Source organism: uncultured Jatrophihabitans sp., assembly GCF_964244045.1.
Taxonomy (GTDB): Bacteria; Actinomycetota; Actinomycetes; order Mycobacteriales; family Jatrophihabitantaceae; genus Jatrophihabitans.
In genome coordinates this window covers 1-55,211 of record NZ_CAXTHK010000012.1, presented here as the reverse complement: position 1 = coordinate 55,211, position 55,211 = coordinate 1, and the positions used below count along the sequence as shown (strand labels likewise).

The 55,211-nt window shown below is 71.3% G+C and carries 55 protein-coding genes, 1 tRNA gene, 4 pseudogenes and 2 riboswitches (1 of these 62 running past the window's edge); of the genes and pseudogenes, 19 read left to right on the top strand and 41 right to left on the bottom strand.

Annotation, left to right across the window (positions count from 1 at the left end):
- Nucleotides 1-83, top strand: partial view of a CoA-binding protein gene (locus tag ACFFC4_RS11100; protein WP_375500755.1) — the 3' portion only. It extends 340 nt beyond the left edge of the window; the window shows 83 of its 423 coding nt (coding positions 341-423); its start codon lies off the left edge, out of view; its stop codon occupies nt 81-83.
- 1 nt (nt 84) lies between these two features.
- On the opposite strand, the gene ACFFC4_RS11095 is transcribed toward ACFFC4_RS11100, so the two are convergent.
- Entirely contained in the window at nt 85-891 is an 807-nt protein-coding gene (locus ACFFC4_RS11095) for an adenylate/guanylate cyclase domain-containing protein (protein WP_375500753.1), read from the bottom strand.
- A gap of 49 nt (nt 892-940) precedes the next feature.
- Between ACFFC4_RS11095 and ACFFC4_RS11090 the strand changes: the two genes are divergently transcribed.
- The gene (locus ACFFC4_RS11090; RefSeq protein ID WP_375500751.1) at nt 941-1,351 is read left to right on the top strand and encodes a PPOX class F420-dependent oxidoreductase; all 411 of its coding nucleotides are present in this window, start codon (nt 941-943) and stop codon (nt 1,349-1,351) included.
- 3 nt (nt 1,352-1,354) lie between these two features.
- Here the strand turns inward: ACFFC4_RS11090 and ACFFC4_RS11085 are convergent, their stop codons facing one another.
- The 4 genes from ACFFC4_RS11085 to ACFFC4_RS11070 form a co-directional block, all read right to left on the bottom strand.
- Nucleotides 1,355-1,630 (bottom strand): acylphosphatase, encoded by a 276-nt coding sequence (locus tag ACFFC4_RS11085; RefSeq protein WP_375500749.1) that lies wholly within the window; start codon nt 1,628-1,630, stop codon nt 1,355-1,357.
- A 100-nt stretch (nt 1,631-1,730) separates the two neighbouring features.
- A complete protein-coding gene (locus ACFFC4_RS11080; RefSeq protein ID WP_375500747.1) occupies nt 1,731-1,961 on the bottom strand; it encodes a hypothetical protein in 231 nt (76 codons plus the stop codon).
- A 78-nt stretch (nt 1,962-2,039) separates the two neighbouring features.
- Entirely contained in the window at nt 2,040-2,279 is a 240-nt protein-coding gene (locus tag ACFFC4_RS11075; protein ID WP_375500745.1) for a MoaD/ThiS family protein, read from the bottom strand.
- A 59-nt stretch (nt 2,280-2,338) separates the two neighbouring features.
- Nucleotides 2,339-2,758, bottom strand: a complete 420-nt coding sequence (locus tag ACFFC4_RS11070; protein WP_375500743.1) for a molybdopterin-binding protein — start codon at nt 2,756-2,758, stop codon at nt 2,339-2,341.
- Between the two features lie 131 nt (nt 2,759-2,889).
- On the opposite strand from ACFFC4_RS11070, the gene ACFFC4_RS11065 reads away from it, so the two are divergent.
- Nucleotides 2,890-4,008, top strand: coding sequence for a 5-methyltetrahydropteroyltriglutamate--homocysteine S-methyltransferase (locus ACFFC4_RS11065; RefSeq protein ID WP_375500741.1), 1,119 nt, complete (start codon nt 2,890-2,892; stop codon nt 4,006-4,008).
- Between the two features lie 61 nt (nt 4,009-4,069).
- Nucleotides 4,070-4,146: transfer RNA gene (locus ACFFC4_RS11060), tRNA-Met, on the top strand.
- 728 nt (nt 4,147-4,874) lie between these two features.
- Here ACFFC4_RS11060 and cobF read toward each other — a convergent pair.
- Nucleotides 4,875-5,639, bottom strand: coding sequence for a precorrin-6A synthase (deacetylating) (gene cobF / locus ACFFC4_RS11055; protein WP_375500739.1), 765 nt, complete (start codon nt 5,637-5,639; stop codon nt 4,875-4,877).
- 18 nt (nt 5,640-5,657) lie between these two features.
- Here cobF and ACFFC4_RS11050 point away from each other — a divergent pair, with 18 nt between their 5' ends.
- Nucleotides 5,658-6,389, top strand: a complete 732-nt coding sequence (locus ACFFC4_RS11050; protein WP_375500737.1) for a cobalt-precorrin-6A reductase — start codon at nt 5,658-5,660, stop codon at nt 6,387-6,389.
- Here ACFFC4_RS11050 and ACFFC4_RS11045 read toward each other — a convergent pair.
- The 17 genes and pseudogenes from ACFFC4_RS11045 to ACFFC4_RS10965 form a co-directional block, all read right to left on the bottom strand.
- Nucleotides 6,386-6,943: a histidine phosphatase family protein gene (locus tag ACFFC4_RS11045; RefSeq protein WP_375500735.1), complete on the bottom strand. Its 558-nt coding sequence runs from the start codon at nt 6,941-6,943 to the stop codon at nt 6,386-6,388. The genes ACFFC4_RS11050 and ACFFC4_RS11045 overlap by 4 nt on opposite strands.
- The gene (locus tag ACFFC4_RS11040) at nt 6,940-7,731 is read right to left on the bottom strand and encodes an adenosylcobinamide-GDP ribazoletransferase (protein ID WP_375500733.1); all 792 of its coding nucleotides are present in this window, start codon (nt 7,729-7,731) and stop codon (nt 6,940-6,942) included. The genes ACFFC4_RS11045 and ACFFC4_RS11040 overlap by 4 nt, the downstream gene beginning before the upstream one ends.
- The gene (locus ACFFC4_RS11035; RefSeq protein WP_375500731.1) at nt 7,728-8,273 is read right to left on the bottom strand and encodes a bifunctional adenosylcobinamide kinase/adenosylcobinamide-phosphate guanylyltransferase; all 546 of its coding nucleotides are present in this window, start codon (nt 8,271-8,273) and stop codon (nt 7,728-7,730) included. The genes ACFFC4_RS11040 and ACFFC4_RS11035 overlap by 4 nt, the downstream gene beginning before the upstream one ends.
- Nucleotides 8,270-9,967: a 5,6-dimethylbenzimidazole synthase gene (gene bluB / locus ACFFC4_RS11030; protein WP_375500729.1), complete on the bottom strand. Its 1,698-nt coding sequence runs from the start codon at nt 9,965-9,967 to the stop codon at nt 8,270-8,272. Before bluB ends, ACFFC4_RS11035 begins: the two co-directional genes overlap by 4 nt.
- Entirely contained in the window at nt 9,964-11,769 is a 1,806-nt protein-coding gene (gene cobC, locus ACFFC4_RS11025) for an Rv2231c family pyridoxal phosphate-dependent protein CobC (protein WP_375500727.1), read from the bottom strand. The genes bluB and cobC overlap by 4 nt, the downstream gene beginning before the upstream one ends.
- A pseudogene (locus ACFFC4_RS11020) lies at nt 11,769-12,686 on the bottom strand (sirohydrochlorin chelatase); the annotation flags it as partial. The gene cobC and the pseudogene ACFFC4_RS11020, both read right to left, overlap by 1 nt.
- Nucleotides 12,683-13,315 carry a precorrin-8X methylmutase gene (locus ACFFC4_RS11015; RefSeq protein WP_375500725.1) on the bottom strand — a complete coding sequence of 211 codons (633 nt, stop codon included), beginning with the start codon at nt 13,313-13,315 and terminating at the stop codon, nt 12,683-12,685. The pseudogene ACFFC4_RS11020 and the gene ACFFC4_RS11015, both read right to left, overlap by 4 nt.
- The gene (gene cobJ, locus ACFFC4_RS11010; RefSeq protein ID WP_375500723.1) at nt 13,312-15,042 is read right to left on the bottom strand and encodes a precorrin-3B C(17)-methyltransferase; all 1,731 of its coding nucleotides are present in this window, start codon (nt 15,040-15,042) and stop codon (nt 13,312-13,314) included. The genes ACFFC4_RS11015 and cobJ overlap by 4 nt, the downstream gene beginning before the upstream one ends.
- A pseudogene (gene cbiE, locus ACFFC4_RS11005) lies at nt 15,039-16,298 on the bottom strand (precorrin-6y C5,15-methyltransferase (decarboxylating) subunit CbiE); the annotation flags it as partial. The gene cobJ and the pseudogene cbiE, both read right to left, overlap by 4 nt.
- Complete coding sequence (cobM, locus tag ACFFC4_RS11000) at nt 16,241-17,053, bottom strand: precorrin-4 C(11)-methyltransferase (protein WP_375500721.1); 813 nt, start codon at nt 17,051-17,053, stop codon at nt 16,241-16,243. The pseudogene cbiE and the gene cobM, both read right to left, overlap by 58 nt.
- Nucleotides 17,050-17,793, bottom strand: a complete 744-nt coding sequence (gene cobI, locus ACFFC4_RS10995) for a precorrin-2 C(20)-methyltransferase (RefSeq protein ID WP_375500719.1) — start codon at nt 17,791-17,793, stop codon at nt 17,050-17,052. The genes cobM and cobI overlap by 4 nt, the downstream gene beginning before the upstream one ends.
- Entirely contained in the window at nt 17,790-19,130 is a 1,341-nt protein-coding gene (locus ACFFC4_RS10990) for a cobyrinate a,c-diamide synthase (RefSeq protein ID WP_375500717.1), read from the bottom strand. The genes cobI and ACFFC4_RS10990 overlap by 4 nt, the downstream gene beginning before the upstream one ends.
- Nucleotides 19,124-19,738 carry a cob(I)yrinic acid a,c-diamide adenosyltransferase gene (gene cobO, locus ACFFC4_RS10985; RefSeq protein WP_375500715.1) on the bottom strand — a complete coding sequence of 205 codons (615 nt, stop codon included), beginning with the start codon at nt 19,736-19,738 and terminating at the stop codon, nt 19,124-19,126. Before cobO ends, ACFFC4_RS10990 begins: the two co-directional genes overlap by 7 nt.
- The gene (locus tag ACFFC4_RS10980; protein ID WP_375500867.1) at nt 19,738-21,648 is read right to left on the bottom strand and encodes a VWA domain-containing protein; all 1,911 of its coding nucleotides are present in this window, start codon (nt 21,646-21,648) and stop codon (nt 19,738-19,740) included. Before ACFFC4_RS10980 ends, cobO begins: the two co-directional genes overlap by 1 nt.
- A 44-nt stretch (nt 21,649-21,692) precedes the next feature.
- Nucleotides 21,693-25,379 carry a cobaltochelatase subunit CobN gene (gene cobN, locus ACFFC4_RS10975; protein WP_375500713.1) on the bottom strand — a complete coding sequence of 1,229 codons (3,687 nt, stop codon included), beginning with the start codon at nt 25,377-25,379 and terminating at the stop codon, nt 21,693-21,695.
- Entirely contained in the window at nt 25,376-26,917 is a 1,542-nt protein-coding gene (locus ACFFC4_RS10970) for a cobyric acid synthase (protein WP_375500711.1), read from the bottom strand. The genes cobN and ACFFC4_RS10970 overlap by 4 nt, the downstream gene beginning before the upstream one ends.
- A complete protein-coding gene (locus ACFFC4_RS10965) occupies nt 26,914-27,843 on the bottom strand; it encodes a cobalamin biosynthesis protein (RefSeq protein ID WP_375500709.1) in 930 nt (309 codons plus the stop codon). The genes ACFFC4_RS10970 and ACFFC4_RS10965 overlap by 4 nt, the downstream gene beginning before the upstream one ends.
- 95 nt (nt 27,844-27,938) lie before the next feature.
- A riboswitch (cobalamin riboswitch) is annotated at nt 27,939-28,077 on the bottom strand.
- Between the two features lie 55 nt (nt 28,078-28,132).
- A riboswitch (cobalamin riboswitch) is annotated at nt 28,133-28,266 on the top strand.
- A gap of 161 nt (nt 28,267-28,427) precedes the next feature.
- On the opposite strand from ACFFC4_RS10965, the gene ACFFC4_RS10960 reads away from it, so the two are divergent.
- Nucleotides 28,428-29,519 (top strand): HoxN/HupN/NixA family nickel/cobalt transporter, encoded by a 1,092-nt coding sequence (locus tag ACFFC4_RS10960; protein WP_375500865.1) that lies wholly within the window; start codon nt 28,428-28,430, stop codon nt 29,517-29,519.
- A gap of 150 nt (nt 29,520-29,669) precedes the next feature.
- Here the strand turns inward: ACFFC4_RS10960 and ACFFC4_RS10955 are convergent, their stop codons facing one another.
- The 6 genes from ACFFC4_RS10955 to ACFFC4_RS10930 form a co-directional block, all read right to left on the bottom strand.
- Nucleotides 29,670-29,897, bottom strand: coding sequence for a hypothetical protein (locus ACFFC4_RS10955; RefSeq protein ID WP_375500707.1), 228 nt, complete (start codon nt 29,895-29,897; stop codon nt 29,670-29,672).
- A gap of 517 nt (nt 29,898-30,414) precedes the next feature.
- Nucleotides 30,415-30,561 carry a hypothetical protein gene (locus tag ACFFC4_RS10950; RefSeq protein WP_375500706.1) on the bottom strand — a complete coding sequence of 49 codons (147 nt, stop codon included), beginning with the start codon at nt 30,559-30,561 and terminating at the stop codon, nt 30,415-30,417.
- A gap of 109 nt (nt 30,562-30,670) precedes the next feature.
- Nucleotides 30,671-31,720 carry a hypothetical protein gene (locus ACFFC4_RS10945; RefSeq protein WP_375500704.1) on the bottom strand — a complete coding sequence of 350 codons (1,050 nt, stop codon included), beginning with the start codon at nt 31,718-31,720 and terminating at the stop codon, nt 30,671-30,673.
- Nucleotides 31,721-31,740: 20 nt separating this feature from the next.
- Nucleotides 31,741-32,184: a hypothetical protein gene (locus ACFFC4_RS10940; RefSeq protein ID WP_375500702.1), complete on the bottom strand. Its 444-nt coding sequence runs from the start codon at nt 32,182-32,184 to the stop codon at nt 31,741-31,743.
- 18 nt (nt 32,185-32,202) lie between these two features.
- Nucleotides 32,203-32,463: a hypothetical protein gene (locus ACFFC4_RS10935; protein ID WP_375500700.1), complete on the bottom strand. Its 261-nt coding sequence runs from the start codon at nt 32,461-32,463 to the stop codon at nt 32,203-32,205.
- A 4-nt stretch (nt 32,464-32,467) separates the two neighbouring features.
- Nucleotides 32,468-33,121: a phosphotransferase family protein gene (locus tag ACFFC4_RS10930; RefSeq protein WP_375500698.1), complete on the bottom strand. Its 654-nt coding sequence runs from the start codon at nt 33,119-33,121 to the stop codon at nt 32,468-32,470.
- 3 nt (nt 33,122-33,124) lie between these two features.
- Here ACFFC4_RS10930 and ACFFC4_RS10925 point away from each other — a divergent pair, with 3 nt between their 5' ends.
- Entirely contained in the window at nt 33,125-33,859 is a 735-nt protein-coding gene (locus tag ACFFC4_RS10925; RefSeq protein ID WP_375500696.1) for a WS/DGAT domain-containing protein, read from the top strand.
- Nucleotides 33,860-33,870: 11 nt separating this feature from the next.
- On the opposite strand, the gene ACFFC4_RS10920 is transcribed toward ACFFC4_RS10925, so the two are convergent.
- The 3 genes from ACFFC4_RS10920 to ACFFC4_RS10910 are packed head-to-tail and all read right to left on the bottom strand — an operon-like array spanning nt 33,871 to nt 37,636.
- Nucleotides 33,871-34,929 carry an enoyl-CoA hydratase/isomerase family protein gene (locus ACFFC4_RS10920; protein WP_375500694.1) on the bottom strand — a complete coding sequence of 353 codons (1,059 nt, stop codon included), beginning with the start codon at nt 34,927-34,929 and terminating at the stop codon, nt 33,871-33,873.
- Entirely contained in the window at nt 34,917-36,332 is a 1,416-nt protein-coding gene (locus ACFFC4_RS10915; RefSeq protein WP_375500692.1) for an amidohydrolase family protein, read from the bottom strand. Before ACFFC4_RS10915 ends, ACFFC4_RS10920 begins: the two co-directional genes overlap by 13 nt.
- On the bottom strand, nt 36,326-37,636 hold the full coding sequence (locus tag ACFFC4_RS10910; protein WP_375500690.1) for a CoA transferase: 1,311 nt from the start codon (nt 37,634-37,636) through the stop codon (nt 36,326-36,328). The genes ACFFC4_RS10915 and ACFFC4_RS10910 overlap by 7 nt, the downstream gene beginning before the upstream one ends.
- 43 nt (nt 37,637-37,679) lie before the next feature.
- On the opposite strand from ACFFC4_RS10910, the gene ACFFC4_RS10905 reads away from it, so the two are divergent.
- A complete protein-coding gene (locus ACFFC4_RS10905) occupies nt 37,680-38,192 on the top strand; it encodes a zinc-binding dehydrogenase (protein WP_375500688.1) in 513 nt (170 codons plus the stop codon).
- Nucleotides 38,193-38,239: 47 nt separating this feature from the next.
- A pseudogene (locus tag ACFFC4_RS10900) lies at nt 38,240-38,545 on the top strand (acyl-CoA thioesterase domain-containing protein); the annotation flags it as partial.
- A 126-nt stretch (nt 38,546-38,671) separates the two neighbouring features.
- Here ACFFC4_RS10900 and ACFFC4_RS10895 read toward each other — a convergent pair.
- Both ACFFC4_RS10895 and ACFFC4_RS10890 read right to left on the bottom strand, forming a co-directional pair.
- Nucleotides 38,672-39,214: pseudogene (locus tag ACFFC4_RS10895) on the bottom strand (transposase); the annotation flags it as partial.
- Between the two features lie 227 nt (nt 39,215-39,441).
- Nucleotides 39,442-39,795 carry a hypothetical protein gene (locus ACFFC4_RS10890; protein ID WP_375500686.1) on the bottom strand — a complete coding sequence of 118 codons (354 nt, stop codon included), beginning with the start codon at nt 39,793-39,795 and terminating at the stop codon, nt 39,442-39,444.
- A 14-nt stretch (nt 39,796-39,809) separates the two neighbouring features.
- Between ACFFC4_RS10890 and ACFFC4_RS10885 the strand changes: the two genes are divergently transcribed.
- The 4 genes from ACFFC4_RS10885 to ACFFC4_RS10870 all read left to right on the top strand — a co-directional run bounded on the left by ACFFC4_RS10885 (nt 39,810) and on the right by ACFFC4_RS10870 (nt 42,290).
- On the top strand, nt 39,810-40,004 hold the full coding sequence (locus ACFFC4_RS10885) for a hypothetical protein (protein ID WP_375500684.1): 195 nt from the start codon (nt 39,810-39,812) through the stop codon (nt 40,002-40,004).
- 425 nt (nt 40,005-40,429) lie between these two features.
- Nucleotides 40,430-41,368: an HNH endonuclease gene (locus tag ACFFC4_RS10880; RefSeq protein WP_375500682.1), complete on the top strand. Its 939-nt coding sequence runs from the start codon at nt 40,430-40,432 to the stop codon at nt 41,366-41,368.
- A 420-nt stretch (nt 41,369-41,788) separates the two neighbouring features.
- The gene (locus tag ACFFC4_RS10875) at nt 41,789-42,010 is read left to right on the top strand and encodes a hypothetical protein (RefSeq protein WP_375500680.1); all 222 of its coding nucleotides are present in this window, start codon (nt 41,789-41,791) and stop codon (nt 42,008-42,010) included.
- Nucleotides 42,011-42,035: 25 nt separating this feature from the next.
- Entirely contained in the window at nt 42,036-42,290 is a 255-nt protein-coding gene (locus ACFFC4_RS10870; protein ID WP_375500678.1) for a hypothetical protein, read from the top strand.
- Between the two features lie 4 nt (nt 42,291-42,294).
- On the opposite strand, the gene ACFFC4_RS10865 is transcribed toward ACFFC4_RS10870, so the two are convergent.
- Together ACFFC4_RS10865 and ACFFC4_RS10860 are read right to left on the bottom strand one after the other, a co-directional pair.
- Nucleotides 42,295-43,392, bottom strand: coding sequence for a tyrosine-type recombinase/integrase (locus tag ACFFC4_RS10865; RefSeq protein WP_375500676.1), 1,098 nt, complete (start codon nt 43,390-43,392; stop codon nt 42,295-42,297).
- A 367-nt stretch (nt 43,393-43,759) separates the two neighbouring features.
- The gene (locus ACFFC4_RS10860) at nt 43,760-45,775 is read right to left on the bottom strand and encodes an ice-binding family protein (protein ID WP_375500674.1); all 2,016 of its coding nucleotides are present in this window, start codon (nt 45,773-45,775) and stop codon (nt 43,760-43,762) included.
- A 148-nt stretch (nt 45,776-45,923) separates the two neighbouring features.
- Between ACFFC4_RS10860 and ACFFC4_RS10855 the strand changes: the two genes are divergently transcribed.
- Entirely contained in the window at nt 45,924-46,964 is a 1,041-nt protein-coding gene (locus tag ACFFC4_RS10855) for an Rv0909 family putative TA system antitoxin (protein ID WP_375500672.1), read from the top strand.
- A 45-nt stretch (nt 46,965-47,009) separates the two neighbouring features.
- On the opposite strand, the gene ACFFC4_RS10850 is transcribed toward ACFFC4_RS10855, so the two are convergent.
- A complete protein-coding gene (locus ACFFC4_RS10850) occupies nt 47,010-47,603 on the bottom strand; it encodes a hypothetical protein (RefSeq protein ID WP_375500670.1) in 594 nt (197 codons plus the stop codon).
- A gap of 130 nt (nt 47,604-47,733) precedes the next feature.
- Between ACFFC4_RS10850 and ACFFC4_RS10845 the strand changes: the two genes are divergently transcribed.
- Entirely contained in the window at nt 47,734-48,477 is a 744-nt protein-coding gene (locus tag ACFFC4_RS10845) for an SDR family oxidoreductase (RefSeq protein WP_375500668.1), read from the top strand.
- Here the strand turns inward: ACFFC4_RS10845 and ACFFC4_RS10840 are convergent.
- From ACFFC4_RS10840 to ACFFC4_RS10825, 4 genes are all read right to left on the bottom strand, one after another.
- Entirely contained in the window at nt 48,361-48,882 is a 522-nt protein-coding gene (locus ACFFC4_RS10840) for a hypothetical protein (RefSeq protein WP_375500666.1), read from the bottom strand. The genes ACFFC4_RS10845 and ACFFC4_RS10840 overlap by 117 nt on opposite strands.
- A gap of 10 nt (nt 48,883-48,892) precedes the next feature.
- Nucleotides 48,893-49,297 carry an ATP-binding protein gene (locus ACFFC4_RS10835; protein ID WP_375500664.1) on the bottom strand — a complete coding sequence of 135 codons (405 nt, stop codon included), beginning with the start codon at nt 49,295-49,297 and terminating at the stop codon, nt 48,893-48,895.
- A gap of 152 nt (nt 49,298-49,449) precedes the next feature.
- Nucleotides 49,450-50,625, bottom strand: a complete 1,176-nt coding sequence (locus ACFFC4_RS10830) for a 4-hydroxybenzoate 3-monooxygenase (RefSeq protein ID WP_375500662.1) — start codon at nt 50,623-50,625, stop codon at nt 49,450-49,452.
- Between the two features lie 58 nt (nt 50,626-50,683).
- Entirely contained in the window at nt 50,684-51,454 is a 771-nt protein-coding gene (locus tag ACFFC4_RS10825) for an IclR family transcriptional regulator (RefSeq protein ID WP_375500660.1), read from the bottom strand.
- Between the two features lie 85 nt (nt 51,455-51,539).
- Here ACFFC4_RS10825 and pcaH point away from each other — a divergent pair, with 85 nt between their 5' ends.
- The 4 genes from pcaH to pcaC are packed head-to-tail and all read left to right on the top strand — an operon-like array spanning nt 51,540 to nt 55,154.
- Complete coding sequence (pcaH, locus tag ACFFC4_RS10820; RefSeq protein ID WP_375500658.1) at nt 51,540-52,283, top strand: protocatechuate 3,4-dioxygenase subunit beta; 744 nt, start codon at nt 51,540-51,542, stop codon at nt 52,281-52,283.
- Entirely contained in the window at nt 52,280-52,801 is a 522-nt protein-coding gene (pcaG, locus tag ACFFC4_RS10815; protein WP_375500656.1) for a protocatechuate 3,4-dioxygenase subunit alpha, read from the top strand. The genes pcaH and pcaG overlap by 4 nt, the downstream gene beginning before the upstream one ends.
- The gene (locus ACFFC4_RS10810) at nt 52,798-54,006 is read left to right on the top strand and encodes a lyase family protein (RefSeq protein ID WP_375500654.1); all 1,209 of its coding nucleotides are present in this window, start codon (nt 52,798-52,800) and stop codon (nt 54,004-54,006) included. Before pcaG ends, ACFFC4_RS10810 begins: the two co-directional genes overlap by 4 nt.
- Nucleotides 54,003-55,154, top strand: coding sequence for a 4-carboxymuconolactone decarboxylase (pcaC, locus tag ACFFC4_RS10805; RefSeq protein ID WP_375500652.1), 1,152 nt, complete (start codon nt 54,003-54,005; stop codon nt 55,152-55,154). The genes ACFFC4_RS10810 and pcaC overlap by 4 nt, the downstream gene beginning before the upstream one ends.
- The last annotated feature ends 57 nt before the right edge of the window (nt 55,155-55,211 follow it).

Genomic DNA, 55,211 nt, shown 5'->3' with positions numbered 1-55,211 from the left:
ACGCCGGACTGCTGTACGTCGAGAACCGTTGCTTGATCGTCGAGCAGGGCCGGCTCCGGCTCGAAGCACCCGCGCTGAGCTGAGCTACTCCCCCGCGACCACCGAGAATAACTCGACCGGACCACTGATGCCGCGCAGCTCGACACTGCCTTCGGCCACGAAGTCGACGGCTGTCGTCGCTGCCGCGGCGCGGGTGTCCTCGCTGACCAGCACCTGGCCGCCCTCGGCGTACGCGGCGACCCGCGCACACAGCGCCACGTTCCGGCCCAGATAGTCGTCGCCAGTGCTGACGGCCGTACCGGTATGCAACCCGATGCGCACGAACAGTTGCGGGCTGCGACGCCGCTTGCCCGTCATGGCCTGCTGTACGGCGACCGCGGCGTCGACCGCCGGGTCGGCGTGCGAGAAGACCGCCATGAAGCCGTCGCCGATCGCCTTGACGACCAGGCCGTCCCGACGTTCGATCTCGCGACGGACGACGCGGTCGTGATCGCGCAGCACGCGAACCCATTGCTCGTCGCCCAGTCGCTCATTCAGTGCCGTCGAGTCGGCGATGTCGGAGAAGAAGAGCGTCACCCGGCCGTCCTCGTCCGCGACCTTGACGATCCGTTCGCGATCGGTGCGCGCCCAGCGCACGAGCTCCTCGAGCGAGGTTGACAGCAGCTGGGTGACCCCGTGGTCGCGCACCCGCGCGGCCTGGGTGACGACGGTGCGCACGACCCGGCCGGCCTTTTCCAACGCTCCCGCGCGGGGCATCGGCCGCAGGCTGTCCTCGAGCGCGATCAGCTGCCTGCGGGTACGGCGCCACAAAACCAAGAAGACGATCGCGGCAGCAGCAAGCAGCAAAGCCACAGCACCCACCACGATGGCGACGACAGCTGCTGCATTCACGGTCTCACCCTAGGGTCGAGACGTAACGCGACCGCACCCGAGGAGACCGATGGACACCGACGCAGCTCGCGCTTTCCTACGCACGAACCACCGGGCGGTACTCGCCACCGTCCGCAAAGACGGCCGCCCGGCGATGTCCCCGGTGACGGCGTCGGTCGACGGTGAGGGAAGGGCCGTGATCAGCACGCGCGAGACGGCGATGAAGGTGCAGCACATCCGACGCAACCCGCTCGTTTCGCTGTGTGCATTCACCGAGGGCTTCTTCGGCGAGTGGGTCCAGGTCGAGGGGACGGCCGAGATCGTGACGCTGCCCGAGGCGATGGACCTGCTCGTCGACTACTACCGCGACGTCGCCGGCGAGCACGAAGACTGGGACGACTATCGGGCGGCCATGCAGCGGGAACGCCGGGTGATCGTCCGCGTCGAGATCCAGCGGGCCGGGCCGAACGTCCAGGGTTGACGGTTAGTCGGTGACGAAGCCGACCAGCAGGTTGTCGGCGTCGGACCAGGCGACCTGCACGTCCCGCACGCGGCCCGGAGTAGACCCGCCCTGCAGGGCAGCCAGCAGTTGGTCACACGCGTCTCGATCGCCCTCGGCGATCACCTCGACCCGTCCGTCGGGCAGATTGCTGGCCGACCCGACGAGCCCGAGCGGCGCTGCCGTTCGGCGCGTCCACTCGCGAAAACCCACACCCTGCACGTGCCCGGACACGAGCGCCGTCAGCCGTGCTGCCGTCATGGTCGCCCCCGTCCAGTGGTCGCCTATTGTCCGAGTGGTCAGTTGTACCTGACCACTCGACACATAGGTGACCACTCGCGGGCGCAGCCCGACGAGACGTTCACTTGTCCGCGAAGCGGTCCGTCGCGGAGCGCGGGTGCAGCCGGTCGAACGAGCGCCAGCCACGCGCCGAGCGTGGCCACCTCGCGCTGACTTCGGGCCGAGCCGTGGCGCGTCCTACGGGGAGCGACGGCTGCGGGGCATGCCGCTCGAACTGGTCGGCGATGTCGTCGATGGCGTCGGTGCGTACAAGGGTCCGGACCCACGATTCGTTCGTCACGTACTCGCTCATGACGTCATCGTCGAGGCCGAGTGTGACCTTGCGGTTAACACCGATCGCACATCGTGCTACGAACTCATCCTCCGGCGCTTAGCCCCCTGCAAAGGGCGGCAGCACGTCGACCTCGGCTCCGTCGCGCAGTGCGGTCGCGTCCGAGGCGCGCGCACCGTCGACGAGGAACGACGCCACCTCGCTCACCGCCGCGAGTGCGGGACGAGCCCGCAGGGCGGCGCGCAGGTCGGCGAGCGTCGAGACCTCGAACGGCTCCTCCGCGCGACCCGCGGCCCGCTTGGCGCCGGCCCAGTAGCGAACGGTGACGCGGGCGGGCATGAACCCAGCGTGCCAGACGGCTCACAGCGCGCGGTAACCGCTGACGTCAGTGACACGCTTCAGACTGACGTACCTTTCGGTATGGAAGACACTTCGACGACGACGTTCGTGGACTTGACGGAGGCGGTAGCAGTGACGCCGGGCTCAAGGCCGAGGTCGTCGGCCGCCTCACGGCTCATGAGGGATACCACGCGGTACGGCCCGCACTGCATCTCGACCTGCGCCATCACCGTGTCGCGCACGACGCGGGTGACGATTCCGACGAAACGGTTGCGTGCCGACTCGCGTGCGGTGGGGCCGGCCTCAGGCACCGGGGCAGCGTTCTTGCGAGCGAACTCGGCGAGCTCCGCACCGTCGATCACCCGTCGCCCGGCGGCGTCGGTACTCGTCGACAACCGCCCGCCGTCGGCCCAACGCCGCAACGAGTCGTCGCTGACGCCCAGCAGCTCAGCCGCATCACGCATGCGATAGCTCGGCATGCGGCAACAATAGCCAGAGTCGCCCGCAGGAGCGCCCTGCAACGGGCCCACTATGCCGCGTCTGCGCAGACATTGAACGCGCCCTGATCGATCGGGTAAGCAGAAGGTGTCCCCCCGACGACAGGAGAGCCATGAGCCCGCGCACGACACCGCCGTTCCGCGCCGATCATGTCGGCAGCCTGCTGCGCCCGCAGCCGCTGCTCGACGCCCGTGAGCAGCACAAGCAGGGCCGATTGGACGCCGACGGCCTGCGCGCCGTCGAGGACGAGGCGATCCGCGAGGTGGTGCGGCAGCAGGAGGCCACCGGTCTGCAGACCGCGACGGACGGCGAATTTCGCCGCACGTCCTGGCACATGGACTTCATCTATTCCCTGCGCGGCGTCTCGCGCACCGATGACATGATCAAGGTGCACATGAAGAACGCCGCCGGGGACAACGACTTCACGTCGGCCGCGTTGAAGGTGGACGGCAAGCTCGGCATCGACGGCCCGATCTTCGGCGATGCGTTCCAGTTCCTGCAGTCGACAGTCAGCACCGGCACGCCGAAACTGACCATCCCGTCGCCGAGCATGGTCCATTACCGCGGCGGGCCAGCGGCGCTCGATCCAGCCGTCTACGCCGACGAGGACGAGTTCTGGACCGACCTGTCGGCGGCGTACGCGGACCAGGTCCGCGAAATCGCCGCCCTCGGCTGCACCTATCTGCAGCTCGACGACACCAGCCTGGCCTACCTCAACGACCCGGCGCAGCGCGCCGAGATCACCGCGCAGGGCCGCGACGCCGATCACCAGCACGAGCGCTACATCCGACAGATCAACGCCGCACTGGCCGGGCGGCCGGACAGTCTGTCCGTCACTACCCACATGTGCCGCGGCAACTACCGCTCGTCGTGGGCCGCCGAGGGCGGCTACGACTTCGTCGCCGAAGCGCTTTTCACCCAGCTCGACGTCGACGGCTTCTTCCTCGAGTACGACGACGAGCGCTCCGGCACCTTCGAGCCGCTACGCTTCGTGCCGCCGGACAAGTACGTCGTGCTCGGCCTGGTGACGTCGAAGTCGCCGGTGCTGGAGGCGAAGGACGACCTCAAGCGCCGCATCGACGAGGCAGCCAAGTACGTGCCGCTCGAGCAGCTGTGCCTCTCGCCGCAGTGCGGGTTCTCCTCGACCGTCGAGGGCAACAACCTCACCCGCGACGAGCAGTTCGCCAAGCTGGCGCTGATCGTCGAGGTGGCGGCCGAGGTGTGGGGCTGAGGCTCCGGCCGAGAGCGGATTTGGATGCCCGACCGCGCGTCAGTACAGTTGTACCTACCGACGCGGGGTGGAGCAGCTCGGTAGCTCGCTGGGCTCATAACCCAGAGGTCGTAGGTTCAAATCCTACCCCCGCTACCACGACGAAGGCCCCGGATTCCGGGGCCTTCGTTCTTTTCTCAAGATCATCGCTGAGGCGTCGATTTCCTCGGATGACCGTCAACTGTCCGTCGGCCTCGCGCCCAATCGGGCCCGTCCAGGCTTGCTCAGGCCGCCTCGGCGTCTGGCCGGCACCCGCCGTTCACGCGACACACGAGTTGATATCAAGCCGTCAACGCAGTTCCGACTCCTTTCCGCAAGCGGGTGCAGGACCCTACGCGAGCTGGCGAGGACCGAGCAGGACGATCTTCTTCGGCCCGGTGGAGTGCACCTCGGCAGGGAGTGCGGCAGCGCTCAACGCTGATGAGAGCGCGGCTGCGCTCAACGCTGATGAGAGCGCGGCTGCGCTCAACGCTGATGAGAGCGCGGCAGCGCTCAGGGGGTTCAGCCGGGTTCGACGGCAAACAGGGCCGCACGGCCCGCTACATAGGTGCCGATGTCTGCGGTGACCTCAACAATTTCCAAGCCGTTGAGAGCGCCGACGTGGGCCTCGATCCGACGCGAAGAAGTCATGCGGAACGCGCGGTCGGGAGCGGAGTTCGCCGCCGACGATGATCAAGGTTGCTTCCGTTGCTCCGAAGGGCGCCGCACTCTCTACGAGACGTAGCCTCGAGGTTCAAGCGGCGAGGATCTGAAGGCCCAGTGCTGGCGTCGTAGGTCGACACCCATGTCAGCCGGAATCCGGGCGCGCTGGACGGCGTCGTTCGGGGCTACCTGCCCGGCCGGCGCAGCAGGTAGCTGTCCATGATCCAGCCGTGCCTGGACCGGAGCTCGGCACGAGTACGGGCTATCTGCGGCGCGACGTCGCGCAGGCGCCCCGAGATCAGGACCTCGTCCCGGGTGCTGACGTACGCCCCCCAGAAGACCTCGAGGTCCGGCTCGTCGAGCTGCGCGGCGGTGAAGTGCGGGTCGAGCATCACCACGACGCTGTCCACGCCGTCGGGCAGGCCGTCGGCGATGCGCCGGGCCGGGGTGATGTGCACCGGCTCGCCGATGCCGTTGAGCGGGATGCGATGGGCCGCAGTCAGCGCGTGCACGCTGGTGACCCCGGCGATGACCGAGAAGTCGAAGGTGACCCGGTCGCCGGCCAGGATGTGGTCTATGACCCGCAGGGTGCTGTCGTACAGCGCCGGGTCGCCCCACACCAGGAAGGCGCCGACACCGTCGTCGTCGAGCTCGGTGCCGATCGCTTCGGCGAAGCGGTCGGCCCGGGCGGCGTGCCAGTCGGCGACGGCATCGGCGTAGGCGTACGCGCCGCGGTCGCGGGGCGGGTCGGCGATCTCGACCACGCGGTAACCGTCGTGGTTGCGGACGTGCCGGCGCAGGATCTCGTCCCGCACCTCGAGCAGCCCCGACTTGGCGGCACCCTTGTCCACGACGAACAGCACCTGCGCCCGGTTGAGCGCGTCGACGGCCTGGACGGTGATCTGGTCCGGGTGTCCGGGTCCGATGCCGATGACGAGGATCTCGCGCATCGCCCTAGTGTCGTGCATGTGCGCGTGCTGGTCCTCGGAGGTACCGGCGAGGCCCGCGAGCTCGCCGCCCGTCTCAATGAGCGCGGCGTCCAGGTCACGACGTCCCTCGCCGGCGGCGTCCGGCACCCGATCGTTCCCGCGGGCGAGCTGCGCGTGGGCGGCTTCGGCGGGGCGGCCGGCCTCGTCGCCCACCTGCGCGAACATCCGCCCGACGTCGTCGTCGACGCCACGCATCCCTTCGCCGCCGCCATCACCGGCCATGCCGTCGAGGCGTGCGCGCTGACCTCGACGCCGCTGCTGACCGTGCGCCGCCCCGGATGGACGGCCGGCCCCGGCGACCGGTGGACCCGCGTCGCGTCGATCGACGCGGCCGCCGCGCACGTCCGCGCTACCGCGCCGGGAACCGTCTTCCTGACCACCGGCCGCCGCGACCTCGCCGCGTTCGCCGACGACGACGCGCACACGTTCCTGGTGCGCAGTGTCGACCCGCCGGTGGTGCGCGCCCCGGCCCGGACGACGATCGTCCTGGACCGCGGCCCCTTCGCGCTCGAGCAGGAACTCGCGCTGCTGCGGACGCACGGCGTGCACCTGCTGGTGACGAAGGACAGCGGCGGCCCGGCCACCGTGGCGAAGCTCGAGGCGGCCAGGCAGCTGGCCGTGCCCGTCGTGGTCGTCGACCGCCCGCCGCTGCCCGCCGGCGTCGAGGCGTTGCCGAGCGTCGAGGCGGTGCTCGCGCTGCTGCCCGGCTAACGCGGGGCGGGTACGACGAGCGTGGTCACCGACCCGTTGCCGACGTCCGTCCACGGGATCTCATGCGCCTCCAGGCCGGCCGCGCAGGCGGCGAGGACGCGGATCGTGTCGCCGTGACTGACCAGCACAACCGCGCCGTCGGGGTGCTCGTCGACGCAGCGGGCGAGCAGCGCGCCGACGCGCGCGTGCACGTCGCGCAGGCTCTCCGCGCCACCCGGACGGACGTCGGGGTCGAGCCAGTCGACGTCGCCGGCCAGGTCGGCCGCGCGCGCCGACGGCTGGCCCTCCAGCACGCCGTAACCGCGTTCGCGCAGGGCGGCGGTGAGCCGGACGTCCAGCCCCAGGCGCGTCGCCAGGTGCCGCGCGGTCTGAACGGCGCGAGGTTGGTCGCTGCTGTACAGCGCGTCGACCTGCACGCTGCTCAATGAGTCCGCCGCGGCCTTCGCCTGCTCATGGCCGAGGGCCGTCAGCTGCGGGCCGGGCGCCTGGCCCTGCAGGAGACCGGCGGCGTTCCACGTCGACTGACCGTGGCGCACCACGTGGAGCGTGGTCACCGCCAGGCGCTCTCGGCGGCCAGCACCAACAGGGCGGTGGTCGCGGCGATCTCGACGAGCGCGCCGAAGACATCACCGGACACGCCGCCGAGCCGGCGCACCGCATGCAGGCGCACCACCCACGCCGCCAGCAGCCCGGCGAGCATGGCCCCGCCGAACCACCCGACGTCGCGAGCCGACGCCCCAGCCGCCAGCGCCGCGGCGCCCAGCACGACCATCACCCACACCGTGCTCAGCAGCTGTGCGGGCCACGCGATGCTGCCCGCCACGAGCGCTCCGAAGCCGTCGGGGCGGGCGGCGGGCACACCGCGTCCGGCCGACCAGAGCACGGCCAGCCGGCCCGTCATCGCGGCGGCGGCGACGGCGACGACACCCACGGCCACGCGGTGCCCGGCGAGCACCGTGCCGAGCGCGGCGACCTGCAGCAACACCGACAGCACCACGGCCAGCACGCCGAACGGGCCGACGTCGCCGCGACGCATGACGTCCAGCGCGCCGGCCGGCGGGCGCCCGCTGCCCAGCCCGTCGGCGAGGTCGGCCAGGCCGTCGAGGTGCAGGCCGCGGGTCAACAGCGCCTGCGCGGCGACGACGGCCACGGCGGCGAGCACGGCCGAACCGTGCCCGCATCCATGCCACACGAGCAGGGCGGGCAGCACCGAGAGCAGGGCGAGCACCACGCCGACGACCGGTAGCCAGAGCACCGCACGCCGTCCGCCGGCCGGGCGCGGGTCGACGCGGCCCACCGGCAGCACGCTGAACAGCCCGAAGGCCAGCCGGAGCTCCTTCATCGCAGCCGCTGCGGGATGCCCGCCACGACCAGCCACACCTCGTCCGAGCCACCGGCGATGCGGGCGTTGAGCACCCCGAGCTCGTCGCGGTACCGGCGACCGGAGGAGGTGGCCGGCACGACGCCCGAGCCCACCTCGTTGCTGACGGCCACGACGTGCCGCGAGCTCGCGCCCCAGGCGGCCACGACGGCGTCGATGCGGGCGGCCAGCGCGTCGTCGGCACCGGGTTGCTCGGACCAGACGCCGCAGTCGTCCATGGCCGTGGCCAGCCAGGTGGACAGGCAGTCGATCAATGCCGGGGTGCGGTCGGGTTGCAGCACCGCGACGAGGTCCTGGGTCTCGAGCGTGCTCCAGCGGGCCGGGCGGCGCTGCCGATGCAGGCGGACGCGCTCGTCCCACTCCGGGTCCTGGCCGTCCGGACGCGCACCGCAGGCGACGTAGGCGACCGACCGCGCGGCGTCGAGCGAGCGCTCGGCGAACTGCGACTTGCCCGATCGGGCGCCGCCCAGCACCAAGACCCGGCCACCGCGGCGGCGCCTCACGACACCCGTCCCGCGGACGCGCGTACCTCGAGCCCGGTCAGCAGCAGGCGGGCGGCCAGGCACGCCCCCACGCCCTCGCCGGCCCGGATGCGCAACTGGAGCAACGGCTCGAGACCGAGCTCGACGAGCACGGCGTGGTGCGCGCGCTCGCGGCTGCGGTGGCCGGCGACGAGGTGGGCGTGGACGGCCGGTTCGAGGCGCACGGCGAGCAGCGCGGCGACCGAGGTGGCCAGGCCGTCGAGCACCACCGCCGCCCCGGCTGCGGCGGCGCCGAGGGTCACCCCGACCAGCAGCGCGAACTCGGGTCCGCCGAGCGCGGCGAGCACGAGGTGGGGGTCGGCCACCGCGGCACCGCGTTCCGCACGGACGCGGGCCAACGCGCGGGTCACGACGTCGCGTTTGCGCTCGACGGTGGCGGCGTCGGCGCCGACCCCCAGCCCGACCGCGGACTCGACGTCGAGATCGAGCAGCGCGCAGGCCAGCACCGCCGCGACGGTGGTGTTGCCGACCCCGACCTCGCCGAGGCAGACGAGTCCGGTGGCCGCCGCCGCGCGACCGGCGGCCTGGCCCTGCGCGAGCAGCCGGTCGACGTCGGCGGTGGTCAGGGCGTCGGTGGCGACGAGGTCACCCGGTGCGTCGACGAGCTCGCCACGCAGAACCTGCACCGTGAACCCGCTGCGCCGAGCGGTGGTGGCGCCGAGCGAGCGACCGGCGTCGGCGGCGTCCAGGACGTGGTCGGTGACCGAGTCGGGGTACGCCGACACCCGGTAGCGGGTGACCAGGTGGTGCCCGCCGGCGAGAACCAGCGACCCGGTGGTCGGCGGCGGTCCGGGCAGTGCGAGCACGCGGTCGACGGCGGCGTCCAGCGCGCCGAGCGAGCCCGGGGCGGTGAGCAGGTCGTCGCCGTCGTCGTGTCCGGCGACGACGGCCCACTGGCCGGGCCCGCGCAGGTACGACATCGGGGCGGTCGGGGCAGCGGCGGCGGGCCACCGCTCGTGGAGCACGACGCTCTGCAGGTCGACGCGCTGCGACCAGCCGGCGCGTTCGAGGCCCGGGTCGGGCGGGCGTTCGTCGGGCCAGCCCAGACACAGCCAGCCGAGCGTCTCGACGCCGTCGGGGATGTCAAGCAGTTCGACGAGGTCGCGAGGCTCGAACAGCGTCACCCAGCCGATGCCCAGCCCGACGGCGCGGGCGCGCAGCCACATGTTCTCGATCGCGCACGCGCAGCTCCACATGTCGGCGTCGGCGAAGGTCGCGCGGCCGAGCACGCCGGCGGCGGGGGCGCGGCGGTCGCACGCCACGACGACGCCGACGGGGGCCTCGCGGATGCCCTCGAGCTTGAGGTCGAGCAGGCGCGTGCCCCGGTCGGCGTCGAGCCGGTCGGCCTGCCGCAGCCGCTCGCGATCGGCGAGGTGGGCCGCACGGTCACGGGTCGCCTGCTCGGTGACCACGACGAAGCGCCACGGCTGTGAATGCCCGACCGACGGGGCCTGGTGCCCGGCCGAGAGGACGGCCTGCAGCAGCGCGTCAGGTACCGGGTCGGGGCGGAAGCGGCGGATGTCACGGCGGGCGCCGATGACCTCGTCGAGGGCTGCGACCGCCTCGGCGCCCAGCGCCCAGCCGGTCGGGTCGGCGGCGCGCTGCTGCGCCGACGTCCGGTCGCCGATCAGCGGGACGGGGCGGGGCCAGGTCATCCGACGCCCGCGACGTCGACGAGCGCCGATGCGTCCTCGACGCTCAGCCCGACGACCTCGCCGATCACCGCGATGGCCGGCGGTGCCACCTGCGCCGACGCCGTGGCGGTCGCGAGCTCGGCGAGGGTCGTGCGCAGCTGACGTTGCGTCGGGGCGCCCGCGTCGCTGACGACGGCGGCCGGCGTGCTGCCCGGCAGGCCGGCGGCCATGAGGACGTCGGTGATCGCGGCCAGGTGCGTGACCCCCATCAGCACGACGAGGGTGGTGCCCGAGCGGGCCAGCGCGGCCCAGTCGACGAGGCCGGCGGGGTGGCCCGGTGGCAGGTGCCCGGACACGACGGTGAAGCCGTGGGTCACCCCGCGGTGCGTGACCGGTATCCCGGCCAGGGCTGGGCCGGCGACCGCGCTGCTGACCCCGGGGACGACGCGGGTCCCGATGCCCGCCGCCGCGCACGCCTGCTGCTCCTCGAAGCCGCGACCGAAGACGAACGGGTCGCCGCCTTTCAGTCGGACGACGTTGCGGCCGGCCAGCGCGTGCTCGATGAGCAGGGCATTGATCGTGTCCTGCGCCATGGCCTTGCCACGCGGGTTCTTGGCCGCGTCGATCACCTCGACACCGGGGCGCAGATGGGCCAGCAGGTCGAGCGGCGCGAGCCGGTCGGTGACCACGACGTCGGCGCCCTGCAGGGCCAGCAGTCCCTGCAGCGTGATCTGGTCGGCGGGCCCGGGACCGCCGCCGACCAGGGTGACCGCGCCCGCCGGGGGCTGCGCGGGAGCACCGTCGAGGGCGTCGAGCAGCCGCGCGGTGCTCGCGGCGTCACGCACGGCCAGGCGCACCCAGCCGCCGGCCAGGCCGGGGAACGTGTCGGCCCGCCGGACGGCGACGCCGACCGCGCGCAGCTGGGCGTGCAGCTGCGGGCGTCCTGGATGCCGTACCAGTAGGTATGGTCCGGCCGAATGGTCGGCGACGACGAAACCCCGCACGCGCAGCGCCTGCCGCAGCTGCTCGCGCTCCTGCACGATCACGCCGGCGCGGCGGCCGGCCTCCGCGACGGCGGCCGGCGTGCTGCAGGCCGCCGCAGCGGCGAGGGCAGGCGTGGACACCGACCAGTGCGGCTGCACCCGGGCCAGTGCGGCGAGGCGGTCGGCGTCGCCGAGTACGTAGCCGACGCGCAGCCCGGCCAGTCCCCAGGTCTTGGTAAGCGACCGCACGACGAGCACCCCGACGAGGTCCGGCTCGGCGGCCAGGCTGTCGGCCTCGCCGGGCACGGCGTCCATGAAGGCCTCGTCCACCACGACGACGCGATCGGGGCGGCGCAACTGCTGGACGACCTGCTTCGGGTGCAGTGTCCCGGTGGGGTTCGTCGGGTTGCCGAGCACCACCAGCGTGCAGTCCTCCGGCACGAGCGCCGGCTCGAGGGTGAACCCGTCCGCCTCGTCGAGGATCACCCGCTCGACGTCCCACCCGGCGGCCAGCAGCGCAGCCTCGGGTTCGGTGAATTGCGGGTGCACGACGGCCGCCCGGCCGTGGGGCCAGGCACGGGCGACGAGCGTGAACGCCTCCGCGGCGCCGGCGGTCAGCAGCACCTCGTCGATGGGACGGTGGTGGCGCGCCGCCACGGCCGCCGTCGCCGGCCGGGCGTCCGGGTAGCCACCCAGGCGCAGGCAGGCGGAGACGATCGCGCTGCTCAACCACACCGGTGGCGGCAGCGACGTCACGTTCACCGCGAGGTCGACCAACCCGGGTGCCAGCTCGGCGTCGCCATGATGGGCGAGGTCGGTCTCGTCCGCGGCGGGACTCACGGGTGCTCGTGGGCGCCGTGCCCGTGCGCCCCGTGATCGTGATCGTGATCGTGCTCGTCGGCGGGGTGGAAGTGCGGACGCTGCGGCGCGCCCACGCGGTCCTCGTGGCCGGGCAGGGCAGTGCGGTACAGGCAGGTGTCGCAGTTCATCCGGATGTCGCCGACGACCGCCTCCCGGTAGCGCTCCAGCACGAGGTCGGCAAGCTCGTCGCAGTCACCGATCAGCTCGCAGACGCGGACGACCAGCTCCGGGTGCTCGGCCGCGAAGCCCTCGCTCTGGGCCACGATCCGGTCGGGCAGCACGCCGGGGAACAGGAAGTAGGGGGCGACGACGACGCGCTCGGCACCGAGGCGCCGCAGCTTGTCCAGGCCGGCCGGCACCCCCGGCTCGGCCAGGCTGATGAACGACGGCTCGACGCCGGCGTAGCCGCGTCCCTCCCAGAGCAGGCGCGCGACCTTCGCGACCTCGGCGTTGGCGTCGGGATCCGTGGAGCCGCGGCCGACGAGCAGCACGTGGGTGCCCGCGCGGTCGGCACCTTGCAACGCCGCGTCGATGCGGGACTCGAGGATCTCGAGCAGGGTGGGATGCGGCCCGAGCGGGCGTCCGTAGACATAGGTCATGCCGGGGTGGCGGACCTGCTCGCGCATCAGCGCGGCCGGGATGTCGCCCTTGCCGTGCCCGGCCGCGACCAGCACCAGCGGCACCGCGACCAGCGCCCGGTGGCCCTGGGCCACGAGCTCGCCGACCGCCTCGGTGACCGGCGGGTCGGACAGCTCGATGAACCCGCCGGACGCCGCGGGGTACGGCGCGTCGGCCCGCTTCTGCAACCGGGTGATGAAGGAGTTGAACTCCCCGACACCCTGCTCGCTGCGGGTGCCGTGCCCGACCACGAGCATGGCGTTGGACTGGTTGATCATGATGTCTCCTCGTTCGCGGCCGGGTGCTGGCCCAGGACCGCATCGGTGTAGAGCAAGGCATTGCACGCCGCGGCGGCGACGGCGGAGCCGCCACGCTCGCTGACGTTGGACACGGCCGGCAACCCCGAGTGGCGCAGCGCGGCCTTCGATTCCGCCGCGCCGACGAAGCCGACCGGCAGGCCGATCACGAGCGCCGGCGCGCAGCCGAGGCGCAGGACCTCGAACAGGGCCGTCGGCGCGCAACCGATCACCCAGACCGCGCCGGGACCAGCCTGGTCGTGGGCGAGCCGGGCCGCGGCCGCCGAGCGGGTGATGCCGAGCGTTCGCGCCAGCGTCGTGGCGGCCGGGTCGGTGATGCGGCAGATCAGCTCGCTGAACAGTCCGCGGCGGGTGATGCCCGCGGCCACCATCTCGACGTCGGTAATCACCGGCCGGCCGGCCAGCAGCGCGGTCACGCCGGCCTCGAGCGCGGCCTCGTCGCAGCGCAGGTCGGTGACGTAGTCGAGGTCGGCGCTGGCGTGCACGACGCGTTCAGTAACCGCGCGGGTCAGTGGCGGCAGGCCGCTCAGGTCGACCCGCTCGTTGAGGATGCGGTACGACTCGGTCTCGATGGCGTGCACGCTTCTCATCCCCCGTCCTCCTCGTACTGCCAGCGGTACCCGCGTGGCGTCACCATCCGGCCGCCGACGATCTTCGTCTGGCTGGAGCCGACGATCACGATGCAGTACATGTCGACGAGCTCGGCGTCGAAGGCGTCGAGGGTGGTGATCCACGACGACTCGTCGGGCCGGGAGGCGTTGCGCACGACGCCGATCGGTGTGCTGCCCGGCCGATGCGGGGCGAGCAGTTCCAGCGCGCGGCCGAGCTGCCAGTCCCGTTTGACGCTGCGCGGGTTGTAGCAGAGCAGCACGAGGTCGGCGTCGGCCACCGCGCGGACCCGCCGCTCGATCGCCTCCCACGGGGTGTGCAGGTCGGACAGGCTGAGGTAGCAGTGGTCGTGCCCGAGCGGCGCTCCGAGCACGGCCGACGCCGCGAGCCCGGCGGTCACCCCGGGCACCCCGACGACGTCGATGCCGGCGTCGGCGCCCTCGAGCGTGGGCGAGGCCATGGCGTAGACGCCGGCGTCGCCGGAGCCGATCAGTGCCACGGCCCGGCCTCGCGCCGCCTGCTCGCGAGCCTCGCGGGCCCGCTCCTCCTCGCGGCCCAGGCCCGACTCAAGGACGGTGGTGCCGGGGCGCAGCAGCCCGCGGATCTGCTCGACGTACTGGTCGAGGCCGACGACCACCTCGGCACGCCGCAGCTCGGCGGCGGCCAGCGGCGTCAGCAGCTCGGGCGCGCCGGGGCCGATGCCGACGATGGCCAGACGCCCGCGGGGCGCGTGCCGAGCGATCGCCACCGTGGCCATGGTGCTCGCGGTCTTGGCCACGACGAGGCGGCCGAGCGAGGTGTGTCCTGCGCCGAGCACGGCGGCGGCCTCGGCCACGCTGGGGATGCCGACCGCGGCGCGCACCGTCTCGCTCGGGTTCGGCACCGCCACGGCGCCGAGCGCCTCGGCGGTGTGCGTGATGAACGGCAGCCCGAGCCGACGGGCCACCTCGACGAGCCCCGCCTCGTCGGCCTTGAGGTCCGCAGAGGTGATCGCCGCCAACGAGCCGGGCGCCAGGCCCGCGTCGTCCAGCGCGCGGCGCAGTAGCCGCTCGGCCTCGTCGGCCGAGACCCCGCGGCTGGCGCCCATCCCGGCTACGAGCGACGGCGGGTGCAGCACCACGGTGCCGGGGGCAGCGTCGACGGGCCGGTCGGTGATCACGACGTCGCCGCTCGCGCCGCCGAGTTCGTGGCGGACGTTCGCACCGAGCGCGGGCAGCGGCCAGCGCTGCTCGCTCGTGACGACGACCTGCTCCCCGTCGAGCAGCCGGCGGGTGACCGCCGCGACGTCGCCGGTGACCGGCCAGCCGAGGTCGTCGAGCCCGGGCAGTCCGGCGGCGTCGGTGGCCGTGCTCAGCACCGCCTGCGCGCCGAGGACACCGGCGATCTGCGTCGCGAGCCGGTTCGCGCCGGCCGCATGACCGCCGAGCAGCGGCGTCACGAAACGCCCGGCCTCGTCGATGACGAGCACGGCCGGGTCGGTGGCCTTGTCACCGGCCGCGATCTGCGGGGCGAGGATGCGCACGACGGCGCCGGCGGCCAGCACCGCGACGACCGCGGCGTGCTCGTCGAACGCCCCCCGCAGGGAACCCGCGGCACTGCCGTGGTCGACGACGGCAGTGGTGTTGGCCAGGCCGGCGTCCAGGCGCGCGACCAGCGCGCGCCCGGCCGCGGTGGCCGCGACGAGCGCCACGGTGGAGCTCCGGCTCATGGGGCGCTCTCCCGCTGGGCGGTGAGCACGATGACCGGGTTGGTGGCTGCGAGGCGCACCGAGTCCCCGGGCAGCGCGGCGAGCCGGGCGGCGGATAGCTGGGTGCCCTCGACGCGGTAGCCGCCGCCGGTCAGGACGCGGTGGGCGCCGAGCGCCCGGTCGAGCGCGGCGAAGGCGGCCACGACGACCGGCACGCGCCGCTCGACGACGGCCTGCACGACGTCCACCCCGCCGCCGCCGACGAACGCGGCGTCGGGGTCGGGCAGCGCGGTGAGCACTGCAGGCGCGACACCCTCGACGACCCGGACCTCGACGTTGCTGCGCGCGGCGTTGGCGGCGATGGACGCGCACGCGGCCGGGTCGCGTTCGACGCCGATCACCGCGGCCCCGAGGGTCGCGCACTCGACCCCGACCGACCCGCTGCCGGCCCCGATGTCCCAGATCAGCCGGCCGAGCCGCGGGCGCAGCCGGGCGACGGCGTAGGCGCGGACCTCGGCCTTGGTGATCATCGAGTCGCGGTGCTCGTAGTGCGTCTCGGGCAGCGCCCAGCCGGCTTCCGGGGCGGCGGCCGGCTGGTTGTCGGCGCGCATCACCGAAGCAGCCCGCGGCTGCAGGCAGAGCACCACGTTCGGGTCGGTGAAGTCGCCGGGCTGCTGAGCCGCGACGACGGACGCCGGCTGCCGGGTGACCCGCTCGTCGGGCCGACCGAGCCGCTCGGCCACGACCAGGTCGCGGGGCCAGCCGTCGAGGCCACGGGCCAGCTCGACCGGCCCGGCGCCCGCAGCGGTCAGCACGGCCACGGACGGGAAGGCCCGGCAGGCGTTCAGGGCCGACGCGAGGTCGCGGCCGTGCGCGGACACCACGACCGCGGCGTCCCAGGCCACCCCGGCGAGGGCGGCCACCGCGGCCACCGACGAGACAGCCGGCAGCACCCGTGCGTCGAGGCCCTCGGCGCGCAGCGAGCGGGCGATGCCGAAGAAGCCGGGGTCGCCGCTGGCCAGCACCACGGCGGCACCGTCGTGGTCGCGCAGCCGGTCGAGCGCGGGCGTCAGCGGGCCCAGGTGCAGGCACTCGACGCCGGCCCGCGGACCGGCGAGCGCGAGGTTCGCCGGTGAGCCGACGAGCAGGTCGGCTTCGTCGACCGCGGCCCGCGCCTCGCCGCTCAACGAGGAGCGGCCGCTGACCCCCACCACGGTGATCATGGCGCGCCCCGGGCACCGGAGGCTTTGAGCGCGCGCCGGGCGGCCGGGTCGGCCTTGCGGAAGCCGTGGAAGTGCCCGGGGTGGTACAGGTGCGAGCGGGTCTCGTGGCCGCGCAACCCCGGTCCGACGAGGAACAGCGTGTGCTTCCAGAGCTTGTGCTGCTTGGTGGCCTCGGCGAGCTCGCCGACCGTGCAGTGGACGATCAGCTCGTCGGGCCAGGTGACCTGGTAGCCGATGATCACCGGCGTCTCGACCGGGTAGCCGCCGGCCAGCAGTTCGGCCTGCAGCACGTGCGACCGCGCTGCGGACAGGAAGACGGCCATCGTCGTGCCGTGCGCGGCGAACCCGCGAATCGTCTCCCCGGCCGGCATCGGGGTCTTGCCGCCCTCGAGTCGGGTGAGGATGACCGACTGGGTGATCTCGGGGACGGTGAGCTCGAGGTGCTCGGCCGCGGCGAGCGCGCTGAACGCCGACACCCCGGGCACGATCTCGACGTCCAACCCGAGCCGCTCGCACTGCGCGACCTGCTCGCCCGCCGCGCTCCAGAGCGCGGTGTCGCCGGAGTGCACTCGCGCCACCGTGAGGTTCTCGCGGGCGGCCCGCTCGTAGAGCGGCAGCACGCCCTCCATCGGCAGCTGGGAGGAGTCCACTATCTCGGCGCCGACCCGGGCGTAGGACAACACGTCCTCGTGCACGAGACTGGCCGCCCAGATCACGATGTCGGCACGCTCTATCGCGCGGGCGGCCCGGACGGTGATCAGGTCGGCCGCACCGGGCCCGGCACCGACGAAGATCACTGCACCACTCATAGCTTTCCTCCGCGCTGCATGCGGGCCGGCGGCGCGAGCACCGTCGACAGGTAGGGAATCTCGGCGTCGACGTCGGCGGCGGGCTGCACCGTCTCGTCGTCGCGGCCGAGGTGGCAGCCGACCACGGCGTCGGCCAGCCGGCCCCGCCGGGTCAGGATCTCGCGGACGGCGGGCCAGTGCCGCCCGCCCTTGTAGGCCACCACGCTGGCGTCGGCGAGCATCGGGTGGCCGAGCAGGGCGTCGAGCCGGTCGGGCGAGCCCGCGGCCGGGAACAGCACGAGCGGCTCGGCGCCCTCGCACAGCACGGTCTCGCCGACCGCGGCCAGCGACTGCATCGCGGTGATGCCGGGCACGGTCGTGACGCTCGTGCCAGGTCGCAGCGTGCGCACGGTGGTGGCGAGGTAGCCGAAGGTCGAGTAGACGTTCGGGTCGCCGATGGTGGCGAACGCGATGCTCGACGCGCCGCGCTCGAAGGCCTCGACGACCAGCGCAGCGGCCGCGTCCCAGGCCTGCTCGCGCCGGGCGCTGACACCGCTGCGGTCGGTCAGGGCGAACGGCGCCCGCACGATCGGCGCGCCGGGCAGGTGATGGCGCACCACCCGCTCGGCGTACCCGACCTCGTCGCGGTCGTCGCGTACCGGCACCACGATCGCGTCGGCCTCGCGCAGCCGCCGCAGACCGAGCAGGGTCAGCAGCTCGGGATCGCCCGGCCCGACGCCCACTCCGGTCAGCGTGCTCATGCGACGCACGCCGCGACGAAACGTTGCGCCGCAGCGGGGTGCCCGGCCCAGTGGGTGTGCAGGTAGGCCGCGTGCAGCCGGCCCGCTGCGAAGCCCTGCCGGGCCCCGTCGTACGTCCAGGCCGCGACCCGGCCGTGGGCCGGGTCGGTGACCGTGCGGTGGAAGTCGTGGCCCCGCACCCGGTCGCCGGCGGCGGCGACCGGCGAGTCGGCCTCGGCCACCGCCTCGCGATAGCCCAGGGTCAACGTCGGGGCGAGGTGGGCGGCAGCGTCCACCCGACCGACCATGGCCACGCCGTCGACGCTCTTGCACAGATACAGCAGCCCGGCGCACTCGGCGGCGATCGGGCCGTCGAACTCGGCCAGCTGCGCGAGGAGCCCGCGATTGCCGGCCAGCTGCTCGGCGTGCAGCTCGGGGAAGCCGCCGCCGATGACCACGCCCGTGGTGCCGGGCGGCAGGCTGGGGTCGGAGAGCGGGTCGAAGCCCACGACGTCGGCGCCTGCGGCACGCAGCAGCTCGGTGGTCTCGACGTAGTTGAACGTGAACGCCGCCCCCGACGCGACGGCGACCACCGGCGCGGCACCGGCGGCGGTGACCTCGCGCGCGGGATCCCACGGCTCGACGTCCAGGTCCGGTGCGGTCCGCGCGAGCTCGAGCACGGCGTCGAGATCGACGCTGTCGCGCACGAGCTCCCCCAGCGCGCCGACGATCGCGGTCGCCTCGGTGCTGCGCTCGGCGGCCGGGATCAGCCCGAGGTGGCGCGACGGCGTCACCACCGCGTCGGACCGGGCGACGCTGCCCAGCACCGGGACGTCGACCTCGGCCATGGCCTCGCGCAGCAGCCGCTCGTGACGCGGCGTCCCGACGCGGTTCAGGATCACCCCGGCGATACGGACGGCCGGGTCGAACGCGGCCATACCCAACACCGTCGCAGCGGCCGAGCGGCCCTGCGCGGTCGTGTCGAGCACCAGCACGACCGGCGCGTCGACGAGGCGGGCGACGTGCGCGGTCGAAGCGAAGCCGGCCCGCCCGACCGCGCCGTCGTGCAGGCCCATGACGCCTTCGACGACCGCGACGTCGGCAGGCCGCGGGGTCGCGGCGCCGCGCAGCAGCAGCGGGGCGATGCGCTGCTCGCCGACCAGCCACGGATCGAGGTTGCGGCCCGGCCGGCCGGCGGCCAGCGCGTGGTAGCCGGGGTCGATGTAGTCGGGCCCGACCTTGTGGCCGCTGACCTCGAGACCTCGCGCACGCAGGGCCGCAAGCAGGCCGGTGGCGATCATGGTCTTGCCGTGACCGCTGGCCGGGGCGGCGACGACGACACGCGGCAGGCTCACCATTCGATGCCCCGCTGGCCCTTCTGGCCGGCGTCCATCGGGTGTTTGATCTTGGTCATCTCGACGACCAGGTCGGCGGCCTCGACGAGCGCCGGCGCGGCCTCGCGTCCGGTGATGACGACATGCTGGAACCCGGGCCGGTCGCGCAGCGTCTCGACGACCTCGCCGACGTCGACCCAGCCCCACTTCATCGGGTAGGTGAACTCGTCCAGGACGTACATGCCATAGCGCTCGGCCGCGAGGTCGCGCTGCACCTGGCGCCAGCCCTCGAGCGCGTCGGCGGCGTGGTCGGTCTCGGTGCCGGCGCGCTGGATCCACGACCAGCCCTCCCCCATCTTGTGCCACGCCACGGGCGCACCGACGCCGCTCGCCTCGTGGGCCTGGCCGAGCGCGGCGAACGCGCCCTCCTCGCCGACACGCCACTTGGCGCTCTTGACGAACTGGAAGACGCCGACCGGCATACCGGCGCTCCAGGCGCGCAGGGCCAGCCCGAACGCGGCCGTCGACTTGCCCTTCATCGTGCCCGTGTGCACGACGGTCAGCGGCCGGTGGCGGCGCTGGCGGGTGGTCAGGCCGTCCTCGGGAACGGTCTCGGGCTTGCCCTGCGGCATCAGGCCACCCGCCGTTCGCCGACGACGTCGCCGAGCGGCCGGGCGGCCACCGCGGCCATGCCGAGATACTCGGCGCCGAGCTCGAGGGCGAGGCGCCGGGCCAGGCCGAGGCGCACCGGGCCGCTCTCGCAGTCGATGACCACGACGTCGTGGCGGCGCAGGTCCGCCCCGGCCCGCAATGCTGCGCAGACATCGCCGCGACCATCGGTGACGAGCAGGACGAGCGGGCGGCGCAGCGGGTCGCGCCGCCGCTCGGCGTCGACCACCTGCACGGCCTTGGCCAACCCGGCGGCCAGCGGCGTGCGGCCGCCCACCTGGATCGTTTCGAGCCGGCGGGCGGCACTGTCGACGGACGTGGTGGGCGGCAGCACGACCTCGGCCGCGGTGCCGCGGAAGGTGATCAGCCCCACCTTGTCGCGGCGGCGGTAGGCGTCGAGCAGCAGGCTCAGCACCGCACCCTTGATCTCGGACATCCGGGCCCGGGCCGCCATCGACCCGCTCGCGTCGACCACGAACAGGACGAAATTGCCCTCCTTACCGCGCCGGTCGGCGCGGCGCAGGTCCGTGGCCGCGAACCGGACCGGGCCGGTGCGGCGGCCCCGGGCCACTTGCGCGGGCGCGGCGGCCAGCAGGGTGGCGGGCAGGTGCAGCGGGCCGTCGACGGCGCCGCGGGGCAGTATGCCCACCGACCGGCCGCGGCCGGTGCGGGCCGGGGCGCGGCGGCCCGGGGTGGCCGCGTCGCGGCCGCGGCCGGTGAGGGCGCGAGCGGTGCCCGCCTCGCCGGTAGGGGCACTGCGCGCGGGCGCCTCGGCAGTGCGCTCGGCCCCGTTCGCAGCCGGCGAGCCGGGTGCGTCCTCGGGCCCGAGCGCTGCGTCGGCCGGCGCCGATGCGTCCCCGCCACCGCCGTCCGGGTCGAGGTCGGGGTCCGGGTCGGGCTGCGGGCCGTCGCCGGCCCGGTCGAGCGCGTCGTCGAGTGCCTCGGTGTCCAGTCCCGGTTCGTCGAAGGGGTTGCGGCGGCGCCGATGCGGCAGCGCGAGCAGCGCGGCGGCGCGCACGTCGTCGGCCGTGACCACGGTGCGTCCGCTCCAGGCGGCGTGCGCGGCCGCGGTGCGCGCGGTGACGATGTCGGCGCGCATGCCGTCGACGTCGAAGGCCGCGCACACCTCGGCGATCTGGCGCAGGGCGGAGTCGGGCAGCTCGACCGAGCCGAGCAGGGTCCGGGCTGCGGCGATCCGCTCGGTCAGCACCTGCTCGGCGTCGGCCCACGCCGCGGCGAAGGCGTCGGGGTCGGCGTCGGCGGCGAGCCGGCGGCGCACGACGTCGACGCGCACCTCCGGGTCGCGGCTGGCGCTGACGTCGACGGTGAGCCCGAAGCGGTCGAGGAGCTGCGGGCGCAGCTCCCCCTCCTCGGGGTTCATCGAACCGATCAGCACGAACCGGGCCGCATGGGTGATGGACACGGCGTCACGCTCGACATGGTTGCGGCCCATCGCGGCGGCGTCGAGCAGCACGTCGACGAGGTGATCGGCGAGCAGGTTCACCTCGTCGACGTAGAGCACGCCGCGGTGGGCGGCGGCAAGCAGGCCGGGCTCGAAGGCGCGCACACCCTCGCCGAGCGCCCGCTCGAGGTCCAGCGAGCCGACGACCCGGTCCTCGGACGCGCCGATGGGCAGCTCGACGAGGCGGGTGGGTTGGGTCCGCGAAACGGGCGCCGCGTGCGGGCCGTCGGGGCAGTGCGGGTCGGGATCGGCCGGGTCGCAGCGGAAACGGCATTCGTCGACGACCGGCAGCGACGGCATCACCGCGGCCAGGCCGCGCACCGCCGTGGACTTGGCCGTGCCCTTCTCGCCGCGCACGAGCACCCCACCGATCGCCGGGGACACCGCGTTCAGCACCAGCGCCAGCTGCATGTCGTCGGCGCCGACGACCGCACTGAAGGGATAGGCCCGGGTACTCACGATCTTCCCTCCAGGTCGTCCTCGCCGGCCAGGTACACCGAGCGCAGGCCCTCGAGCGTCTGCTCGTCGGGCTTGGCCCACATGCCGCGATCGGCGGCTTCGAGCAGGCGCTCGGTGATGCCGCGCAGGGCCCACGGGTTGGACTGCTGCATGAACTCGCGCACCCCGTCGTCGAAGACGTAGGACTTGGCGAGCTGCTCGTACATCCAGTCCTGCACGACGCCGGCGGTGGCGTCGTAGCCGAAGAGGTAGTCGACGGTGGCGGCCAGCTCGAACGCGCCCTTGTACCCGTGGCGCTGCATCGCCCCGATCCATTTCGGGTTCACGACGCGCGAGCGGAACACCCGCTGGGTCTCCTCGGCCAGCGTGCGGGTCTTGACCGCGGCGGGCACGGCGGAGTCGCCGATGTAGGCCGCAGGGGATTGCCCGGTGAGGTGACGCACCATCGCCACCATGCCGCCGTGGTACTGGAAGTAGTCGTCGGAGTCGACGATGTCGTGCTCACGGGTGTCGACATTCTTGGCCGCCACCGCAATGCGCGCGAAGCTGTGCTCCATGTCCGCGCGGGCCGCCGTCCCGGCCACCCCCCGGCCGTAGGCGTAGCCGCCCCACACCGCGAACACCTCGGCGAGGTCGGCGTCGCTGTGCCAGTTGTGCGCGTCGATGAGCGGCAGCAGGCCGGCGCCGTAGGCCCCGGGCTTGGAGCCGAAGATGCGCAGCGTGGCCTTGCGCCGGTCGCCGTGCTCGGCAAGGTCCGCCTCGACGTGGCGGCGGACGTAGTTCTGCTCGGCCGGCTCGTCCAGCGCGGCGACCGCGGCCACCGCGTCGTCGAGCAGGTCGATGACGTGGCTGAACGCATCGCGGAAGAATCCCGAGATCCGCACGGTGACGTCGATGCGCGGCCGGCCCAGCTCGGCCAGGGTCAGGACCTCGAAACCGGTGACCCGTCGCGAGGCGTCGTTCCACACCGGGCGGCACCCGAGCAGGGCCAGCACCTCGGCGATGTCGTCGCCCTGGGTGCGCATGGCCGAGGTGCCCCACACCGTCAATCCCACCGAGGCGGGGTACCGGCCGGTGTCGGCGAGGTGCCGCGCTATCAGCGAGTCGGCCAGCGCGACGCCGACGTCGTAGGCGTTGCGCGACGGGATGGCCTTCGGGTCGACGCTGTAGAAGTTGCGGCCCGTGGGCAGCACCGACACCAGGCCCCGGGTTGGCGACCCGGAGGGACCGGACGGCACGAAGCGGCCGTCGAGCGCGCCGACGGTGCGGGTCAACTCGTCGGTGGTAGCAGCCAGACGCGGGACGACCTCGTCGACGGCGAAGCGGAGCACGACAGCAACCCCGTCGTCCATACCATGCAGTACGGAATTCATGACGTCGGGTATGGCGGCAGCCGCCCACTCGCGCTCCTCGAGGCCAAGCACGAGGGCGCGAGCCAGGAGCTCGAGCAGATCGACCAGGTCCGACGCTGTGGCGGACGGGCCGTCGGCCAGCGCCGCGAGCTGGCCGGAGGGCGGCGCCGGCGAGCCGGGCGAGGCGAGCAGATCGGCTTCGACGAGCCCGAAACGCTCGGCGATCGCCGCGCGCAGGCCGACGACCGCGTGCGCGCCGCCGAAGATCTGCGGCGAGCGCAGGATGGCCAGCACCAGGTCGACCCGGGGCTCGCCGACCGGTGCCGCGCCGAGGATGTGCAGGCCGTCGCGGATCTGGACGTCCTTGATCTCGCAGAGGTAACCGTCGAGATGCAGCACGAAGTCGTCGAAGGCGTCGTCGTCGGGCATCTCGTCGGCGTGCAGGTCGTGGTGCAGCTGCGCGGCCCGCACGAGCTCCCAGATCTGCCCGCGCACCATGGCGATCTTGTCCGGGTCGAGGGCGGCGACGGTGGCGTACTCGTCGAGCAGCTGTTCGAGCTTGGCGAGGTCGCCGTAGGTGTCGGCCCGCGCCATCGGCGGGATCAGGTGGTCGACGACCACGGCGTGCGCGCGGCGCTTGGCCTGCGTGCCCTCGCCCGGGTCGTTGACGATGAACGGGTAGACGAGCGGCAGGTCCCCGAGCACGGCGTCGGGCGCGCACGTCTCGGAATTGCCCAATCCCTTGCCCGGCAGCCACTCCAGGGTGCCATGCTTGCCGAGGTGGACCACGGCGTCGGCGCCGAAGCCGTGGGTCAGCCAGCGGTACGCGGCCAGGTAGTGGTGACTCGGCGGCAGCTCGGGGTCGTGGTAGATCGCGATCGGGTTCTCGCCGAACCCGCGCGGCGGCTGGATCATCAGCGCGACGTTGCCCAGCAGCAGGCCGGCCAGCACGATGTCGGTGCCGTCGACGTACAGGTTGCCGGGCGGCTCGCCCCAGTGCTCGAGCATGTCGGCGCGCAGCTGGTCGGGCAGGGCGTCGAACTCACGCCGGTAGTCGGCCAGCGAGATGCGGGCCGGTGCCGCCGCGAGCTGGGCCTCGGTCAGCCATTCGACGTCGTGACCGCCCGCGGCGATCAGCTCGTGGATCAAGGCGTCGGAATCCGTCGGCACCGGCCCACCGATGTCGACGCCGGCGTCCTGCAGCGCGCCGAGCAGCCGGACGGCCGACGCAGGCGTGTCGAGTCCGACCGCGTTGCCGACCCGGGCGTGCTTCGTCGGGTAGGAGGACAGCATGATGCCGAGCCGCTTCTGCGGGGCCGGCACGTGGCGCAGCCGGGCCTGGCGCAGGGCGATGCCGGCCAGCCGCCGTACCCGCTCGGGGTCGGCGACGTAGCGGGCGAGGCCGTCGGCGCCGAACTCGCCGGAGACCTCCTTGAACGAGAACGGGACGGTGATGATGCGCCCGTCGAACTCGGGGATCGCGACCTGCATCGCGGCGTCCGTCGGCGACATCGAGGCAGCGGCCGCCCACTCGGCGCGCGAGCTGCTCAGGCAGATGCCCTGCAGCACCGGGACGTCGAGCTCGGCCAAGGCCCCGACGCTCCAGGCGTCCTCGTCACCGCCGGCCGACGCGGCCGAGGGCACCGACCCGCCGGCGGCCAGCACCGTGACCACCAGCGCGTCGCAGCCCGCGAGCAATTGCAGCAGCGGGTGCTCGAGGCTTTCCAGGCCGCGCAGTGACGCGCAGAAGACGGGGACGGCCTGGGCGCCGACGGCGTCGAGCCCGGCGGCCAGGTCGTCGACGAACCCGGTGTTGCCGGACAGCTCATGCGCCCGGTAGTAGACGATGCCGACGCGCGGTCGGCCGTCGGGTGCCGGCAGCTCGGCGTCGCCGCGCACCCCCACCTGCGGCATCGCGACCGCGGGGCCGAACCCGTAGCCGGTCCGCAACACGGTGTCGGACAGGAACGCCGCCAGCTCGCGCAGGTTGGCCGGACCGCCCTCCACGAGGTAGCCGAGCGCCGTGTGCGCCACGCCGGCCGGGACGGTCGAGGAGGCCATGAGTTCGGCGTCCGGCGCGGTCTCCCCGCCCAGCACGACGGTCGGCACGCCCGAGGACAGCACGGCCGCCAGCCCGGCCGGCCAGGTGGCGGCACCGCCGAGCAACCGGACGACGGCCAGCTCGACGCCCTCGAGCAGGCCGGCGACGTCGGCCGCGTCGAGGCGCGAGGGGTTGGCGCACCGGAAGGCCGGCCCGCCGTCGGCGGCCGGAGCACCGCTCGCCGTCGCGGCAAGCAGGTCGGTGTCGGAGGTCGAGAGCAGCAGGATCACGTCAGGACTCCGGGTCTGTGCAACGACTTGGGGCGCAACGACTTGGGGTGCACGATGCTCGTCAGCGCCGGCAGGCCCGGCGTCGGACCGCCGGTGATCAGCCGGTCAAGGGCTGCCGAGTCGAGGCCGTCGGCCACGGCGTCGCCGAGCCGGTCGAGCTGCTGATTCTTCAGGGCCGTGACGTCGGTGTCGATGGCGGCGGTGAAGTCGCGTCCGGCGACGGCGGCGATGTCGGCGAGGAATGCCCGGCGGAAGTCGTCGCTGTCGAGCGCGCCGTGCCACGACGTGCCCCACACGGCGCCCGCCCGGCAACCGTCCAGGAACGGCTCGCCGCCGGCCACCTGCTCGGCCACGCCATGGTGGATCTCGTAGGCGGTGTCGACCCGTGTCCCGTACGCGCGGCCCGTCGGGCGACCCAGGGTCTTCTCAGCCGCGAACCGGATGTCGACGGGCAGCAGCCCCAGACCGGGCACCGCGCCGCTGCACGACTCGACGTCGTCGACGATGGTGCGGGCCAGCATCTGGTAGCCGCCGCAGATGCCGAGCACGGGACGCCCTGCCCGCGCCCGATCGACGACGGCGTCGGCGAGTCCCCGCGCCCGCAGCCAGCCGAGGTCGGCGACAGTGGCCCGGCTGCCCGGCAGCACCACCAGGTCGGCCGCGGCCACGGTCGCGGGGGAAGTGGTCCAGGTGACCACGACGCCGGGTTCGCAGCCCAGCGCGTCCAGGTCGGTCGAGTTGGACGTCCGCGGCAGCCGGATCGCGGCGACGGTCAACGTCTCCCGCCCCACCGGCGCGCCGCCGGTGGCCACGGCCGGTAGCGAGAGCGAGTCCTCGGTCTCGAGCACGAGGTCGGGCAGCCACGGCAGCACGCCCAGCACCGGCCGGCCGGTGAGCTCGGTGATCATCCGCAGCCCGGGCTCCAGCAGCTGGGCGTCACCGCGGAACTTGTTGATGACGAAGCCGGCGACCAGCGACTGGTCGCGTTCGTCGAGCAGTGCGAGCGTGCCGAACAGTGCCGCGAAGACGCCGCCCCGGTCGATGTCGCCGACGACGAGGGTGGGCAGGTCGCGCTGGTCGGCGAGCCACATGTTGGCCAGGTCGGTGTCGCGCAGGTTGATCTCGGCCGGGCTGCCGGCACCCTCGCAGATCACGACGTCGTACTCGCCGCGCAACCGGTCGTAGCTCTCGAGCACCGCCGCACGCAGCGTGGCCTTCAGCGAGCGGTAGCTCATCGCCGTCGCCTCGGAGTGCGGTCGGCCGTGCACCACCACGTGGGTGTGCCGGTCGCTGCCGGGCTTGAGCAGCACCGGGTTCATGTCCACCGTCGGTTCGAGCCCGCAGGCCCGCGCCTGCATGGCCTGCGCGCGGCCGATCTCGCCACCGTCGAGCGTCACGACCGAGTTGTTGGACATGTTCTGCGCCTTGAACGGCGCGACCGAGACGCCCTCACGATGCAGGCGGCGGCAGATGCCGGCAGTCAGCAGGCTCTTGCCGGCGTCGGAGCTGGCGCCGGCGACCAGCAGCGAACCCCTCATCGGTTCCGCCCGACGACCGCGGCGGCCGCAACGCACACCGCGACGGCGGCGTGCTGCACCGCTCGGCTCAATCGGGCGGCGCGGGCGATGTCCGCGACCGTCGGTAGGCGTCCCGTGCCGAGCTGGGGGCGGTTCTCGGCGCGGCCGCCGTAGACGGTGACGCCACCGAGCCGCACGCCCAGGACGCCCGCCGCACTGGCCTCGCACGGACCCGCGTTCGGGCTCGGGTGGTTCCCGGCGTCGCGTCGCCACGCCGTCCAGCCCTCGCGCGCCGAGCCGTGCACCACGGGTGCGGCCAGCAGGGTGAGGGCGGCGGTGACCCGCGCCGGCAGCAAGTTGAGGACGTCGTCGAGCCGCGCTGCGGCGGTGCCGAAGCGGGCGTAGCGCGGTGAACGGTGCCCGACCATGGCGTCGAGCGTGTTGACCGCCCGGTACCCGAGCAGACCGGGCACGCCGGCCAGCGCGCCCCACACGAGCGGCGCCACCACCGCGTCGGAGGTGTTCTCCGCGATCGACTCCACCGTCGCGCGGGCCAGCCCGGCGTCGTCCAGCGAGGCCGGGTCGCGGCCACACAGGCTGGGCAACAGCTCGCGCGCCGCGTCGGTGCGCCCGTCCTCCAGCAGGCGCGCCATCCGCTCGCCGACCCGGGTCAGGCTCGTACCGCCCAGGGCGCACCACGTGGCGGCCGCGACGAGCGCGGTGTGTTTCGCAGGGCGGTGGCGGACGCTGCGTTCGACCGCGACGCAGGCGAGGAGCAGCGGCACGGTCACGGCCCCGACGAACCAGGCGCCGCGCCGCACGTCGTCGGCGTGCAGGCGCTGCTCGAACGCGGTGACCAGCCGGCCGTAACCGGCCACGGGGTGAGCGCGCCGGGGGTCGCCCATGAGGTCGTCGACGGCGGCCCCGATGAGCAGACCGAGAGCCACCGGAGAAAGTGCCACCTACCGGGGTCGCGGCAGTGGATGGCGTCTGCGCACGTAGGGGTTCGGTCGTTGCATCGGGTCCTCCGTCGGGTGTCCACGCCCTGGATGGGTACGACGGCGGAAGTTCCTGGCTCCCGGGCCCGCACGCGGTGCTCGGTCACAGTGGCGGGACCGCGCCGGATTCGCACCGAGCTTCCTTCACTGCCGTCGCTGAGTACCTTCGCACACGTCGGCCCGGACCGGGGCGGCAGAGGTGCCGGCCGCGTGCCCCGTCTCAGCCGGTTGACCGGCCGTTCTCGGACGCCCTATCGTCAGCGCTTCGTGACGGCGTGAGGAACCCGGTGCAAATCCGGGACGGTCGCGCCACTGTGAGCCCAGCCGGCAGGCGGGGTGAGTCAGATACTCGGCCGTCACGACGCCCATCCGTTAGAGGGACGCAGATCCCTGAAGGAGGCCCATCCGATGACGTCTGTTCCAGGCCCCGGCCGCACCGCCACCCGGACGACCGGCCGGCCCGAGGCGGTCGGCGTCACGTCGTGACGAGCGCCCCGCACCCGAGAGCCGCGACGGCCGGCTCCACGTCCGGGATGTTCCGCACGATGCTCACCACCTGGACGCGGCGCGACTGGTGGCAGGCCGCCGGGCTGCTCGGGGTCATCGCGGCCATGCACGCGGTCGCGTTCGGCATCCTGTTCGGCGTCGTCGGGCCTGCTCACTACCACCTCGGCACCAAGGTCTTCGGCGTCGGTCTGGGCATCACGGCCTACACCTACGGGCTGCGGCACGCCTTCGACGCCGATCACATCGCGGCCATCGACAACACCACCCGAAAGCTGCGCGGCGACAACAAGCGTCCCAAGTCCGTGGGGTTCTGGTTCGCCATGGGTCACTCGTCGGTCGTGGCCGGTATGGCTGCGCTCGTCGCCGTCGGCGCGCACGCGGTCACCACTTTGAGCAGCGACGACAACACCACCGGCCAGACGCTCGGCCTGATCAGCACCGGGGTGTCCGGCAGCTTCCTGTACGTCATCGCCATCCTGAACCTGTTCGCCCTGGCCGGCATCGTCCGGGTCTTTCGGGCCATGCGCAGCGGGGAGCTGGACGAGGAGAAGCTGGAGGAACACCTGCAGGCCCGCGGTCTCATGAACCGGCTCCTGGGCGGGTTGACGAAGACGATCACGCGCCCCGGGCAGATGTACCCGATCGGCCTGCTGTTCGGGCTGGGTTTCGACACCGCCACCGAGGTGGCCCTGCTCGTCCTCGCTGGTTCCGGCGCCGCGGCCGGCCTGCCCTGGTACGCGATCATGGTGCTGCCCCTGCTGTTCGCCAGCGGGATGAGCCTGCTCGACACCCTCGACGGCCTGTTCATGAGCGTCGCCTACGACTGGGCGTTCCTGAACCCCGTCCGCAAGATCTACTACAACATCTCGATCACCGGACTCTCCATCGCGGTCGCGTTCTTGATCGGTTCCATCGAGCTGGTCACCGTGCTGCACGACAACATCGGGTTGCAGGATCCGGTGACCGACTGGATCAGCGGCATCAACCTGAACAACGTCGGCTTCGTCATCGTGGGCCTGTTCGTGCTCACCTGGGTCGTCGCGCTCACCTACTGGCGCACGGCCAAGGTCGAGGACCGCTGGACGAAGTCCCCGCCCCCGGAGGTCGAGCCCGCCTGACATCGAGGCCCGCAACCAATAGCAGAGGCAGGCGACGCACGGTTCGTCACGCTTCGCGCGCGGTTCCCCCACACCGGTCCAACCAGGCCACTGCGACGTCACGGTAGCGGGCCAGTCCCTTGTACTCGGCCTTGTCCGGTGGCAGCTCGGTCAGCACCGCAGGGAGGCGACGCGTCCACGCGGGAAGTGGCTGTCCAGGTTCGAGCGGTAGGCCGCCAGCGTGGTCGGCTCGAGGTGCTGCACCGCGGGCCAGTAGTACTTCTCCACGTACGCAGCGAAGGTCAGTTTGCCGCGCGAAGCATCGGCGAGCGTGCCCTCCCGCCCGCTGCTCGAACTTGATCGCCGCGCGTTCGGCGTACCGCTTCGTCGAGAACCCACCACCGCTGCGCTGCCGCCCGTCAGCGGTGAAATAGGTCGCGTACCACCGCGATGTGCCGGCACTCGTGCTGCGAAGCTGCGCGTTTAGGCCATTGCGATGTCCTCTGGGTTTTGGTGTTCGTTGGGTCGTTTTGGGTCACGAGAAATGACCGTCAAATGACGGTCCTCCTCACTAAAAAAGAAGAACAGGGGCGTCTTGGGTCGGCACTCTTTCGGCCACGACCCTGCCCTCTGGAGTCGGTGGCGCAGGTTTGTAGTTTGGCGAGGGCGCCATCAGAAAGGACCGAAATTTGCTGGCACAAAGGTCGAACAGCGAGCCATGCGTCGAGAAAAAGGTCGTCACGATTCGGCACCAGATGGCGCCCGCCGAATTATCCGACAGTTGTCGTCACGCCGGGCCATTGGCTGCTCGGCCTGCGGCGCCCGCGCAGTTCAGCCGGTTTTGTGCAGCAAACCCCCAGCACTCCGCAACGGCGGCGTCATGAGATGCCCAAAAGCCCATGCGACCGGGTCGGCCTCAGCCGAACGGCGAACCGGAACCCTCGGCACGGTGAACTTTGTGGTCGGTTTGCGACTGCAACCGGGCGCGATGCAGCTTGATGTCGTCCGCCCACAGCGAATCAAGGCTGTAACGCGGTATCGGTGGTGCGAGGGCGCCGAACATGGAACCCAGCGCGACAAGTGCTGGGCACACGCGATGCCATCTCATCTCGTTGCGTATTTGTTTGAGCGTCCGAGGCTGGTCGTAGTGTGGCTCGAGGCTTGTCAATGGGTCAGCGCCGGAGCGTCTTGATGGTGGCCGTGCGCTCCAGAATCCCACCGCCGAGTTCGCCGTCCCAGTTCCATCTGGGGAATGCCTCCATCAGCACTGTGCCCTCGGGATTTGCGCGATCGACTCCCGGGCCGCCGTCCGCTGCGCCCTCAAATGTCAGTAGGGCTGCGGTGATGGTTTCGCCGGTGATCTCCACGATGTCGCCGTCGTCGAGGTGCAGTCGGACGTGAACCGTCTCGCCGGGCGTCGCGTTGATGTCGGTCAGGGGCGTGTGTTCGGTCTTGATCGCTCGGCGATATGTGCCGGCGTCGTAGACGTAGCCGTCTTCGAGGCGGACGGTGCCGTCGCGACCGACGACGGTGAACAGGCCGAATGCTCGGCCGCTGGGGAACGCGCCGCCGAACAGGGCGTGGGTGCCCCACCCGGTGAGGTCGCGGGGACCACGGGAGTGGTCGCGAAGCCCGAAGCCGCCGATGACGTGGGTGTGGCCGGCGACGGTGATGGTGCCGTTGACCCGATACATCTGTTCATAGTGGGAAGAGAACGCCTGGCCCTCATGCGGAGTCGCATGCTGGCCGCCTGCGGCGGCGAGGAAGGTCGGCGCGACTGTCTCGACGTCAAGGTCCAAGGAGACCGTTGCGGTCTGGTCGATGGTCTTGGAGATCGGTCCTGCTTTGAGTTCGGTCAGTGTCGAGGGCGCGGCGGGGCCGTCGTAGGTGAGCTTCCAGGTCCGAAACGGCTCGATGTTCTGCAATACCATTCGGGGTCCAGCTACGCGGTCCGGGGCGCGTTCCGTCCCTTGATCCCAATGAAAGTAGAACTGCTCGGTGCCGACGACGATGACCAGCTGTTCGGTCCATGTCGAGAAATCCCGTGGGTCGGCGCCGAGGTGAAGATAATGACCGACGCCGCTCGCGTGGTCGTAACCTACGAACCAGAAGTTCTCACTGAACATCGGCACGTCGTCGGGTTCGAGTAGGCAATAGTCGGCGTCGGCGGGCAGGCCGGCAGACCAGGCGGATGGGGCGGGGCTGTAGGAGGTTGTCGTCATCGGAGCTCCAGAGGGAAGTGTCAGCGGCCGGCGACGGTGAAGTCGCCGACAACCTGTGTCTGATGGTCTTCGCGCAACGCGAGCGCTGCGGCGGTGGCGTTCGCGGCGTCACCGGTGGTTCCATGCGTTGCGTCGATCGCCTGGCACAAGACCTCGCTGCCCAGGGCGTAACCACGCGAGTCGAAGTGATGGCTTGAGTGCCTTGCGAGGTGATCTCGCAGGTCGTGCAGAACAGCAGCCACGACACCGTCTTGGTCAAGTCCTTCGGCAAGAACGAGCTCACCAACCTCGGCATAGGCCTGAATCTCGAGCGCGACGAACTCCGGTTCGAGTCGCACGCGCCTTGCGGTCAGAGCGAGCAGTTGGCTGGCCAGAGCGAGGTCGTGACCCTGTCCGGCGTCAGGCTGAGCCACCGCGTGGCTGAGCAGATCCAGTACTGCCGGGACGGAGGGCCGTGTCAGCACAGCTGTTCCTCTCTGAGCTCAACGCAGGGTGGGCGAGGGTAGGACAGCATCGAGGCCGCGGATCGCCTCACGCAGGGATAGGTGCGTCCTGGCGAGTACGGCGGACACGTAGGCCGCGAGCACTGGCGCATCCGGTCCGGCTTCCACTGCCGTCGGGCCGCCGACGAGCGTGCTGTAGACGTTGACCGTTGCGAGCAATCCGAAGTACCCAACGGTCGCCGGGTTGATGACCGATTCGTCAAGTCCGGTAGCGGCTCGATAGCGCGCATAGAAGGCCATCGGGTCATCGGCCGTCAGATCTGGTGGGACCGCCGCCGATACGGTGCCGTACCAGCCGAGGTCCTCGCGGGTCCCCGATGCGGGCGAATTCCCAATCCACCGCGCTGAGCGTTCCGTCCGGCCCGAGCATGAGGTTGTCGTTGTTGATTTCTCCGTGGATCAGACCGAGAGGGGCCGGGGTCGGCTTGTGGTCCTCCAACCAGTTGGCGAGGTGTCGCACGAACGGGTCGGGCTCGACGCCGGTTCGTTCGACCTGACGCCACTTGTCGATTTGGGAGTCGATGTGCGTATCCCAATCGGTGGGCCGTTCCAGCTGAGGGGGTAGGTCCTCGGTGGGGACCGAATGGACATTCACCATCAGATCGCACAGCTTGTCGGACACCGGCCGGCGATGGGCGACATCGGATCCGGACAGCGCGCGGGACACAGTGACGCCGTCCAAACGTTCGACGACGAAACAAGGAACGCCGAGAGCGGGCCCCTGGTCGTACCACGCCGGCGTCGGAAGCGGGACATCACCCCGGGCGCTGAGCATGGTGATCACTGCCCACTCCGCAGCCCGATCGGTCGCGGTGATCGATTCACCGGCTGGTCGGCTGGCCCGCAGGACCAGCCGCCGTGCGTCACCGCTTGCATCCTGTAGGTCGAACCCGACCATGAGTTGACTGAACCCACCGGAGAGCAGTTCGAGGTTGTCGACGCGCTCTCCGACCTTGCGCTCGTCAACCAGCCACCGAGTCAGATCCCCGGGTCTTCGGTGAATGACATCGCGATCGCGGTCGTGGGTGGCGCCCTACGGCGTTACCTGCTGGACAAGGGCGAGCTCCCGAGGGAGTCCCTGACCACGATAATGCCGATCTCGGTCCGACCCACCTCGACCCAGCTGCAGAAGGACGGGCACACCACCACGAGTGCCGGCGGCGGCGGGAACCGCTTCTCCATGTCCATGATCTCGCTGAACACGGACATCGCCGATCCGCGTGAGCGCCTGGACGCGATCCGCACCGCGACCGATGCGGCCAAGAAGTACGGCGTCGACGCCCAAACCCTGGTCGAGACCACCGAGCTGCTGCCTGGAGCGTTGGTCGGTACCGCTCAGCGCGCGGTCATGCGGCTCATCAACGCGACCGGCCGTTCCGTCGGCGCCCACACGATCGTCACGAACGTGCCGGGCCCCCGCACCCCCATGTACTTCTGCGGGGCTCAATGCCTGCTGTCCTCGGGCATGGCCCCCGTCGTCGACGGGATGGGGCTCATCAACGGCGTCGCCAGCTATGTCGACGACTTCACCATCTGTTTCACCGCCGACCGGGATCAGATGCCCGATCCGGAGTTCTACGCGGCGTGCCTGCGGGACGAGTACGAGACCCTGCTCAAGGCCCTGACCGACGGGTGAGCCGCACCGCGTCAGGCCGGCTGCCGAGCGTCCACCAGGCCCCAGGCCACCGCGGTGTCCACACCGATCGACGTGCCGGAGAGGCCGAGAAAGGCGGTACGGCGACGCCCGATCCGTCGGGTGATGCTCACGGTGCCGCCGGCACCAGGGATCAGGCCCAAGGACACCTCGGGCAGTCCGATGACGGTGTCCTCGGCGGCGAGCACCGCCCCGGCGAACGCCGGGATCTCGATGCCTGAACCTAGGCAGGCACCGTGCAGGCATACCTCGAGTCGCGGACCGAGCTGGTGGGCGAGCCACGCGGTACTGCGGGCCATCCGGGTGAGGTGCGCCCCCGCAGGGTCGGGTCGTGACCCGAATTCGTCCAGGTCGCCACCCGCGCTGAACGACGGTCCGTCGCCGTCGAGCCGGACCCGCAGATCAGGATCGAGCAGCGCAAGGGTGAAAGCCTCGGCGAGCTGGTCACGCATCGCGCTGTCGAGGGCGTTGCGCCGTGCGGGTCGAACGAGGGTGATGTGCAGGACGTCGTCCTCGCGACTCACCCTGATCCGTTCGTTGCCGTCCTCGGCCAGGCGAGGAGGTCGCCCTGCGCGCCACGCCGCGAACTCCGCACCTGATTGCAGCATCGAGTAGCAGGTGGACTCGGCGACCAGACCGCTGAGTACGGCTCGGTCGAGCCCCGACGGTGCTGCGTCGGCAGACGTTGCGCGCGCCAGGCTCTCACCGGTACCCCGGAGCAGCAGGGCGTAGGAGGCTGCGGCCACGGGATTGGCCTCGATGACCCGCGAGATGGCCTCGACGGCGTCAGGTTTGTCCGGTCCGTCGCCGGCGAGCAGCACATCGGCGAAGTCGCACGAGTCCACGAGGTCGGGCGGACTAACGGCGATCACCGGGCAGGCGAGGGCGAGTCCCGGCGCGCCGAGCGGTCGGGGCAGAGCCCGCTCGTCGAGGCGCCTGTCCACATCGACGATGAGATGGGTGACCCCGCCGTGCACGGACAGTGTGGCCGCGGCCGAGGGATCGGCCATGACATCGGCCAGCTCACACCCCGTCAGCCTCAGCGCTCCCACGTGTGCACCTCGTCCCGCACGACGACCGCCGCGACCTGGTGCGCGCCGAGGTCGGTCAGCACACCGGTCAGCGGGTGTCGGAGCACGCACAGGTCCCCGGGCTCGCCGGGCGCGACTCGCCGTTGGTGTCCCGGGGCACCGGCACGGCCCAGGTACAGCCCGAGGGCCGACACCGGGTCCACCCGTTCGCCGGCCCCGACGACGGCGCCCGAAGCCGCGCGCCGGGACACTGCCGCCCGCATAGCGACCCAGGGGTTGAGCGGGCCGAACGGTGCATCCGACCCCGCGGCCACTGCCACGCCGGCAGCACGAAGGGAGGCGCAGGGGTAGAGCCACGGCTGCTCGCCGGCGGACACGTCGCGTAGGTACTCCTCGCCACGAGCCGCGATGAAGCCCGGCTGGGTGACGACGGTGACGCGCAGGTCCGCGAGCTCGTCGGCGTAGCCGGGCGGAACGACGCCGGCATGCTCGATCCGATCCCCCGCCAGCCCTCCCGCCGATCTCAAGCCCGCCACCGCGACGACGAGTTGGGCCGCGGTGACGCAATGGATCGCGACCGGAACGGCCCGTCGGTGAGCCTGCGCGACGGTACCGACGAGTTCGTCCTCCCCCGGCAGGCAGGCGTCGTCGAGGACGATCTTCTGCGGACCGAGCCGCACGCGGCTCGCAGCGAGCCGGGGCAGTTCCGGCCCGGCCATGACGGTGAGCCGTTGCCGGATCGAGCCGTCCGCCTCGAGCGACTCGAGGTCCTCGAGACCCGAGGCGGTCAGGCCCGGGGTGGCGTCGGTGAACCCGGTGATGCCCAGGCGCAGGGCCCGGCTGCTGAGCTCACCCATCCCGGTCCGGTTCACGACACCGGCACCGGCACCGGCACCGGCACCGCGCAGCCGGTGATCGAGGCGCCAGAGCCGACCGGTTGCGGTGCCGTCGGGCGTCCGTTCGACGCCTCCGTCCGTCCAGCGCTGGACGTCGAGTTCACGGACCGCGGCGGAGTTGAGCACCCAGAGTTCCCCGGTGCGGTGCTGCACGCGCACCGGCCGGTCGTCGACAACCGCGTCGAGGTCCCAACGGTCGAGCGTCTCGGCCCATGGGCCCGAGATGCCGACCCCCCGTAACCACTCCCCCGTCGCCAGCTGTCGCGCTGCCGCGCGCAGAGCCGGAGCGAGCCCGCCCTGCTCGCTCAGCGCGAGCGGGTCGAGCGCGACCGACGATGCCGCCGCGACCGCGCTGCGCAGGTGGACGTGGTGGTCGTGCAGCCCGGGTATCACCGCCCCGCCGCGGGCATCGAGGACCTCCTCGCCCGGGAATCGGGACAGATCGCGGCCGACCTCGGCGACGCGTCCGCCTCCGGTACGGACCGACAACCCGGGCATCCCTGCGACCTCGGCGTCGACGATCAGCACCGCACCGGGTCCTCGTCCTCGTGGGACACCCACCAGCATCCGGCGCCGTCTCGACGTAGGTGGTGGGTATGTCGGGGCCCGCCTGTCGCTGCCGACACCTCGCTCGCCACCCCGGCCATCGAGACGTCGAGCAGCCGGCCCCCGCCCGCCGTCCACGACGCGGCCGCTGCCGTCGCCGCCCACAGCCCCGTCAGCGGGTCGGCGATCGCGTCGCCCACAAACACCGGCGCACCGTCGGGGCCGCGCGCCACCAGTCCGCCGGCCACGGCAGCGTCATCACCGAACGCGACCCGCAGGCCGTCGTAGGCCTGCCGGCCGTACCCGGTGATGGACAGCCAGGTCCGGCCCGGCCGCGCGGCCAGGAACTGCTCGGCATGCAGACCAAGCCCCCGCAGCGCCCGCGGTCGGCTCGCCTCGATCACGATGTCGGCCGAGTCGACCAACCGGGCAAGGTCCGCCCGCCCGGACCCGCTGCGCAGATCCACGGCGTGCAGCTCGTGGCCGCGGTGCAGTTCGCAATAGAACTGCGCCGGCCCACCGCGTGCGCCGTCGGGCCGGGCCGGGTCCTCGACGGTGGTCACCCGAGCCCCTGTCCGGTGCAGCAGGTGAGCCGCCAACGGACCGGCCCACATGGCAGAGAAGTCGACGACCAAAGGCGACTCGCGGCGACCCGACGCCTGGGAGGTGCCGACAGGTATGACGCGCAGAGCTTCGCTGCCCGCCTCCGCACCGAGGACGGCTGCCGGAACTCCGACCTGCTGAAGCGCATCGACGACGACGTCACCGGGTCGGGACGCTGTCCATTCCGACAGCGCTGCCCATTCCGCGGCGGACGGGACCGGTGCCCCGAGAACGGCAGGCAGGACCTCCCGGTCCTCCGCGCGGGCCAGGTTCACCGCAAGCCAACCGCCGACCGACGGGATCAGCCGCGCCGATCCGTTCACTGAGACAGCGCCCCTGCGCGTCCATCCCGCCTCGCGGGCCCTGGCCGACAGCAATTCCGCCGGGTCCACGTCGACTCGCGCGCCGAGGTTGCCGGTGAGGTGTGCGAGCGTTGCGATGACCCAGGAGATACGGGTCGCCACCGGCGCCTCGGGCAGCGCTGGCGGTCCGTCGCCCGCGCCGGACAACGATGCGACACCCCACCGCGCAGACTGCACGACGCTGCAGGTCGTACTGACCGGCGGCGCATCACTGATGCGGACGCCGAGGTCTCGCGCCAGCACCTCGAGCAATCCGGGCGGCGCAGAATCCGGTCGATCGCCCTGACCGCACGCGATGTGCACCGCCGACAGGTGGTCCACGACCCTCCTCCGCTTGCGGTGCAGCTACGAACGTCCACCCTAGATGCGCGTCCCGCCACCGCCGCCCGGGCCACCAACCCGACGCCGGGATATCAGTGTGACTAGTAAGGATCGGGTCGAGGAGCGGCTAGGGCCTCATGTCGGACCGCGAACGGCGCTGAAACCCCGGAGCACCGACCTCAAGTCAGCGGCCCGCGGCCAGTGGGGGCGTTTGCCCGACGTCGTGATCGAGGTCGCCGGTGCCGCAGGCCTGCTGGCGGCAAGTACCGACGTGATCGCCGCGCGGGGGCGGATCGTGCTGGCCGGGCTGCACGCTGAACCAGAAACTTTTCATCGGCTGGTGCCGCTGCTCAAGGAGGTGTCGATCGTCTTCCCCAACTTCACTACCCTGACCGGCTTCGAGCACACCCTCGCCCGATTGGCCGACGGCACACTCATGCCCTACCCGCTCATCACGCACAGGGTCTCTCTCGATGAACTGCCCGACATCGTGCACGAGCTCAGGCGACCAAACACGTTCGGCAAGGTGTTGATCTCGCCATCGGCAACCCGCTGAGCCCGCCCGCAACAGCTCGCACTGACCGCAGCGATTGCGTCTGACGCATGCTTCGTTTCCGGTTGAGCCTCGCCCACTCGCGGGCCGACGACGGCAGCACACCCACCTCCGACCACGTTCCGTTCTACCTCGCGCTCGAATACACCGCCGAGGCGTGGCAGCGTGCGTTGGCAACCACGTGCACGGGTCTGCTTGAGCCGCGGGATCTCGGCGTCGTCAACGTTACGAGCGACTTCGGCCGCGAGCTGTTCGTCGGACCGGCTGATTTCGATGTTTCGCTGCTGCGTCTCGGAACCAGCTCGCTGACGTTCCACATCCAGGTTCTCCAACGTGGCGAGCCTGCGGCCGACGTGACCATTACGCTGGCGCAGGTCGACGGGCGCCGTGAACACTCGGTACCGCTGGCGCCAGACCAGCGGGCGGCACTGTCGTTGTTGGGTTTAGCCAACACGAAGCAGGGTGTCAACCCGAACCGCATGCCGGGTGACCGGGTACAGGCACTTCAACCCGGCCTGCTCGTTCGGGAAGTGGCCGCGGGCCTTGATCGCCCGCCGATACCGGGCGTTCAAGAACTCGATCGCGTTCGTGGAACAGACGGCGGTGAAGTTCTCGACGTCATAGTTCAGAAACGGGGATGAACTCCGCCCACGCGTTGTCGCAGAGCCGAATCACGGGCGGGTAGTGGGACCCATTTCTCGGCCAGCTCGTCGAACGCCGCCCTGGCGGCGGTGGCGTTGACGGCGGAGTGGAACGGCTCGTCCCGCTTGATCTCGTCCCAGTACCGCCGGCCGGTGAGCCGGAACGATTGAGGACCAGATGGACGATGCAGTTCTGCACGATCACTTGCGCCCACACGGTCGACACGACCTCAGGTAATCCTTTTGTTGCCGTCGCAGGCAAGACGCACGCGTCGTAACAGCGCGGTTCGAAAACCCGGTGAGCACCGCCATTCAGAACTTCGCACCCTCACCACCGAGACAGGCCTTGAGCCCGAGGATGTCCCCCTCGCCGGCCAGCGTGACCAATCGCGGCCGAAACCCTGGGGTCTGGCCCTGCCACAACGCAACTAGTCCGAATCCCCCGACACCAGGGACCAGAAGGCCATTCGGCTACGTCGCCCGTCGACCTCATCACCCAGCCCAGCCGCACATTCCCGCCGACGAGCCAGCCCGAAACAAGGCGTCGACAGCTCGACAGCCGACCCCGAGACATGACACAGACCCGTGGATAGGTGATTGGAGCGCGCGCGTCAGCGCCGTCGGGCGTAGCCCGACGGTCGTTCGTGTCCAGCGGGTCCGGCGGCCGGTGGCGCTGCCGGGGTGTCGAGGGCGACGGTGTGACCGAGGCGTTCGAGCTGGGTGACCAGGCGGCGGGTGTGGGCTTCGGCGTCGCGCCGGACGTGCCAGTCCGGGCCGAGGTCGCGGTAGGGCTCGTCGCGTTTGAGCACCCAGTAGGCCGCGACCAGGATCGAGTGCGCAACCGCCACTTGGGCCCGGCCCATCCCGCGCCGCTTGGTGAGGCGGGCGTGCTGGAGGGCGAGGTAGTTCGTGCCGTGCATCCGCCCCACCGACCCGGCGGACTCGACCAGCATGTGGTTGAGCACTTGGACATGCTGCCGTGGGCGTAGCGGCGGCCGGCGTCGTTGGGTGGGGTCATGCCAAGCTCGCCGACCGACATGTGCTGCCGTCTGTTCGCCGCTCGCGAAGCGAACGTCTCAAAGCCGAACAGGAGCTCATGCGGTCCGATCTGGTGGTGGGCGACGTGAGCGGCAATCGCGGACACCAGATCGGGGTCGAGTTTGAAGCGACGTGATCGTTTGCTCTTCGGATAGGGCTTGATCAGGAAGCGCTCCCCGTCGGGGTGGAAATCAAGTTTGATCTCAGACACTGCCCGGGAGACGGTCACGATCCCGGACGGCATGTGCAGGTCGCCTGGCCTCAGCTCGGTGAGCTCACCCCAGCGAAGCCCGGAACCTATGGCGACGCCGATGAACAGCCGGGCACTGCCCGAGGGCATTGCCCGGTACAGCCGCTCGCATTCGTCCGGTGTGACGATCCGGTACTCGTGCACGGGCACGGAGGGCGTTTGCGCGGTGCGAGCGGGATGGTGACGATCTTGCCGCCCTTGCGAACGACCGTCAGGGTACGATGCCCGCGCTCGGTGCCGAGGGCGTGGATGTCCGAGTCCAGAGCCTCAGAGATCCGCAGCCCGTTGATCGCCAGCAGCGACATCAGCGCATGCCTGTGCGGGCGTACGTAGGTGTCACCGATGCGGACTGGGTACGTCACCTGACCGCAGCGCGCGCCGACGAGGTGAACTTCTGGCGCCCTGCCGGCGACCGCGCGTTTCGCGCCCTATCCATCGGCGAACCGTTCTTCTTCGAGACCCACCACCCTGACAACAAGATCGTCGGCGGCGGGTTCTTCAGCGGCTTCGCGCCTCTGACGATCTCCGAGGCCTGGCAAATCTATGGTGATGCCAACGGCGCTTCGACGCTTGACGAGATGCGGGCGCGCGTGGGCCGGTACCGCCGGGCGCCACTCGCGCCGCACGATGACCCGAAGATTGGCTGCGTCTTCATCCGCGACGTCTCCTTTTTCGACGAGCCGGCTGCGCCGCCGTCCGATTTCGCGCCCTCCGTCGTCCAGAGCAAGACCTATTCGTCTGCAGACCCGAACGTCGCGCCCTACTTCGACCTGCTGTTCCCCCGGTTGGTCGGCGTATCGCTTGAAGTCGACACCGCCGAAGGTTGGCACCGCCCAGGGCCTGCGTTCGGTGACCCACGCCTGGCAACGACACGACTCGGGCAACGCGCCTTCCAGGGCGTTGTTCGCGGCGTCTACTCGCATCGGTGCGCCATCACGGGCGACAAGATCCGGCCAGTGTTGCAGGCCGCGCATATCCGACCGCTCACCAAGGGTGGGGAGCACCGAGTCGACAATGGGCTCTTGCTCCGGTCCGATGTCCACACGCTCTTCGACGCGGGATACCTCGGAGTCGCACCGAACTACAGCCTGGTCGTGAGCCCACGGCTGCGCGGCGAGTTCGGCAACGGCGAGGAGTTCTACCGGCGTGCGAAATCGAGAGAACCCGTCGCGATCCCATCACGCCGACTCGATCGTCCAGCTCGCGAGTTCCTTGAATGGCATCTCGACGAGGTCTTCTTGCAGGATTGAGCTGCAGATCCCAGCCTGCATCTACAGCACATGTCGCTGAGGCAGTACCTCGGCCGGCCCCACCGACCTCGACGTCGGCTCCGCCGCCGCCACCTCGCGCGTTTCGTAGCAACGTAAGCACCACTAGAACGAGAACACCCCATTGCATTACTCAATGTCTGTGGATAACTCCGTGCGGAGGCCCGGGCCGGGTGCTTCGGCGGTCCCGCCAGCTGCGCCCAGGAATCGCTAGTCTCGCCGAGTGCCAGGTCGGATCGAGCAACGCGAACGGCTACGCGCAGGCGTGCCACCGGCGGACGCCGTAGTCGTCGTGCGTGGCAGTTCGGACACGGTCGACAAGCTGCGCCGCCACGCACTCCGGACTGCTCGGGCTGGGCTCTGGACGCATCACCGCTGTTCGGGATCTCCGTTTTCGCGGTCGTGGACCGACCGCTCGACGACGCGCTCCGCGATCGGTTCACCACGTTCCGCCGAGTGCACCTGACCAGCGTCGGAATGCTGAGTCGCGCCGGCTTCGACCTGCTGCCGACCGGTTTGGCGCCGCACTTCACCGTCCGGCTGGCTGGCGCCGAAGACGGCGAGCTTCAACGCTTGCTGGCCGTACTGGGGCCGGCGCGGGACAATAATCAGTACGGCATGTAGCCGCCGAGCGAGAGGAGGCCAGACCATGCACCGAATCGACATCACCGCCGACCTTAACGATGAGGACGACACGGGCTTCGTCTGGACGTTCCTCGACGAGGCTCCTGAGCCGGCGAGCATCACCCCGGGCGCGCTCGTGGTGGCCGGCGACGAAGAAGCGGCAGCTGTGTGCCAGGTCGTGGATCTGGTCCCAGCTGGCGACGGGACCATCGTGCACCTTCGAATGCTTCCGGGCCTGGTCGAGGACTACGTCGCTCTGGCGCAGCGCCAGGCAGTCTGACTCGCTACGACGTTCCGCGGATGCGGCGAAGCGCGGCGAGGGCGGTCTCATCGGCGGTCGGCAGCGTGGGCAGGTACTTCCCGGTCGTGGCAATCGAGCCGTGGCCGAGGCGCTCCTTGACCACTTGCAGGTCGGCGCCGCCGGCGAGCAGCCACGAGGCGTGGGAGTGGCGCAGGTCGTGCAACCGAGGTCGCGGGTCGAGGCCGGCCTCGTCGCACGCGCGCCTCCACACGTGATTGCGGAACCAGTCGCGCGGGAGGTGTCCGTCGGTGTCACGTTCACGGACGCCGCGGGGCGCGTCCAGACCGTCGGCGCGCCGGCCCGCGCGGTACTCGGCGAACGCGGCGCGGCCGTGCGGGCAACGGCAGCGTCCGGCGGTGTAGGCCGACAGCGAGCCGTGTGCGTACGTCCGGGCCGCGGCGTTCGGCTCGGTGCGACCGAGATCCTCGACCGCACGCAACCGGCGACCCGTCGCTGGAGAATGGAGGGTGTCGAAGCGGAAGATCAGGTCGTCCGAGCCGAGGCCGTAATGCTCGACGTGTGCGACCAGTCGGGATACCAGCTCCGGCTCCAGTTTGAACCGCCGGGCGCGCTTGCTCTTCGGGTACGGCTTTACCAAGAACCGCCCGCCGTCAGGGTGGAACTTCGGGCTGAGCTCGACGACGTCGCGGGTGATCGTGACGATGCCGGACGGCGCGTGCAGGTCGGCGACGCGCAGTTCGGTGAGCTCTCCCCAGCGCAGTCCTGAGCCGATCGCTGTCTCGATGAACAGCCGTGCGGAGTCCGACGGCAGTGCGGTCAGCAGCACGTCGAACTCGGCCAGCGTGACGATGCGGTACTCCTTTACCGCGACCGTCGGCGTCTTCACGCCCTTGCACGGGTGCAGCACGATCACAAAGTCGTTGAGGGCGGTCGTGAAGACCGCCGACAGGATGATCTTCTGCTGCCGGATGTTCGCCGCGCTCATCAGCGCCTCGGCGCGCTGCCACGCCTTCTCCGCCTGGCGCCGCGTGGGGAAAGTCCCGGCGTGCCGCACCTTGCCCCGGACGTCCCGGTAGACGGCCGCGCCGGCCGTGCCGCGCCGCTTGCGCACGAATCCCATCGCGATCTCCGTCCTGCCACCGATTTGCCGTCGAACGTGATGGCAGACGCGATGGCGGCTCATAACCCAGAGGTCGTGGGTTCAAATCCTACCCCCCTACACGACGAAGGCCCCGGATACGGGGCCTTCGTCAATCCTCCAAGACCAACATAGTTGATCTTTGAATGTTGAATAGCCGTCAAGTGATCAGTTGTCCACCACCGAGCCCACGGCGCAGGCCAGCGGCGACCCGGGTACTGCTACGCGGTCTGGTGACCGTGAGTCCCGCGAGCATTGTGATCACGTTTGCACGGTGAATGGTTGTTCCGCCCGCTTCGCAGCGACCATTCCGGGTGCAAAGCTGATCAACATACGAGAACGAATGGGTTCAGTCGTCGGAGGCGTCGACGTCGTAGCCGAGCCAGTACGTGCCCGAGACGTCAACGGTCAGGGTGATGGCGATGTCGACGCTCGCGCCAGGGAGCAGCCCACCGACGGGCAGGGGCACGGTGAGGGTCGTGTTGAGGCCGCCGCCGTTCGAGCTCGTCGCCGGATCGTCCGGACTCAGGTTGTGCACCAAGACAGTGGCCCCGCTGCCGAGGGTGACCACAGTGGTGGCGGTGGCGGGATCGGTGGCCCGCAGCTCAGCGGTGCGCGCGGGCACGCTGGTGCGGCCGGCCTGCGTGACACCGTTCGCCTCGCTGATTGCGGAGATCCGTACGTTCGCATTGTGAACGGTGCCGGCGGCGGTGTTCGTGATCGTGCGGCGAAGGGTCAGGGTCCCGGGCGGGCCGGTGATTGCGAGCCGGTTGGGCGTTGCCGTGCTGGCGACCCCCGCATCGAGCAGCGTGGACCTGAGCGTGACGTTGTGCTGGTAGGGGTCGGCGGTGCCGATCGGCGACGGTGATCCCAGGGTGGATTGCGCGCCACCGATCGCGGTCCCCGTCGTCGAGACGAGCTGGAAGTCGGCAGCGTTGTCACCGGAGTTGACGGCCGCGCCGGCGACCTCGGTGCGGACCCAGGCGTACTGGCCGCCGGGGGTGGCACCGGCCAGCGGGGCCAATCCGGTGCCCAGGTGAAATCCGTCGGTCGGCCCGGCAGCGTCGGTCACCGTCGAGTCGGTGTCCGGAGCCAACACCTGCACGCCGCCTGCGCCAATGGGGACGCCGGAATCATCAGCGGTGCCGACAGTGGACAGGGAGTACGTGGGGCCGGTGAGCAGGTAGGACCGGGCAGTGCCGAGCGTCCCGGCGTTCGAGGGCAACGTGGTAGAGGTGCCGACGTCGGTGCGCACGACGAACCCGCCCAGTGGCACGGCCGGACCCGTGTTGCGGAGTTCGACGTAACTGTCGCCGGAACCGGCCGGTCCCGAGGCTCGGAACTCGGTCACGATCACCTCGCCGACATAGGCGTTGACCTGCACCGTGACCGGGGTGGAGTACGAACCGTTGTGGGCGTCGTCCCCGCCGTAGGTGGCGGTGACGACATTGGCCCCGAACGCGGGCAGGACGACAGTCAGCTGCGCCACGCCGTTGGCAAGCACCGCTGAGCCCAACGCCAGCGTCTCGCCGCTGTGTGCGCCGGAGGCCGGCACGTCGGCGAAGCTGACGGACCCGGTCGACGACGATCCGCGCACGACCGCGGTCAGGTCGATCGCGGTGCCGAATCGCGTCGATGGCAGCGACGACGACAGCGCGACCGTCGTGTTGGCCTTCGTGCAGTCCGGGGCGGTGATCGCGTTGGAGTCCATGGTCACCGCCGCGCCGACGGCCAGGAGGTGACCGTCGACGGTCGCACCGGTTGTCGCGGTGATCGAGGCGTGGGCCAGCACCGTCCCGGCGAGGTGGGTGTTCGTCCCGATGGTTGCCGAGGTGCCGAGCTGCCAGAACACGTTGCAAGCACTGGCGCCGTTGCGCAGCTCAACGTTGGCGCTGGCCGCGGTGATGAACGTGCTCGCGGACTGGAACACGAACGTCGCGTCGGGATCGTTCTGTGCGTCCAGCACCACGGTGCCCGTCAGCGCCAGCGCCGTCTCGGCATACACGCCCGGCGTCACGGTTGTTCCGCCCAGATTCGCGGTGGCGCTGCCGGTGGGTACCTGCGCCGCGAAGTGGTCGTAGGCGACGGCCGCGTCGGCGTGGGCCTGCGACGCCTGCGCGTCGCCGGCGTGCAGCGTGCCATTGGTGATCTGGCCCGGAGGGAATCCGGTGATGCTCGTGGTGGGGCTCACCCCGACATCGCCACTGATCGCGGACGGCCCGGTGTTGGTGACGGCCGAGGTGCCGAGGACCGCGAAGCTGGCTGCGGCGCCGAGGGGCGACGATCCGGCAGCGGAAGCGTGGGTTGCGAGACCGACGGTCAGCGCCACTCCCGCGACAACCGGCACGAGAAGTGCCGTGGTCAACAGAGAGATCGGACGGGAGAGATGCATTCGGGGACCGCGTTTCCAGAGCCTGGCACCACGCCGAATCGCACAGAATGGCTCGCAGCGTCACCAGATGCTGCCTCACGAAGACTTTACACCATTGTCACGTGCTTTCGGCTGATGACACGTGCGCCGCCGGTGCGGGTACCTGCTCGCCGTGCGCTTCGTGACGTTCAACATCTCCTCGGGCCGCTCGCTCGCCGACGGCCGGGTCGACGTCGACCGGTTCGCCGCGGTGATCGCAGCATTGGACGCCGACGTGCTGTCGCTGCAGGAGGTCGACCGCGACCAACAACGCTCCGGTGGGGCCGACCTCTGCCGGATCGCGGCCAAGGCAATGGGTGCGCGCCACCACGTCTTCGCCCCAACGCTGTACGGCACGCCAGGGTCCAGGTGGACGGCGGCCGGCGACCGGCCGCAGCGCGGACCTGCCTACGGCTGCGCACTGTTGAGCCAACTCCCGCTGCGCAAGGTGCAGGTGCTGCGCACACCGGCGGCGCCGATCGCGCTGCCGCTGTGGGTGCCCAAGGCGGGCATCCTGGTCGTCCGCGAGGAGCCTCGGGTCGCGATCGTCGCGCAGATCGACCTCGGCGACGGGCACGAGGTGACGGTCGTCGGCACCCACCTGCCGTTCGCGCCCGTGTGGAAGAGCCGACAGCTGCGGCGGCTCGTCCAGGAGGTCCGCGCGCGGCCGGATCCGCTCCTGCTGCTCGGTGATCTGAATCTGCGCGGGGCCGCCCCGGCCAGGATCACCGGTTTCCGCAGCCTCGCCAGTGCGCCCACTTTCCCTGCGCCGCGGCCGCGTCTGCAGCTCGACCACATCCTGGCGCGCGGCGAATTCGGCTCCGTGGCCTCGACGTCCACCCCGTTGGTGGCGGTGTCAGACCATCGCCCGCTGGTCGTCGATCTTGACCTGCTCGAGGCGGTTCGCTCAGGCGGGCGCCCGGGTATCAGACCGGTGGGGCGCACAACCGGTGTTGACCCACGAGCGGAGGAGGACTCCATGCCCGGACTGGACGACATCAAGAAGCTGGCGGACGAGCACGACGATCAGGTCGACAAGGGCCTGGACAAGGCCGGCGACGCGGCAGGGGCGAAGTTCGGCCACGAGGACCAGATCGACAAGGCCGTGGACGCCGCTGAGGAACGTACCGGCGACAAGAACTGACCACGCACTACGAGAAGGACGGCTCGGCAACCGGGCCGTCCTTCGTCATTGTCGGGGCGAGTTGGGGTCGTCGGCCTCGTCCTGCAGGTCCTCGAGCTCCTCGTCGACACGTCGCTTGGCCTTGCCCAGGCCGGGCACCGAGCCCAACAGCTCGTTGAACCCGCGGGACACCGCGATCAACTCCTTCAGGTCCGGCGCCACCGTGCCCAGGCCGGCCAACATCGGCAGGACCTCTTCGAGCTTGCGCAGGACCTGCTGGTGGTCCAGGAAGTCGATGACCGAGTCCACTTGATCGGGCCCGAACCGATCGCTTGCGTAGGCCGCGGTGTCGACCGACCGCTTCAGCAACGGTTCGTAGGTGTCGAGCAAGGACTCGGCCCGGCGGTGCGTCTGGGCGACCTGCCCGATCACCGAACGGGCGGCAAGCTCCGAACCCGATACCCGTTGGACGACGCCCTGCACCTGCGCCTCGCAACCCTCGAGACGGTCCAACAGTGCCTCGAGGCGTTCGACCAAACCGTCCGCGGAGTCCAGCAGTCGGATCACGCGCGGCACCAGCGCGGTGACCCGGCGCGCGAGGTCCGGACCGTGGGCGGCCGCGTCCACCGCCCGGCCCAACGGGTTGTTCGGAACTCGCATGTCGACCTCGATCCCGGGCACACGACGCCGCCCCGGATCTACGTACCCAGGATGGCGACCAACGTGGTCCGAGAACCACGTCGGGCGGGTCGGCCATGCCATCCGAAACGCTGCGTGTCAGAGTCGACGGATGCGGATCGCGGTGGCCGGCGGCACCGGTTTGGTAGGACGGCTCGTGGTGTCGTCGCTGCGTATGGCCGGTCACGAGACGGTCGTGATCAGCCGGACGAAGGGCGTCGACGTCCTGCGGGGACTCGGCGTCGACGAGGCGCTCGACGGCGTTGACGCCGTCGTCGACGTCACCAACACGCCCGGTCTGAGCCGGGCCAAGTCGACGGCGTTCTTCGGCGCCGCTACCCGCACACTGCTCGCGGCGGAGCAACGCACCGGCATCACCCACCACGTCGCGCTGTCCATCGTCGGCGTCGACCGGGTGCCCAGCGGCTACTACCAGGGCAAGTGCCTGCAGGAGCAGTTGATCACCGACGGCTCGACGCCGTGGACGATCCTGCGCGCTACCCAGTTCCACGAGTTCACCAGCCAGTTGCTCGGGCAGAGCATGGGCCCTGTCGCTCCGATCCCCCGGATGCGCTCGGCAACTGTCGCGGCCGTCGAGGTCGCCACGCGGCTTGTCGAGATCGCTACCGGACCGCCGCTGGGCCAGGCGCCCGAACTCGCCGGCCCGGAGGTGCACGAGATGCCCGACCTCGCGCGTCGGCTGCTTCGCCGACGCGGTCAGCGCCGGGTCGTTGTCCCGCTACGACTGCCCGGAGTCGCCGGTCGCGAGATGGCCGGCGACGGCCTGCTCCCCCGGGGCGACGCCACCCGGGGTGTCGTGACCTTCGACGAATGGCTGACCCAGCTGCCGGGCTGACGAACGGTCAGCTCGCTGCCATCCCAGGGTGCGCAGCACGGCGAAGTGCTGAGCAGTCAATCCCGGGTGGGGCGTCGCGGTCGTGAACACGTCTGCGGCCAGGTCGGCGTCCTCAGCCAGCTCGTCGCGTAACTCGTCGAACAGCTGCACCACGACGGGTGAGGCGAGCAGGGCCGCCGCGGCCGCCACCCGCGCCTCCCAGTGCCGGCGGGCCGTGTCACCGGGATCCACGACCAACGCGCGTGATGGCTTGATCCGCGGCTCGCCGGCGAGCAGGTCGAAGGCGGCCGACGACGCGATCAGCGCGTCGTACTCGAACAGCTCTGACCAGGCTGCGTCCCGGGCGTCGGTGAGCGCCGCCCTGTCGTGCACGACGGCGAGCAACTGCGCGACGTGTTCGTCCACCGGCCAGCGCTCATTCGTAGCTGCGTAGCTGGAACCACACCGTCTTGCCGAGCGTCTCCGGCGAGGTCTCGACACCCCACTCAGAGGCGAGCGTCGACACGATGCGCAGCCCGCGTCCGGACGGCTGGTCGGGGGCTGCGTCGCCGGGGACCACCGGCAGCTGGTCGCCGTCGTCGTGCACGCGTACGCCGATGCCCGGCGGTTCGAGACGTAGCTGCAGCGTGATCGCCGGCTGCCCGTGCTTCACCGCGTTGGCGACGAGCTCGGTGACCAGCAGCTGAGCGTCGTACACGAGATCAGGATCGAGGCCTTCGGCGTGCTTGGCCAGGTAACGGCGGGCGAGCGCGGCGGCATCGGGCGAGGGCGGCAGGTCGATACTTGTCGTGACCGGCGCTGGAGATCCAGAACCAGTCACGTCCATAACCTCGCACGCCCGATCAACGAGGCGTCCCCTGCGCGCGCTCCCATGCCAGCAGTAGTGCCCAACGGCGTCGCGCTTCAACCGCAGTATTCGGTGAAAAGCCGCTTTCCACGCAAGAGGGATAGCTGGGCGCTATTGCCCGTCGCTCAAAAGCCGATGGGCAACCCGGCGTAGTTCTCGGCCAAGCCGCCCGCGCCGGCCTCGCTCGAGGTGACCCAGCGCAGCTGGGCGAGCTGTAGTTGAGCGTCGAACGGGTCCTCTCCGGTATGCAACATCGAGGTCATCCACCAAGAGAAGTGCGTGCACCGCCACACCCGGCGCAACGCGCGATCGCTGTACTCATCGGCGGGACGAGGGTCATTGCGGGTCAGCAGCGCGGACAGGGCCGGGGCCAGCAGCGCCACGTCGGCGACGGCGAGGTTGAGACCCTTCGCACCCGTCGGCGGAACGATGTGCGCCGCGTCGCCGGCGAGGAACAGCCGACCGTGCCGCATCGGCGCCATGACGAAGCTGCGCATCGGCAGAACGCTCTTCTCGGTGATCGGCCCAGGGGTGAGCCGCCAGCCGTTCTCGCCGTCGCCGAGGCGGGTGGCGAGGGCCGCCCAGATGCGCTCGTCCGACCAGTCCGCGACGTCGGTGCCGTTCGGCACCTGCACGTACAGCCGGCTGACCTGCGGCGAACGCATCGAGTGCAGCGCGAACCCGTCCGGGTGCCAGGCGTAGATCAGCTCATCGGTCGACGGCGCGACATCGGCGAGGATGCCCAGCCAGGAGAACGGGTACGTCCGCTCCCACGTCTGCCGGGCGTGCTGGGGCACGGCCGCGCGGCTGGGGCCGAAGGAACCATCGCACCCCACGATGACGTCGGCGTCGAGGCGCTGCGGTGATCCCCCGGTATCGGTGTACGTCAGGAAGGGCCGTTCGGTCTCGATGTCGTGCAGCGCGACGTTCGCAGCCTCGTAGACGATCTGCTGGCCGGCCGCCTCGCGCGCCGCGCCGAGGTCTTTGGTGACCTCGGTCTGCCCGTAGACCCAGACGGTGTGGGCCCCGAGGTCGACGAAGTCCAGGTGGTGCCGCTCCCCCGGGTACTGCAGGTAGATGCCGCGGTGCTCGTCGCCCTCGCGCTGCAGCCGCTCGTCCAGCCCGACCGACTTGAACAGGTCGACCGTTGAGTGCTCGAGGATGCCGGCCCGGATCCGAGCCTCGACATACTCTCGGGTACGGCTTTCGACGATGACCGACTCGACCCCGCCTGCAGCGAGTAGATGAGACAGCAGCAGCCCAGCAGGCCCTGCACCGACGATTGCCACCCGAGTGCGCATGACCCCAGTCAACGTGACGCCGCCGATCCCGCGCACCGCGCGCTCTCACTGGACGGAATCACTCGGTCAGCGCTCGCTCGCTGACCAGCGAGCGGGTGATGCCACGCGCTGCTACTTGCAGGGCAGCAACCAGACGAGGACGGTCCCGCTTGAGATCAGCGACCACAAGACCCAGCGCCGCCACCACCGTGTCGCCAGGACCGAGCACCGGCACGGCCACCGAGCAGGCACCCAGGCTCATCTCCTCGACGGTCTGGGCGTACCCGTCGCGGTGCACCCGGCGCAGCTGCTCGCGTAGCCGGCCGGGCTGAGTGATGGTGTACGGCGTGACGCGGGTGAGATTGGCCAGGACGGCACCACGCACGCCGTCGTCGCAATGCGCCAGCAGCACCTTCCCGACTCCTGTCGCGTGCAGCGGCAACCGCGACCCGATCCGGCTGACCACCGGCACCGACGCGTGGCCGGACAGCCGGTCGAGGTACACCACCGACGTGCCGTCGAGCTCCGCCAGGTGGACGGTGGCAAGCGTTGCGCCGTAGAGGTCGTGCAGGAACGGCGAGGCAATGCGGCGCAGCTCGTACTCCACGGGCGCGAGCAGTCCGAGGTCCCACAGGCGCCGTCCGACGACATACGCCCCGTCGACGCCGCGCTTGAGCGCGCCCCAGCGCTCAAGCTCGCCAACGAGACGGTGCGCCGTGGCGATCGGTAGGTCGGCACGCCGAGCGAGCTCGGTGAGGGTGAGCCGCCGGTGGTTCGCGTCGAAGGCGTCCAACAGACCCAGCACCCGTGACGTCACCGTTGCGCCCGGCTCGCCAAGATTGCCAGCCACAGCACGTCCTTCCGTCCAGTTAGCCTTTCGCTCAGTGGAACTGAGTCTGCCACCTCTGCCGGGGTGGGGTCCTAACGTCGGTCCGGTGAGCGAACTGGAGAGTCAAGCCACCATCAGCGCCGAGATTGCCGCGCTTTCCGCTGTCGCCGACACGGCTCCACAACCGCTGATCGACTACCCGCCGTACCGCAGCAGCCGGTTGCGGCACCCGAAGCAGGCGCCGATGACGACCGACCCCGAGGGTGTCGAGCTGTGGGCGCCGGTGTTCGGGGCGCAGGACGTCGCGCCGTTGGACTCCGACCTCACCATCCAGCACCGCGGCGAACCGCTGGGCGAGCGCATGATCGTCACCGGCCGGGTGACCGACGGCGCCGGCCGGCCGGTTCGCCATCAGCTCGTCGAGGTTTGGCAGGCGAATGCTGCCGGCCGCTACGCGCACCAGCGCGACCAGCACCCGGCGCCGCTGGACCCGAACTTCACCGGGGCGGGTCGGGCTCTCACGGATGCCGACGGTCGCTACCGCTTCCTGACCGTCAAGCCCGGCCCGTACCCGTGGAAGAACCACGACAACGCCTGGCGGCCGGCGCACATCCACTTCTCGCTGTTCGGCACCGACTTCACCCAGCGGGTGATCACCCAGATGTACTTCCCGGGCGATCCGCTGTTTCCGCTCGATCCCATCCTGCAGTCGGTCACCGACCCGAAGGCACGTGAGCGGCTCGTCGCCACCTACGATCACGATGTCACCCAGGCTGGATACTGCACCGGCTACCGCTGGGACATCGTCCTCACCGGCGACGTACGAACGTTGACGGAGGAGGACCTGTGACGACCCCTGGGCAGACGATCGGGCCGTTCTTCGGCTACGCACTCCCTTACGTCGGCGGCTCGGACCTCGTGCGGCCCGGTCACCCCGGCGCGATCCGACTGCACGGCCGGGTGCTCGACGGTGACGGCCAGCCGGTGCCCGACGCGCTGATCGAGATCGGCCAGACCGATCCGGGCGGTGCCCTCGTGAACGAGCCAGGGTCGCTGCACCGTGACGGGTGGACCTTTACCGGCTGGGGTCGCGCGGCCACCGACAACGCGGGCCGGTACTCGTTCACCACCCTGCTGCCCGGTGGCCCGAACCCGTTCTTCGCCGTTACCGTCTTCGCTCGCGGCCTGCTCGACCGCCTCGCCACTCGGGCGTACGTCCCGGGCCACGGGTTGGACCCACTGCTGTCCCGCGTTCCCGAGGAGCGCCGGCACACGCTGATCGCCGTGGCCGAGCCGGACGGGCTACGTTTCGACGTCCGCCTGCAGGGGCAGGACGAAACGGTGTTCCTCGCCTACCCCGTGAAGTGACTGCACTGCTCTGGCCCGGTGATCACCGGGCCGGCGCGCTGTTCGACGACGCCGCGGTGCTGGCCGCGATGGTGCAGGTCGAGCGCGCCTGGTTGCAGGCGCTGGTCTCGCTCGGGGTGGCACCGGACAAGGCCGCCGACGAGCTCGACGGGCTGGTCGGTGCCGATGACCTGAGCGGTCTGACGGCAGCCGGCGAGGCCGGCGGCAACCCGGTCATCCCGCTCCTGGCACTGCTGCGCGAGCGACTCGATTCGCCGCAGGCGGCGCGCTGGTTGCACAGGGGTCTGACCAGTCAGGACGTGCTCGACACCGCGCTGGTGCTGTGCGCGCGAGACGCCACGCGCCAGGTGCTGGCCGAATGTGCAGCTCAGGTCGACTCGCTGGCCACCCTGGCCGACACCCATCGAGCGACGCCGATGGTCGCCCGCACCCTCACTCAGCACGCCGTGCCGATCTCGTTCGGCGCCAAGGTGGCGTCGTGGTTGCACGGCGTCCTCGATGCCGCCGACGACGTGCGCGCGCTGACCTTCCCCGCCCAGTTCGGCGGCGCAGCGGGCACGCTGTCCGCCGCCACCGCGCTGACCGGCGACCGGGTGCGGGCGCGACGGCTCGCCTCGATCGCCAGCGTCGAACTCGGTCTCGCCGACCGCGAACCGTGGCACACCGCACGCGCCCCGATCACCCGCATCGGCGCAGCGCTGACCGGTGCGTGCGCGGCGTGGGGCCGCATCGCCAACGACGTGTTGGTGCTGGCCCGTCCCGAGATCGGCGAGCTGGCCGAACCGCTCGTCGACGGTCGCGGCGGGTCGTCGGCCATGCCGCAGAAGGCCAACCCGGTGCTGTCGGTGCTCATCCGCCGCACGGCCCTCGCCGCGCCCGCCCAGCTCGCCCAGCTGACCCTCGCCGCGGCCGAGGCGCACGACGAGCGGCCGGCCGGCTCGTGGCACCTGGAATGGCCGGCGCTGCAGTCGCTGGGCCGGCAGAGCGCGGCCGCCGCCGCGCAGACCAGCGAGCTGGTCGGCGGGTTGCGCGTGGACGTCGAGCGGATGGCCACGAACCTCGCTGCCGGCCGCGACATCAACGCCGAGCAGAGGTCGGCGGCCGAGCTGAGCGGACACCACGACGTCGGCGGGTACGGCACGATCAACCTGCAGATCGATGCGGTCTGCACCCGCGCCCACGCCTGGCTGGACGGACACCGATGACCCCACGACTTGCTGTCACCCCGCTGACGCCGCCCCGTCCACACCGTCCGCTGCTGGTCGTCGGGCCCTCGCTCGGTACGACCGGCGAGTCGCTGTGGAGCGCGTGCGCAGCGCTGCTGGACGGTTTCGAGGTGCTGGCCTGGGATCTGCCCGGTCACGGCCGGAGCGATCCCGCCGACGGCCCGTTCACGATCGAGGAGCTCGCCGACGCGGTGGTGGCGGCCGTTGCGCCTGTCCTCGCCGGGCGGGGCGAGCGCGCGTTCGACTACGCCGGTGACTCGGTCGGCGGGGCCGTCGGGCTGGCGCTGCTGCTGTACCACCCCGAGCGCATCCGCAACGTCACCCTCGCGTGTACGGGCGCGCGCATCGGTTCCGAGCAGGCGTGGACCGAGCGCGCCGCGCTGGTCCGGCGCGAGGGCCTGGGCCCGATGGTCAAGAGCTCGCCGGGCCGGTGGTTCGGCCCCGGCTTCGCCGAGCGCGAGCCGCAACGCGCCGAGACCCTGCTCCGGGCGCTGCGCGACGCCGACCCCGAGAGCTACGTCCTGGTCTGCGAGGCGCTGGCCCGCTTCGATGTCCGCGAGCGCCTCGGCGAGATCACCCGTCCGGTGCTGGCCGTGGCCGGTGAACACGATCAAGCCACTCCGGTCGCGAACCTGCAGGAGGTGGTCGAGGGCATCGCGGGCAGCCGGTTGGCGGTGCTGACCGGGATCGCCCACCTGGCGCCCGCCGAGGCCCCGGAGGTCGTCGCCGGGTTGATCAGCGGTGACGCCCGCACCGCCGAACAGGCTCGGCAGGACGGCATGTTCGTACGCCGAGCCGTGCTCGGCGGCGCGCACGTCGACCGCTCGGGCGGCGACGACCTGACCCGTGACTTCCAGGAGTTCATCACCCAGTACGCCTGGGGCACCATCTGGACGCGTCCGGGTCTCGACCGGCGCAGCCGCTCGATGATCACGCTCACCGCACTCGTCGCCGGTGGCCACTATGAGGAGCTCGCACTACACCTGCGGGCTGCGCGTCGTAACGGGTTGTCGGTGGCCGAGATCCGCGAGGTCCTGCTGCAGACGGCCATCTACTGCGGCGTCCCGGCTGCGAACACCGCGTTTCGCGTCGCGCGCGAGGTGCTGAACGAGCCCGAACCACGGTGAAACTAACCCGGCGCTTTCACGCTGACAGCGTGGTGATCAACTGAAAAGTGCTCCAGG

Coding starts and splice junctions, on each gene's coding strand:
- ACFFC4_RS11070 (WP_375500743.1), bottom strand. CDS start 2,758: ATGCCGAGCTATCGCATGCGTGATGCGGCTGAGCTGCTGGGCGTCAGC.
- ACFFC4_RS10830 (WP_375500662.1), bottom strand. CDS start 50,625: ATGCGCACTCGGGTGGCAATCGTCGGTGCAGGGCCTGCTGGGCTGCTG.
- ACFFC4_RS10880 (WP_375500682.1), top strand. CDS start 40,430: ATGCCTGTGCGGGCGTACGTAGGTGTCACCGATGCGGACTGGGTACGT.
- ACFFC4_RS11090 (WP_375500751.1), top strand. CDS start 941: ATGGACACCGACGCAGCTCGCGCTTTCCTACGCACGAACCACCGGGCG.
- ACFFC4_RS10990 (WP_375500717.1), bottom strand. CDS start 19,130: ATGGTGAGCCTGCCGCGTGTCGTCGTCGCCGCCCCGGCCAGCGGTCAC.
- cobO (WP_375500715.1), bottom strand. CDS start 19,738: ATGCCGCAGGGCAAGCCCGAGACCGTTCCCGAGGACGGCCTGACCACC.
- ACFFC4_RS10945 (WP_375500704.1), bottom strand. CDS start 31,720: ATGACGACAACCTCCTACAGCCCCGCCCCATCCGCCTGGTCTGCCGGC.
- cobM (WP_375500721.1), bottom strand. CDS start 17,053: ATGAGTGGTGCAGTGATCTTCGTCGGTGCCGGGCCCGGTGCGGCCGAC.
- ACFFC4_RS10905 (WP_375500688.1), top strand. CDS start 37,680: ATGCGCGTCCCGCCACCGCCGCCCGGGCCACCAACCCGACGCCGGGAT.
- pcaC (WP_375500652.1), top strand. CDS start 54,003: ATGACCCCACGACTTGCTGTCACCCCGCTGACGCCGCCCCGTCCACAC.
- ACFFC4_RS10865 (WP_375500676.1), bottom strand. CDS start 43,392: ATGGGATTCGTGCGCAAGCGGCGCGGCACGGCCGGCGCGGCCGTCTAC.
- ACFFC4_RS11080 (WP_375500747.1), bottom strand. CDS start 1,961: ATGAGCGAGTACGTGACGAACGAATCGTGGGTCCGGACCCTTGTACGC.
- ACFFC4_RS10935 (WP_375500700.1), bottom strand. CDS start 32,463: ATGGCCTTCTATGCGCGCTATCGAGCCGCTACCGGACTTGACGAATCG.
- ACFFC4_RS10960 (WP_375500865.1), top strand. CDS start 28,428: ATGTTCCGCACGATGCTCACCACCTGGACGCGGCGCGACTGGTGGCAG.
- ACFFC4_RS11075 (WP_375500745.1), bottom strand. CDS start 2,279: ATGCCCGCCCGCGTCACCGTTCGCTACTGGGCCGGCGCCAAGCGGGCC.
- cobJ (WP_375500723.1), bottom strand. CDS start 15,042: ATGAGCCGGAGCTCCACCGTGGCGCTCGTCGCGGCCACCGCGGCCGGG.
- ACFFC4_RS10950 (WP_375500706.1), bottom strand. CDS start 30,561: ATGTTCGGCGCCCTCGCACCACCGATACCGCGTTACAGCCTTGATTCG.
- ACFFC4_RS11040 (WP_375500733.1), bottom strand. CDS start 7,731: ATGAAGGAGCTCCGGCTGGCCTTCGGGCTGTTCAGCGTGCTGCCGGTG.
- ACFFC4_RS10850 (WP_375500670.1), bottom strand. CDS start 47,603: ATGCGAGTTCCGAACAACCCGTTGGGCCGGGCGGTGGACGCGGCCGCC.
- ACFFC4_RS11085 (WP_375500749.1), bottom strand. CDS start 1,630: ATGACGGCAGCACGGCTGACGGCGCTCGTGTCCGGGCACGTGCAGGGT.
- cobI (WP_375500719.1), bottom strand. CDS start 17,793: ATGAGCACGCTGACCGGAGTGGGCGTCGGGCCGGGCGATCCCGAGCTG.
- bluB (WP_375500729.1), bottom strand. CDS start 9,967: ATGACCTGGCCCCGCCCCGTCCCGCTGATCGGCGACCGGACGTCGGCG.
- ACFFC4_RS10980 (WP_375500867.1), bottom strand. CDS start 21,648: ATGCAGCTGGCGCTGGTGCTGAACGCGGTGTCCCCGGCGATCGGTGGG.
- ACFFC4_RS10845 (WP_375500668.1), top strand. CDS start 47,734: ATGCGGATCGCGGTGGCCGGCGGCACCGGTTTGGTAGGACGGCTCGTG.
- cobF (WP_375500739.1), bottom strand. CDS start 5,639: ATGCGCGAGATCCTCGTCATCGGCATCGGACCCGGACACCCGGACCAG.
- ACFFC4_RS10970 (WP_375500711.1), bottom strand. CDS start 26,917: ATGAGGGGTTCGCTGCTGGTCGCCGGCGCCAGCTCCGACGCCGGCAAG.
- ACFFC4_RS11065 (WP_375500741.1), top strand. CDS start 2,890: ATGAGCCCGCGCACGACACCGCCGTTCCGCGCCGATCATGTCGGCAGC.
- ACFFC4_RS11015 (WP_375500725.1), bottom strand. CDS start 13,315: ATGAGAAGCGTGCACGCCATCGAGACCGAGTCGTACCGCATCCTCAAC.
- ACFFC4_RS10870 (WP_375500678.1), top strand. CDS start 42,036: ATGCACCGAATCGACATCACCGCCGACCTTAACGATGAGGACGACACG.
- ACFFC4_RS10930 (WP_375500698.1), bottom strand. CDS start 33,121: ATGGTCGGGTTCGACCTACAGGATGCAAGCGGTGACGCACGGCGGCTG.